The following is a 57,671-nucleotide window of genomic DNA, read 5'->3' as shown; positions in this document are numbered from 1 at the left end:
GCTAAATCTAACGTACCAGCAGCAAATGTATTGTTCGTTGTTTCGCTATCACTGAAATAAGCAAATGTACCACCACTTATTAATGATATTCCTAATGCAGCTGAAACCATTCCCATACCTAATTGCTTTTTGATATTCATTGAAAATCCTCCCCTTTTTTATTAAAATGGGTCTTTTTCCCAGTCTTCATATCTTTTTCATCCATTACTTCTTTCACCTGTCTGAGCGTACGACGAATAATAATATAGGAGTAAGTTAGGAGTAAAAATCCTGGCAAAATAAGGAGCAAGGCTGCTCCTTCACGAGAACTAGCAAAATTTATCACGTACCCTACATACGGAATAGTGAATCCTGTATAATATCCAATGATTTTCTCTGAAAGTACTGGACTTAGATCGTGTCCGTCATTCGCATCACCTTTTGTAATATATTGTTCTCCATCATTTAATACTTCGGTAATTCGGTGCGTGACAATCATGTCATCTTTCGTATTAAATGTGATAACATCATCTCTATGGAACCTTGTCATATCCCCGCCAGTTTTAATGGAGATTATTGAGCCTGTATCGATTTTAGGTTCCATTGATCCAGATAAAACTGTTTTCAGTTGATATCCAAATAGATTTCCTTCATTTCCTGTCACCTTAGAAATGAACACAAGAAATAGCATACATAGTAGAAATATGAATAGTAAGCTCGTTAACCCACTACTGATTTTCTTTAGTAGCGCTTTGTTCTTCATTGGCAGAATCACTCCGTTCAGACACTTCTCCGTTAACCTCTTTTTCTGCTTTATTTCTCTGTTTTTCTTGTTCTGGTTTACTAGAGGATTCCTCTTTATTAACAGCATTATCTTCATCACTAGGCTGTTTCTTTTCAGTTTCTCTTTCTGTAGCTTCTTCTACATCAGCTTCTGCTGATCCCTGCTCCGAAGCTTCCTTGTTATCTAATTTATCTTCTTCCTTATTAGGCTGATTTTTTACAGATTCTTTCTGTGTCTGATCAGTATTCACAGGATCATCTTCATTTGATTTAGGCTTCTTATCTTCCTTATAGGCTACAATTGTACCGCTAACCTTGGATGAATCTGAAAATGAAGCAGTAGTAGGTGAAGAAATCTGGCATATAATCATAAAGAGAATGTACATACTCGCTAAAGTACGCACAAGAACATGTTGTACCCATCGTTTATGATTTCTTTTCTGTTTTGTCCATAACAACGTACAATACCCCCGATAATTGCAATTATTATTGTGATTGCCAATGCTCTATTAAAAGAATTGCCTGCGTATCCAGATAACTAAATGCTTTTTCTGATATAGCATCATTTTCAAGCTGATGCTCTAATAATCTTTGGAAACTATCCATATGCTTAATTACTTTATCTGATAATCCAGTTTGCTCATATCGACTAACTGCCGTTAAATGCATCGTTAGTTTTCGTTCACCGTTTATTATTTCACCTTGATTAACTAATTCAGCAACAAGCTCCTTCATTCCATCTGCACTAAGCTCTGTTTCAATATAATCTAGGCTATGACCAATATCGTACAGCTCTGGAATGGTAACTGGTAATCTACCGAATGGATTTTGTTTACCAGTTAAAACATCTGCTACTGCATTCATAGAAACCTCTAAATAACTATAGGTACTTAAATACCCATCCACCTCAGGAAAAACCATGATATCATAAGGATTTCGATGGGCAGATACAATGATTTGCTTGCCTGATGCCTGTAATGCTGAAACCAATTCTTGCTGACTTTCATTTGTATTAGCTGTATAAGAAGTTACTATTACCTTATCTACAGTATTAGCATGTGCAACTGCCTCTTCTATTTGTTGGTCTGTAGGAGATGTGCTTGTAGGATAACTACTCGTATTGATCCCTTTTTCCTGTAAAAGATTTGATACCATAACAGGCTTCGCTACTGATGGACCTGTCACTAGCACTTTTTCCGTTTCTTCAAGCGGTAGCACGTTATTATCATTTTTAACAAGCGTTACACTTCTATCAGCAATTTCCTGTGCTGTTTGTAAATGCTCAGCTACTCCAATATTTTGAATAGCCTCTGAGTCTGTATACGGATCTTCAAACAAGCCATTGTCCATTTTCGCATGTAGAATACGATATAAAGACGCTTCCAGTCTTTCTTCACTAACCTCTCCAGATTGAACAGCTTCAAGCATACTATTAAATGCAAGCTCAACATTTGGCGGATTTAATAAAATATCAGCTCCTGCCTTAAAGGCCTCCACCGGTACTCGTTCAGGTGGTACGACGTTTGCTCCCGACATTCCTAGACTATCCGTAATAATTAATCCGTCAAACCCCATTTCTTCTCGAAGTAAATCGGTTAAAATTGGTTCCGATAATGTAGCTGGTAATCCCGAATCATCAAGGGCCGGTACTACGATATGCCCAGTCATAATCGATTCAATTCCGGCATCAATGGCTTCTTTAAATGGCTTTAAATCTACTTCATGCAGTGTTTCCAGATCGTGATCGATAATTGGCAATCCATAATGAGAGTCTACTGCTGTATCACCATGACCAGGAAAGTGCTTGGCTGTAGATATTACATTTTCCTTTTTATAAGCTTTTACTTGAGCTACACCAAGGTTAGATACAAGATTTGGATCCTCCCCGAATGAGCGAATACCGATAACTGGATTTTCTGGATTCATATTAACATCTACCGTTGGTGCAAAATTCATGTTAATTCCAAGGCTGTTCAGTTCTTCTCCGATAATACTGCCACTACGCGTGCCATAATCCTCCGACCTTGTAGCTCCAAGCGCCATATTCCCTGGAAATACAGTACCCGGACTTGTTACTCTTTGGACAATTCCCCCCTCTTGATCTGTGGAAATAAATAATGGGATGGAAGAATCTTGATCCATCGCAATTTCCTGTAATCCGTTTGATAATCCATTTACTTGTGCAGCATCAAGCGGCATGCCAATATTTCCTGTCCAGTTGAAATAGATGATTCCACCGACATGGTAATTTTCAATAACTTCCTGAAAGTTTTTTCCGCCACGATGATTACGCAAATTAATGTCTTCATAATCTGGATCAGTAGGAGTTTGTCCATAAACATGCACAACAAAGAGCTGACCTATTTTCTCCTCAAGTGTCATCCCCTCGATGATTTCTCTAATTTCATCATTGCTTGCATCTTTTTTATTTTCTTGGTTTGCAAAGCTAGATAACGGAAACATAATGAAGAACAGGACTACCGAGATGATGGATATCAATCGGTAATGTTTCAATGATATTTCCTCCCTTTAGAAAATTAGCTTACGTGGGAACCCAACATTCTTGTGCAAATTCAAAGAGGATTAATGTCGAATTGAATCAACTTGCCAACATGAATCTCACACTCAAATCTACTAAAAAAATAACACCTACCTTCCCTCAAGATATTCAGGTCATAGATGTTAATCCTTCGTATGTATGTAGTTATTTTGACAATAGCAAAGAAATATGGAAATATCTACTACTATTTATCAAATAAATCTAACTTTTCAAAAAATGATTAGAATGAACTACCTATGATTCACCATTTAATAGGAGAATAGTATATGCTTCAGTTACAAGCATTAAAAAAGAACTATATTACTATGGAACTTTTACTAGCCAATACCGCTAATTTTAGAACCTACTATTTTTTTAAATGGCATGCTAAACTAAGGATTAAGCTTAAACGGATAAGGAGATGTTTCCATGAATGACTTTCCTATATTTGATGGACATAACGATACGTTGTTAAGACTTTTGCACGATCCAGAAGATATGGAGGGCTTATTTTTTTCTGAAACCGCTAAAGGACATATTGACTTGCCTCGTGCGCGAAGGGGAAATTTTTGTGGGGGATTCTTTGCTGCTTTCACTCCCAATTCGGACTATGATGCAGAACCGGAAAAATATTTAACAAAAAACGGCTACGATATCCCGTTACCTCCACCAATTAATCAAATGTCAGCCTTAAATTACACAAATACGCTTGCTGCAAACTTATTTAAACTTGAATCTGTATCGAATGGCACATTAAAAGTAGTTAAAAATGCCGCAGAATTAGAACATTGTTTAAACAGCGATGTAATTGCTGCTATCTTTCATATGGAAGGCGCTGAAGCAATAGATGAAGAATTTAATGCCCTCCATATCCTTTATCAAGCTGGATTACGTTCTCTGGGAATAGTTTGGAGCCGCCCAAACAAGTATGGACATGGAGTCCCTTTCCGCTATCCAGCTACACCCGATATAGGTGATGGGCTTACAAAAGCAGGGAAAAACCTGGTTCGCGAGTGTAACGAATTGGGAATAATGATCGACACGACGCATTTAAACGAAAGAGGTTTTTGGGATGTGGCAAATCTAAGCGATGCACCTATTGTTGCCACACACTCTAATGTTCACGCAATCTGTCCAATTTCGAGAAATCTTACTGATAAACAGCTACAAGCGATAAAAGAGAGTAATGGTGTTGTTGGAATTAATTATGCTGTTAATATGATTCGAGCGGATGGACAATTTGGTACAGCTATTTCTCTTGATGAAATCGTTCACCATATCGCATATATTGCGGAACAATTTGGCATAGAGCATGTGGCCCTAGGCTCAGACTTTGATGGTACAACCGTTCCGGACAGTATGAAAGACGTTACTGGATTACCTAACCTGATGAATAAGCTACGACTACATGGTTTCTCTGATAAAGAGCTACAAAAAATTGCCCATGGCAATTGGATCCGCGTTTTAAAAAATACATGGAAGGACTAAGAACAAAAGCGCAAACGCTCGATTAGAAACGTAACGACTGGAGCGAGTCAACGGAGATAAAGAAATCACTATAAGCTTGCGAGCCGATGATGTCTTAGATTAGGGCGATTCGTGAAGTCGCTCTCGGCTCAACATGCCCCTACTTATCCGCATGGGCTACATTTATAATTTCCTTTAATTTCCTAGACTATTAGAAAAAGGTGAGTGGAAACTTGTCATCCACCACCTTTTTTTATCCCTTTATTGCCCCTTCTGTCATCCCCTTAGCAATTCGTTGCTGGAAAATAGCGTATAAAATAATAACAGGAACAATAGCAATTACTAGGCTGGCAAATAACGTTCCCCATGCATTTGTATACTGCGCCTCACTACTTATATAATCAATTGCTAAAGCAAGTGTATAGTTCTCGCTACTTTGTAGAAATATTAAAGCCATAAAATATTCATTCCAAAATTGAATAACATTCATTATGGTGACGGTGATAATACCTGACAGACTTAACGGTGTAATGATCTTCCACAGAACACGATATGGCGACATTCCATCCATAGCTGCTGATTCTTCTAATGATTTGGGGATTGTACTAATAAAGCTTGTTAATACAAAAATAGAAAATGGTAGTTGACTTACAGCATATACAATTGCCAATCCGAAAATATTATCCAACAGGTTCAATTTCATTAAAAGGAAGAATAACGGAATCCAGCCTAACACCATTGGAATCATCATCGCTGATACATATAAGGTAAATAGTAGTTTACTTCCACGAAAATGGATTCGTTCGATAGCATATGCTGTTGGAATAGAGAGAATTAAGGTCAAACATGCACCGACTAAGGTTACAACCAAGCTATTAAATACACTAATATCAATATTGTAATTGGACCATGCTGTTACAAAATTTTGGATATTAAATGAATCCGGTATCCCCCATGGATTACGATAAATTTCTGCATTTGACTTAAAGGATCCAAGAAACATCCAAAAGATAGGGTATAATACAGCTATTGTCCAAAGGATTAATGGTATTCGAATCCCTGTCCTTCCAAGAATTTGTCCAACACTTCGCTTCAACGGTAGCTCCTCCTTTCATACACAATCGAATTAATATTCCACTTTTTCTCTACGCATAAAGAACTGTAATATTAGTACCGTAAGTAGCGAAAGAATCAATATCATAACTCCAATGGTAGCCCCATAGCCAAAATTATACTGCACAAATGCTTGTTGATACAGATATGACCCCATTACATGTGTAGCATTGTTTGGTCCACCACCAGTCATGACCTGTACGATAATGAAAGATCCGTTCAGTGTAGTAATTACAATATAGAGGACAGAAATTTTAATTTGTGGCCACACTAGCGGAAGGGTTACTTTCCAAAATTGCTGCCATTGACTTGCACCGTCGATCTCCGCTGCTTCATAATAGCTTTTGGACACATTCGCTATTCCTCCCATCAACATCAATAAAAATAAACCAATACCTGCCCAGATGGATGGAAGAACAAGACTTGGTAGTGCCCAATTCTCATCGCCAAGCCATGGCTTGGCAAAGCTTTCTAAGCCTAAAAACTCCAACCCAGAATTAATAAGTCCTAAATTGGGGTTATATATAAACGTCCATAGGATGCCAATAACTACTACAGACATGATATTCGGAAAAAAGAAAACAATTCGATAAAATGGTGCTTCTTTGATTTTTAACTGTGTTAATGCCACTGCAAAAAACATAGCAAGAATCATGATACCAATCACCTTTGTAGCAACGAGAAAATAATCATGAATGATCGTATCCGGGATAATAGCATCCTTCAACAAGCTGATGTAATTTGCTAAACCGACAAACTCTTTATGTTGCGAGGCACCTGACCAATCGAAGAAGGAATAATAAAGACCGCTAAACAATGGATAAAGTGTAAAAATCGCGAACATGATAAATGTCGGCACTAAACAAAATGCTAGAAACAGATATTTCTGTTTTTTTGACTGTACCATCAAATCACTCTTTCTATTGAACTATAAGAAATGAATATCTGTAACCTAAATAAAGGACTAAGCACGACATCATTCTTCCTAGGCTTTGCTTAAACATCATCCATACTGACTTGCGGATAATAATCCCCGTCAGCAGTGAAACAAAGCTGACGGGCATCACTTACATTGTCATTTAATTACTATTACGGTAATTTTCAGCTGCTTTTTCGGCTTCTTTCACGAATTCCTCTGCCGTCATATTCCCAAGCATTAATGACATCAGCGCATTTCCGATTGGCGTTTCCAAATCGGCGCTCATTGGATGAGGTTTTTCATAGATTTGTACTTGTTCTGGATCGTTTATCATGGCATTAGCCTCTGTCAAATAGCTAGGTATCTTATCATTCGCAGTTAAATCTACCCCTGTTAGATTCATAATTGCCCCCGTATGTTCGGAGAAGGACATAGCATACTCTCTAGTGAAGGCAAATTCAACAAAAGCCTTTGCCGCCTTTGGATTTTCAGCATTTTCTGCAATTGCCAATGGACGTAAGTCAGGTACAATAGCAAATGGCTCACCTACATCCTGCATTGGAGAAGGTATAAATCCAAAGTCAAATCCTTTTGGAATATCATTAGCCATTTCATTCGGTAACCAGAAACCTACTGGAATAAAGGCGTTTTTATGCAAAAGAAAATTCATTTGTGACTGCGTATGATTTAATGCACCAAGACCCGAATCAAACATTCCTTCTTGTTGCATTTTCTCTACCTTTTTCATCGTTTCTAAAACGATATCACTCGTCCATGCCCCTTCTTTTCCAGTAATTAAATCCGCTAATAATTCATCACCTCCAGCTGCTCCAAATGCTGGATATAGCATTCCTCGAAGGAAATAATAGGGATGCTGACCTGACGTTACAAACGGATCAATTCCTTCTCCCTTTTTAATTTCAGCCATAGCATTCATAAAGCTATCAAAATCTGTAGGAACTTCATACCCCTTCTCTTCAAATAAGGCTCGATCATACCAGGTTCCCCACGTATCAAAAACTAAAGGCAACGAATAAATCTCTCCATCGAATTTACCAGGATCTACAATAAAGCTCTCTACTAATTTATCACCATTTTCTAGTTCAATTCCTTCTACCCAATCTGTTAAATTCATTAATTGTCCATCTTCTACCATTTGCGTTTCGCTAGAACCCGCTCCATCAATATATACAACATCTGGTGGATCATTCGATACCCAACGTGATCGCATTTCTTCATTAATATTAGGTCCTGCATGCTCAATGATAGTAACATCCGGGTATTCTTTCTGAAAATCAGCAATAACTTCTTTCCACCATGAATCCCCGTATCCCCCAACAAAATATTGTATTTCCAAATCACCTGCTATTTCGCCTTCCACCTCCTTTGCACCTTCACTTGAATCATTTCCAGTACCTTCTTCCGAAGCGTCATCCTCTGAAGAACACCCTACGGCTAAAGTCACTAGAAATATAGCTAAAAACAGCAATATCCAGCGGAATTTTAGTATTCCCTTCAACTGTATACTCCCCCTTTTTCACTTAATTTTTATATGAATTCACACTAATAGGATATCTATTAATGGGAATCAACCATTTTCCAGCATTTACTAATAGTGTTAACAAAGCGCTTTTTATTTATTGTATGTAAAGAACAAGCTTTAATTCCTATACCTTGCTATTTATCTAGTTATTTTTTCGTGATGAGGAAAATAACTAAGCAATGCCTTTAAATACTAGAATTTGGCTTTTTCTAAGAAACCAAAATAACATGTAATATATTACTAATATTTTACAGAATATAGTTATTTGTGCTAATCCTTCATAGAACATATAAAATGCCCTCTTACAAAAGCAAGAGAGCCCACTGATTTTTTAATATTTTCTATTTTACTAAATCCTTAACATAGTACCAATAGCTTTTCCAAACACCGTAATCTAATTGCTTGTAGAAGTTCACTAGTCCGGTCCAATCAATTACAATTCGGTTAATACCACGTTCTCTTAAATAATGAATTCCAGCTTGAACTACCATTTTACCATAACCATTTCCTCGTTCCTGCTCATCTACCCCGAGCGGACCTATACCACCTAACGCTTCGTTAAATAATGGGCTCCAATAAACGTTTTGTGCTATTATCGGTGAGCTTGCATCATTGATTCTGCAAAAACCAATAATATGCTGATTTTTTTTCAATACGACAAACTCTCTGCCAGTTCCACCGTGCTTAAAATATTGAATGGCTTCATATTCCCATCTTCCTGGAAAACATCGATTTAAGAAAGTCAGTAACGAACTCTTTTCTTCTTTCTTTAATAAAGATAATTCAACACCAGGCTTGTTTGGTTTGGGGTAACTTAACGCCGTATAACTACTTAGTAAATCAAACGCTTTACCATTTGCTTGATATCCTTGATGCTCAAACCACGCTGATGTTTGTGGAAGTACACTAGGTATCCCCGGAAAATAATGCCACACATCTTGTCCAAGAATAATTCTAGTTACTCCACTTTGTTTAAATGTATTTTCTGTATGAGCTAGCAATGCTTTACCTACACCTTGATGACGATAATTATGATGAACAAGTAGCACTTGAATCCAACCAGTATTAGCGGGTAACCCTACTTCAATTTCATCCTGCCATTTTTTAGCAACAATGAAACCAATAGTTTTATTCTCAGCATTAACCGCAATTTGTGATGCTTCGTAACATACATTCGTATCTGCAAAACTATTTTGTCCAAATAATTCCTCTCTCATTGGAAAATATTGACCGATTTCTTTATTCCATAACTGTACCAATTCACTTATTCTATCCTTACTCCACGATATTAGTTTCATTACTCCTCCCCTTTACGGACATATTTTAGTGAAAAATCAAAAAAATCACACTTTTACTAGATTATAGTGTAGAACTATTTCATTGTAAATTTTAAATAAAGTGAAGCTTCCATCCGTGAGGGAAATGTTTATCGCTCGCGGATTGTTAGTACCACAAGGGTTTGACCTAAAGGCCCTTAAACCAATCGGACATTTACTGGCAGTTGATCTCTCCTTTTATCCATATTGCTTTCACTTTATTGCTTGAAGCGGGGGCGCTAACTACCAGTTATATGTAGGATAAAAGGAGGCTAGGACAAAACACAACTTCTTTACTCAACATACGAATAATCATGTTATCAATAGGAGGATTATCGCCGCACCGTGAAAATATACGCGCTTTCCACGGGCACGGCCTCAGCTAACTTGGTAAAGAAAAACACGTTACCACGTGGATCTTCGGACTCGTGCTGTTCGCGCCGGAGTCTCGCTTATTTCAGATGCTAAATGAATGATTCTAATCAAAAAACGAGCGATAATTAATTTCAAATACGATGACGCCCCCCTGAAGTTAGAGTAAAAAATCTAATTTCAGGGGGCGTTTTTGTGGCTAAATATAGTGAAGAATTTAAAGTGAAGGTTGTCACCGAGAATATAGATGGAAATCTTTCATATCGTTCCTTAGCCAAAAAATATCATATGGGTAGCTTTACACCAATATATGAATGGGTGAAAAACTATGAACGTCACGGTATGGAGGGACTAGAACGAAGAAATACAAAGAAGGAGTATTCTGTTCAATTTAAATTAGATGCGATACAATTTATGTTAGAGACAGGTGCTTCTTATACAGAAACTGCTGTTCAATTTAAGTTGAGCACTTCGTCCATTGTTAAACTCTGGATGAAAAAATTTCGCAAACAAGGTAAGGAAGGCCTGGAATTAAAACAAAAGGGGGTAAAGGAAAAATTGGCTGGGCTGAGTCCAGTTGAGTACCGAACGCAATCCAGCCAATCAGCTGCATAGTATAAACTCTAACTTTTGGGGGTAACCACCTTATCGTTCGTTTTTGATTGTTTCTTCATTCTATTGTCTCAGCCTCTTTCATCCTTTATCTCGTTTTATTTTTATCTTTCGCTTCGTATCAAATTGTTGTTTAAAACTGCTTAATGCTTCTCTTGTTGAATCTAATCTTTCTACCGTTTTGTCATATTCTTCAGAAGCATAGCACATGAACAGCACATCAATTAAATGCAACTGAGCAATTCTAGAAGCTGTTGCACCACTTCTAAATGTTGCTTCTTTTGCAGCAGAAATATAAAGGTTTGTATCGGCAATACTAGCAACTGATGAGTTACCATATTTTGTAATGCTAATCGTATTACAATTATTATTATTGGCCATCTCTAGTAATTTTGTCACCTCAAAGGTATCACCTGAGAAGGAAATACCAATTACAACATCTTCCGATCCTTTATTAGCAATTGCAGTAGCCGCCATGTGTAGATCAGAAAATGAATGCACCTGCTTATTAACTCTGAGAAACTTCTGTTCTGCATCCTTCGCTGCAATATATGATGCTCCAAATCCTACAAATAAAATAGATCTTGCTCTAATTAATAATTGAACGGCTTCTTTTATCTGATCCATATTTAAAATGTCCACCGTGTCCTTTAATGTCTGTATCGTATTAGTGTTTACTTTCTCTATGATCTTTGCGTATTCCTCGTTGGGCTCGATATCTCGATAGCCTTCTGATTCATTCACTCTTAAATCTCCTGCAACACGTAGTTTTAATTCTTGAAAACCATTAAAACCAAGCGATTTGCATAGACGAATTACCGCAGCACTACTCGTTTCACTCTTCTCGCCTAACTGTAAAGCTGTAAGTAGTATAGAATCTTCCGGATGTAATAATATATAATTTGCTATTTTCTGTTCTGATGGAGGCAAACTGTTTATCATATCATTTAAGATAACCAATCCACCCTTCATTTGTGACATCTAATATCGCCCCCTACTTTAGATTTCGCATATTTGTAATCATCGTTGGAGTTATATTTTTCCCAAGGCTCAAATAACATCCTATCAAGGAACCCTGAGCTGGTAATAAAGTTGGTTGAACAATAGTTATATTATGTTCACCATTCATAATTCCTTCCTTCACTAGCGGTGGTAATATAGCATCATCCTGAAAGATTCCACCACATAAAACCGCTTTCACATATCGATTATCAGGAAAAAGCTTCTCATGAAGCGTTAGAATACTTAGCACTATCTCCTTTGCCGCATTTTCTATTATTTCTTTTGCAGGAATATCACCTGCCTTATATGCATTAAACACAAGTTTTGCCATACTTGCAATTATTTTCTTTGATTCAGCAGAAAAATAGATTTGATCGATAACCTCTCGAACATGTTTCGCATTAAAATAGTCATAAATCATTTCCAAGAGAATTGTTTCATGACTTCTTCCATCAAAAAACCTCAATGCGGCAGATATTCCATTTTTCCCAATATCATAGCCACTACCTTCATCTCCCAGTAAATGTCCCCAGCCACCTACTCGATCTTGCTTATGCTGATGATTTATTCCATAAGATACTGAACCAGTTCCGGAAATATGAACAATTCCTGGTTTCCCGAAAGTTCCAGAATACAATGCATTTAATGCATCCACTTCTACTTGTAGCCTACAATTATTTGGTATATAGAGAGAAATCAATTTATGTAATTGCTGCTGGGAATTCTTGCTTCCGGCACCAGCTATCCCAGCATACACCCCAGATACCTTATTAAACTCTTCTGGATATTCCCTTTTAAGATGAGCGAAAATAGATTTAAATGTATGCTCCAATGCTTCGGGTGAAACTGCATTGGGATTAGACGGTCCAGTAATATATTGAGTAATTGTATTACCATGCGAATCGGCCAAAATAGCATGTGTTTTTGTTCCGCCACCATCTATACCGATAACATTAACCAACTGTCCCACCTCACTCGCTTTATTGCTCATTTAATATAGCCATTGCTCTTCTTAAATTATTACTCGCGGCTTCAAGAATTTCAAAAGCCTTATTTGGCTCAATTTGAAATTTACTTACTAGAGTAGCTGCTTTTAAATTATTATTGCACTTCACTAATGCTGTTTTTTCGTCTACATCTGCAATATCTTGGATGATAGATATTGTTCGATTTCTTAATTTTTCATTAGATGCTTGTACATCAACCATATAATTTTGATAAACTTTTCCTGATTTTATCATGGAGATCGTTGAAATCATATTTAAAACTAATTTTTGTGCAGTACCAGCTTTCAAACGGGTTGAACCTTGTACTATCTCCTCTCCAACGATTAATTCTATGGGAAAATCAACCAATTGGCTAATTGTAGAATTATCGGAACAAACCACTCCAGCTGTAGGAACATCCATTTTTTTCGCTTGCTTTATTCCCCCAATGACATAAGGTGTCTGTCCACTAGCTGCAACTGCTATTAATAGGTCACCCTCTGTCAATGTTTGACCGGCATCCTTTGCGCCACTTTCTTGACTATCTTCTGCATTCTCTACCGCATTCCTAATCGCTGTATCTCCACCAGCAATTAACCCTGTAAACAGATTTGGACTTACACCAAAAGTAGGTGGACATTCAGATGCATCAAGTACCCCTAATCTACCGCTAGTTCCAGACCCCATATAAACAACCTTGCCACCATTTTGTATAGTTTCTACTACTTTTGTAATTACTGGTTCAATTTGTGGAAATGCCTTTTCAACAGTATAAGGAACTGTTTTATCTTCTTGATTCATATAAGTCATAATCTTACTAATAGACATTTCATCTAAATTCATCTTCTTAACCTCTCCCCCAATTATTATCTAGCAAATGTGGTACTATATTAACTTTATAGAATTTATTCAAGTTTTATGCACTTATTTTTACTATTCACGTATTGCTAACTCATGTAATTGTCATTACAAATTTTATATTTATTAATTCTATTTTCTGTTTTCCTTAAAGCCAAATTTGTCCCATGGTTGAAGGTAATCAATTAGAAATTGTTCCTCTTCACGAATTTTACCAACTATATTTGTTTTGTTAGATTTTTCCATATAAATTGATTTTCGAATTTCAAAACCGCAAATCAGTGCTGCAATTAAGACAAATTAGTAGAAAGTTTCATATAATTGACGATAAAAGATAAAATAATTTCAATATATGGTATAAAGTTTCACTATAAAGATATTTTATTGACACTTAGTTTTACAATGACTATGATCAAACTATAGTAAGGAGGAACAATCGAGTGAAAATCGCAACAATTCGATTTAAGGAGTATTACGAGCAAGCAAGTACAACAGAACAAGGAATTATTTCATTTGTGATAAATCACCCAGAAGAAGTAGCAAAAATGACAATTTATCAATTAGCTGAGCACACTTTTTCATCACCTTCTTCTATTATTCGTCTCTGTAAAAAGAATGGTTTTTCAGGTTATAAAGAATTTTCTAAGTCACTATTATACGAGCAAGCTGTTAGAACCAGTTACAAGAATAAACAGATTGCTGATGTTAACAAAGTAGATAGTGTGAATGAAGTGGTTGATAAGGTGACCAATAAAAATATTTTATCACTAGAAGAAACGTCAAGTTTACTTGACATTAATGTCATAGAAGATTGTGTGAAATCAATTCATGATTGCGAAAAGATTGTGTTGTTTGGAATCGGTGCTTCGCTTATTGTTGCTAAGGATGCACAACTAAAATTTACTCGAATTAATAAAATGGTTTATGTTGCAGAAGACTGGCATACACAATTGTTAATGGCAAAAAATATGACAGACAATGACATCGGAATAGTTATTTCATATTCAGGAGAAACAGAGGAAATGATTCAATGCGCAAAAACAGCTAAAGAAAATCAAGCCAAACTTATTTCTATAACAAAATATGGAAGCGCAACCATTTCTGGAATATCTGATTATAATCTTTTTGTTGCAGCAAATGAGTATGTGTTTCGAAGTGGAGCAATGTCCTCTAGAATATCTCAGTTGAATCTAGTAGATATTTTATATACGAGTTATATGAATATTCAATACGAAGAATCAATTGCTATTCTAGAAAAAAATCAGATAAGAAAGGGGTCTAATCTCAATGATTAACCTTAATAATATGACAACGGAAAAACAAAATACGAAGACAATGAATTTGGATCAAATGTCTGTTATAGAAGCACTGAAAGTAATGAATCAAGAGGATCAACAAGTAGCCAAAGCAATCGAGCCTGTCTTACCAGCTATTGAGCAGGCGGTAAAATCTATAATCTCGTCTTTCGAAAGTAATGGGAGATTAATTTATATCGGTGCAGGAACAAGTGGACGTTTAGGTGTGCTTGACGCAGCAGAATGTCCACCAACATTTGGTACCCCCCCTGAAAAAGTGATTGGACTTATTGCTGGAGGTGAAAAGGCTTTTACAAAAGCAGTTGAAGGTGCCGAGGATAGTAGGACATTGGCAGAACAGGATTTAAAAGAGCTTCAATTGAAAGAAAATGACATTGTAGTAGGGTTAGCGGCTAGCGGCCGAACACCTTATGTGATTGGAGCACTAAACTATGCTAATTCGATTGGGGCAAAAACCGTCGCCATTGCTTGCAATCAACATTCTCCAATTGGAAAGGTTGCGACAGTTCCGATTGAAGTAACAACTGGACCAGAGGTGTTATCTGGTTCTACTAGGTTGAAAGCTGCTACTGCTCAAAAGTTGATTTTAAACATGCTTTCTACTATCTCAATGGTTGGAATTGGAAAAGTCTATAAAAATTTAATGGTAGATTTACAAACAACCAACCAAAAACTTGAAACAAGGGCTCTACGTATTGTGATGGCTGCTACGGAAGTAGATATGGAGACAGCAAAAGCCAAATTAAAAGAAGGAGAAGGAGATGTAAAATTAGCCATTACCATGATTTTACTAGGGAGTGATATAACAACTGCAAAAGCAAGTCTTGAAAAAGCAAATGGACATATAAGAAAGACAATACAATAAAAGATGAGAGAGGGGTTCTTATGGCGAATCAAAATGAGAAATTAATTGATCAGATAGTTAAACGAATTGGTGGAGAAGGTAACATCCAAGCAGCAACCAACTGTATGACCCGTTTACGTATTCGAATGAAAGATGAAGATAAAGTAGAAGTAGAAAGTTTAAAGGAATTGGAAGGTGTAATGGGTGTTGTTCAAGCTGAAACACTCCAAATAATTGTGGGTCCAGGGAAAGCTAAAAAGTTAGCGGATTTGCTATTGGAACGATATAAAGTGTCAGAAGATAGTGATGTATCTACTGATGACCATCAAAAGGTAACCGAAAATTGGCAGGACAATAAAGCTTCCATCAAGCAAAAACAGAAAAAAAGTAAACTAAAGTCTGCGCTTGAAACAATCTCTGGTATCTTCATTCCAATGATTCCTGCGATTATTGCAGCTGGTATTTTTAACGGATTTAGTAGCTTAATTGGTACATTACAAGGAGAAGGAACACTAACAAATGACTTTTGGGAAGCCATTCGATTGCTATTCTCGCTTATTGGAACAGGCTTTTTAGGATATTTTGCAATTTTTACTGGTGTAAATGCAGCAAAGCGATTTGGTGCAACCGAGGCACTGGGTGGTATGATTGGTGCCATATCAATAGCAGCACCAATCGTTGAACTTTCTCAACTTTTTAACCTCTATGATGCAGAGGAGCCATTAAATTCTATTTTAACAACAGGAAAAGGCGGTATCATAGGTGTTATTTTTGGTGTATTTCTTTTGGCAAAGATAGAAAAAGCGATACGTAAACGAATACCCGATGTATTTGATCTGATTGCTACACCCGTTTTAACACTTCTTATTGCCGTAGCTTTATTCGTATTCATTATAATGCCAGTATCTGGTGTATTATCTGATTGGCTCGTAAGTGCATTAAGTGTGATCATTGGTTCTGATAATACAGTAGTTAATATTATCTCGGGCTATATTCTGGCCGCAGTATTTTTACCCATGGTACTATTAGGTCTTCATCATGGATTAATTCCAATTTATGCGATTCAATTAGAAGCACTAGGAGGAGTTTCCTTATTTCCTGTACTCGCTATGGCAGGTGCTGGTGAAGTAGGAGCTGCCATAGCGATCTATTTAATTTGTAAAAAAGTAGGTAATCACCGAATGAAACAAATTATCGCAGGTGCTTTACCAGCTGGTTTGCTAGGTATTGGAGAACCATTGATTTATGGTGTTACTTTACCACTGGGTAAACCATTTATTACAGCAGGCCTAGGTGCTGGCTTTGGTGGAGCATATGTGATGATGACACACGTGATGGCGAATGCTTGGGGACCGTCAGGACTCGTAGCTATTCCATTAATGCAAGCAGATAAAATGATTCATTACGTAATCGGTATTTTTATTTCTTACATTTGTGGCTTTATAATTACACTATTATTTATAAAAAAGGAGGATGTAGCCAATGCATAATCCACTTGGGTTCTCTGTTTACACCTCAACCTTCGAAAAACAATTGCCAATGTTAAAGACTATAAACCGGAAAAATACCCTTGTTTTTACTTCTTTACATATTGCAGAAGAGGTAGACGATGACTATGTGAACAAAACAAAAGAAATGTGCCATTGGTTATATCAGAATGACTTTAATATTATCGCTGATGTTTCTCCGAAAACATTAGCGATATTCGAGCAGAAAGATATACTTTCACTTGTAAAAGATTTACATATTTCTGTACTGCGTTTGGATTACGGTTTTAATGAAAGAGAAATCACACAATTAGCAAAGAAGATTCCTATCGCTTTCAATGCCTCGACCTTAGATGTATCTGTTCCATTGCCACTAGAAGGGAAGTTGTTATATGCGATGCATAATTTTTATCCGCGACCTGAAACAGGATTAGATGAGAAGCTATTTGAAACAAAGAATCAAGCTATCAAACAAAAAGGATCTGTCCAAATAATTGCTTTTATACCAGGTGATCAAGCATTACGAGGTCCAATTTATGAAGGTTTACCGACTCTAGAGAAGCATCGCGGCTGGCCACCTTACTTAGCTTATCTTGATTTGATAACAAAAAGTTTGGTTGATCAAGTATTCTTAAGTGATGTACAAATCTCATCAGAACAGTTAAAACTAATTGAAGACTACCAATCAGATGAGATTATCTCTGTTCCAGTATCATTTACGGATAATTACGATTACTTATATAATCAAGTATACACCATTCGCATTGATTCACCACACGGTTTAATACGATTGCAAGAATCGCGAGGTTATGCGAGTCAAGGAGAGAAAATCATATCAGAGCACTGTTCAGAAAGATTCAGAGGAAAAATCACTATCGATAATGAGAAATACAAACGATACTCTGGAGAAATACAAATCATGCGTGAAAATTATCCAAAAGATGAGCGAGTAAATGTTGTTGGAGAGATTAACGAGATGTACCTGCCCATTGTAGACTGTATTAAGAACGGTGATAGCATTCGATTTGTTCCATTTTACTATGATAAAGAAATCACACCATAGCAGTTTCAATTATTTGGGAAGTATAAAATAATATTCCTAATTAAAACATAGTAGCCATCATAAAGTTGTTGGCGTATGTAATGTACCTATTAATATGAAAATAACCATTGCCAAGCTGTTAGATGTACCAGTTGACGACATTCACATTACATTTGCTGGCCTAAATCATATGTCATACGGAATGGACGTACATGTGAATGGAAAATCGAGGTTGCAAGAAGTGATTGCATTACTAGCTAATCCAGAAAATCAATTATCGATGAAAAATATTACACCAATACCATGGGAAGAAGAATTTCTAAAAGGACTAGGAATGATCCCGTCCCCATATCACAGATATTATTATAAAACTGGAGAAATCCTAGAAAAAGAGTTAGAGGAATACCGTCAAGGCAAAACAAGAGCCGAGGTGGTAAAGGAGTTGGAAAATCAATTATTCGAACTATATAAAGATACAAGCCTAAATATCAAGCCACCACAGCTTGAACAACGAGGCGGTGCTTATTATAGTAATGTAGCATGCGACCTTATTTCCTCCATTCATAACGACAAAGGGGATATTCAAACCTTAAACGTTATAAACAATGGAGCCATTTCCAATCTACCTAATGATACGGTTGTTGAAGTCAATTGTGTCGTTACTAAGAATGGACCGATTCCGCTAACAGTAGGTGCACTGCCTCCTTCAATAAATGGACTTATTCAACAAATAAAGTCATTTGAGCTTGCTGCTATTGATGCTGCAATATCTGGCTCATCTCAAAAAGCATTGCTAGCGCTTTGTATAAATCCATTGGTTACGAGTGATCTAAAAGCTAAACAAATAATGGAAGAATTATTAGCAGCACATAAACATTATTTACCGCAATTTAATAATTAATCGTGAAAATAGAAACATGCTTGAAAAGAAACGTATATTTCGATTCAGGCATGTTTTCTTCTATATACTCCCTACAGAATCTCTATAAATAATCTGATGAGGAATTATTATTCTTTTTTCTGGTTCATCTTTTGACTTCGTTTTTTCGATTAGCGCTTTTGCAGACTGTGCACCTAGTTGATATATTTGAATATCGACAGTGGTTAACGCTGGGCTTGTCATTTCCGATAAATATACATTGTTAAAGCTTACTAATGAAATATCTCTTGGAACCTGCAGCCCTAGTTCTTCCAAAGTACTTAATACACCGAGACTCATTAAATCATCACTAACGACAATACCAGTCGGTCGTACCTCAAGTGATAATAACTTAGCAACGGCTTCTCTTCCACCAGATTTAAGAAATTCCGTATGGATTAAGTAATCCTTTCGAACAGCTAGGTTTGCTTCTAGTAACGCATTCTCATATCCAGCTTCTCGATCTCTCGTTACAAATAAATCTCTCGATCCACCGATAAATGCGATTCGCTCATGTCCTTCATTTATGAGATGTGCAGTAATTTCTTTTCCCGCTGTGAAATTATCATTATCTACATGCGTAATTTCATTAATATGCTCATGTGGCTTTCCTACAATTACAAAGGGAAAGCGCTTTTCTCGTAAAAAACTCATAATTCGATCGTTTACACGCGAATATAGCAATATGATCCCGTCGACATAACTGCCATACACCATTCGTTCTACCTCAGCAAAATTTTCATCCTCTGTTTCACCGCTGGAAAGTGTCATTGAATATTGCATTTGATGAGTGATTGAACCAATTCCCCGAAGAACTTCCGGAAAAAAAGGATTCTGTAGTGCTTTATCAGCAGAGGAAGGCATGACTACCCCTATTGCTTTCGTAGACTTAGCAACCAAGTTGCGAGCATTAACATTAGGATGATAGCCTAATTCCTTCATCGCTTTTCTTACCTTCTTTTTTGTATCAGGACTAATTCGTGGATTATCAGCAATTACCCTAGAAACAGTCGAAGGTGATACACCTGTTACTTTAGCCACATCTTTAATTGTTACCACAGTATTCACACACCCTCTGTCTCCGTTTACTTTTAAAAATGCATTAATAGTAGCGTAGCTAGTTTATTTAACTTATTATAACAAACTAATTACATATTGTGGATGAAATTAAATTTCTTTAACCTACCCTTTGGTAGCCCCAGAGGTTAGTCCAGAAATTAAATATCGCTGTAAAAGTAAAAATACGAATGCAATTGGTACAGCTATCAGTATTGAACCAGCAGCAAAACGAGTGAAATTAGTGGAAAATTGATCATTAATAAAATTATATAAGCCTAAAGCTAATGTATACTTTTCTGGACTAGTTAATACGATACGTGGCAATAAAAAGTCCATAAAAGGTGCCATAAAGTTAAACAAAGCTACTACTGCAAGAATCGGCTTAGCTAATGGCAACATAACTGTCCAGAATATCCTTAAATGTCCTGCTCCATCTATTTTTGCAGCTTCATCCAACTCCTTAGGAATCGTATCAAAATAACCTTTTACTAACCACGCATTAAATGGTATTTGTCCTCCAAGATATATTAACATAAGCCCATATAACGAATCGGTCAAACCAATTGTGTTTAACAAAATATAAAGTGCTACCATCCCCATTAATGCAGGAAACATTTGTAAAAGCAAAAACATATATAACCCATATTTTCTTCCCAAAAATGTATATCGTGAAAATACATATGCTATTAACGAAGTAATAATGACCGAACCGACCGCATTAACTATCGCGACATATAGACTGTTTTTATACCAAATGATATAGTCACTATTCGGGTCAGTAAATAACCATTTATAATGTTCTAATGTTGGAGATTTAGGAAATAAATCCGTGACCAACATATTTGAGCCTGGGTTGAGACTCATCATTAATGCCCAAAATAAAGGATAACCAATAATTACGAACATCATAAGAAAAAATACATAAATGAGTGCTACCTCTACTTTCGATTTTTTCTTTGGTGACATAGCCATTAATAACGTCCCTCCTCTTTAAAGGATGCCGTTTTTCTAAACTGGAAAAACGCAAATGCAGAAATAATGATTCCCATTATAATTGTAATTGCAGCAGCCATATTGTAATTATTTGTTTCAAATGTAAGTTTATAGACCCAAGAAATCAGTATATCCGTCCCTCCTGCATTTTGACCACGAACAGCTGGATTCCCTTCATTGAATAAATAAATAATGTTAAAGTTATTAAAGTTTCCTGCATATTGCATGATTAATAACGGTGCTGTTGCGAATAGTACATGAGGCAATGTAATGTGACGAAACTTTTGCCACCGAGTTCCGCCATCTACGTCAGCCGCTTCATACATGTCTTGAGGCACGCTTTGAAGCACTCCTGTAAATAAAGCAAATACAAACGGAAAACCAAGCCAGGTTTGAATCATAATTAATGCTATCTTTGCCCAGAATGGATCCGAAAGCCAAGGAATCATGATTTCAAATTGACTTAAGATATCTCGATTAATGGCACCAAAAGTCGGGTTAAATAAGGCAGAAAAAATTAGAATCGATACAAATGCTGGTACTGCCCACGGTAGAATTAAAATCGTTCGAATCGTTCGCTTATATTTAATTCGCTTGTCATTAACGAGTAATGCTAAAAACAATCCTAAAATAATTTGGAAAGTTGTAGCCACTACTGTCCAAACTACTGTCCAAGTGAATACACTTAAGAATGTATCTTTCCAAATACCTACATTAGCTAAATCCACAAAATTATCAAAGCCAATCCAGCTTAATAAGTGTCGTGGTGGAGCATTGTATTGATTATAATCAGTAAATGCTAATGCCAACATAAACAATAACGGTACTACCACGATAAATAAAAGCAATAGTAAACCAGGAAGAATCATAAAGTATGGGAAGCCATTGTTATAAAAGTCTGCTACGCCTTGAATTAAAGTCGGATTTGGTCTATTATTCTCCCTAGCTATTGCATCTGATCTAGCATCTTTCAAATTGAAAGCATAGATAGCAATTCCAAATCCTAAAATAATTAGTGAAATTAACCCTTGTATTAGTAGTTGAATAGAATGATGATCTCGAGGAATTGTTCCCAAAGTGAATAATCCCCATATTCCAATATCAATATAATGCCATGTTGTAACCAAGAATGATACCGTCACAATCAAAAAGATAATACTTTTCAGAAAACGACGATTATATAATTGCCCTAATCCTGGAATAATGGATAAAATCGTAGCAATATTACGAGGTTTTTTTATCCAGGTACCGCTACTACTATCATTTGTTGCCATTCCAGTCTCCTCCTATATTTCACAAATCACTTGGTAACTCTAAAAATCTTGAGGCTGGGACAAAAGTGTTTTGACCCAATAAAAAAAATGATGGTTCGTACAACGAAGCTCTTCGAAAACACTTCGCTTTGTGCGGACAACTGATGAGACTTCTCAAGCTAATACATTGTGATGCCTTTCTTACCGTGGAAGTCTACGTATGTTTCAGAAGCTGGCGTGGTTTATCCCGCATATAACTGGCAGTAAGTCCCTCACTTCAAGCAATAATGTGAAACCAATATGGATTAAGTGGGAAATCAACTGCCAGTAAATGTCCGATTGGTTCTAGGGCCTTTAGGTCGTACCCTTGTGGTACTAACCATCAGTGGGGGATACACAAAACCCTTACTGATTAAATTTTCCCTTTATTGTTCGTTTTTAGTCCATTTTTGTTATGTCCCAGCGTCTTGTGCCTAATTTGCTCCAGATGCGTCTATCTGCCCCTGAATCGTTTCAACGGCTTCATCCAAGACATCTTTCACTGGTTCCCCTTTAGAGATAAAATTTAATGCATCATTAATTGGGTCCCAAACTTGCTGCATAGCAGGAACACTTGGCATAGGTTCACCATACTGCGTTTGTTCCGCAAATGCTGAAAAGATCGAATCATCCGCAATTACTGGATCTTCCATCGCATCATCACGAGCAGGAATCTCTCCAGCAACATCGTAATAAATCATCGAATTTTCATAGTTGGTAATATAAGCCATTAAGTGCTCTGCCCACTCCTTATTCTCGGAATAATAAGACAACATATAGGATTTAACTCCTACAAATGACTTCGGATTTTCTCCATTCTCTAAAACAGGTAATGGAGCTGCACCCAGGTCATCACCTAAAGCTTCCGAGTATTCTCGTACCATCCAAGGTCCATTGATAACAGTTGAAACTTTTCCTTCTTGGAATAAACCATTCATAATATCTGGAGTCAGATCTTGAGGAATATAGTTATTATCAAACCATTTTTGTACAAGTTCCCCTCCTTTTACAGATCCTTCATTAGCTAATCCAATATCTGAAATATCATAGTTACCAGCTTCATTCCTAAAAACATATGCTCCATTTCCAGAAAAGAAAGGATAAACAAAATAGAAGTTAGCTGCTTCCATTAAGAATCCAAATTCATCACTACTTGTATCTGTATCTCTCTCCGCAATTGACATAATATCTTGCATTGTTTCCGGTGTCTGTTCTACTAACGATTTATTATAGAACATTGCATACGTCTCAATGACGGCAGGATATCCCCAATAGTTATCTTCATACTGTACAGCTTGTAATGCGGTATCTGTGTAATCCCTTTCTTTATTTCCGAAATTGACTGGTTCTACTAATCCCCTAAGTACTAAATCACCAATTCTATCATGTGGTTGAAAAATGATATCAGGGCCGTTCCCAGCAGGTCCTTCCACGTCCAGTTTTTCAACCTGCTCCAACATATCCACTGGAACCATGTCTACTTTAATACCTGTTTCTTCCGTATAATTTTTCGTGATTTGCTTAACTGCTTCTTGTTGTTTTTCCTCTGCATTCACCCAAAGTTTCAGAGAATCTGGTTTTTCCGGCATTTCATTCTCTGCGGCTTTCCCATCGTTGCTAGAGTCTTCCTTTGGTTGATCTGGTCCACAAGCGACTAGAATCCCAGCCACTACTACCAATACAAATAAATAAATGAAGCTTTTTTTCACCCTGTACTCCTCCTAAATTTATTAATTTGAAAGATTGCATTTTTAATGAAAACGTTTGCGCAATCTTTGTATATTAATTATACAGATTCTCTTTAAAAACACAACTGAAATTTAGAAACTTCATATTATTTACTCTTCTAATAATATAGCGCTTACATTATTAAATAAATAATGTTAAGATAATCGATAAAGTGAATCTTCAACCTGTTGGGGTTTTGTTTATCCCCCGCTTCCCTATATTGTTTTCATTTTATTGGTTGAAGTGTGGTCTTATCGTCAGTTATATATGGGATAAACATTCCTTAAATTTTCGTCTTATTTTTAAAATAGCGCAAACGATTGTACAAAGGAGGAGAAAAATGCACAAAGAAGCTATCTATCACCGACCAAAAAATAATTTCGCCTATGCATATGACTGTGATACATTACATATTTTCTTGCAAACAAAAAAGAGTGATATACAATCCATTGATCTTATCCATGGTGATCCTTATGATTGGATAGATGGTCAATGGCAGACAACCATAAAACCGATGGAAAAATCAGGCTCTACTCATTTCCATGATTTTTGGTTTACACAAGTAAAACCTACATTCCGAAGAATGCGTTATGCTTTCATTTGTTCTGACGATGAAGAATCCTATATTTACAGTGAGGGAGGATTTTTTACACATCTTCCTAAAGACATAGCTCATTATTTTTGTTTTCCATACTTGAACAAAACAGATGTTTTCAACCCACCTGACTGGGTTAAGAAAACAATATGGTACCAGATATTCCCTGAACGTTTTGCAAATGATAATGAGAAATTAAATCCTAAGGGAAGTTTACCTTGGAATTCAACCTGCCCTAGCCCCACTAATTTTTTTGGAGGAGATTTCCAAGGAATAATTAACCACCTTGACTATTTAGAAGCATTAGGAATTAATGGAATATACTTGACACCGATTTTTAAAGCGCACTCAAATCATAAGTACGATACGATAGATTACATGGAAATTGATCCACAATTTGGAGACAAGAAGCTGTTTCGTGAATTGGTTAAAAAATGTCATCAGCGTGGAATAAAAATAATGCTCGATGCTGTCTTTAATCATAGTGGATTTTACTTTCCTCCGTTCCAGGATGTACTAGAAAAACAGGAGCAATCAAGTTATACGGATTGGTTTCATATAAAAGATTTTCCTATCCGTACGGAACCAGTACCAAATTACGATACGTTTGCTTTTGTATCGACAATGCCCAAATTAAATACAGAAAACGCTGCAGTACGAAATTATTTATTACAAGTGGCTCGTTATTGGATTAAGGAATTCGACATTGATGGCTGGCGCTTAGACGTTGCTAATGAAATTGACCATTCTTTCTGGAGAGACTTCCGTCGTACAGTTAAAGAGGCCAAACCAGATGCCTATATTTTAGGTGAGATTTGGCATGATTCAATGCCTTGGCTACATGGAGACCAATTTGATGCAGTTATGAATTATCCATTTACAAACAGTGTCATTGATTTTTTTAGCAAAAATGAAATAAAAGCATCTGACTTTACAGCGTCAATTTCAACATTACTGCATATGTACCCACGAAATATTAATGAAGTAGCCTTTAATCTCTTGGATAGTCATGACACGCCTCGCGTGTTAACATTAGCAAATGGTAATGTAGAAAAAGTAAAATTAATGTATTTATTTCAACTATCATTTGCGGGAACACCCTGCATTTATTACGGTGATGAAATTGGCATGCAAGGTGGTGAAGATCCTGGATGTCGCTCATGTATGGAATGGAACACCAACAGGCAAAATCTTGAACTATTTCAATTCATTCAAACACTCATCACATTGCGAAAAACAGATCCCCTTTTTGGCAATTATGGTAATTTCAGATTTATTTATGATGATAATGAAGCAAATCTTATTTGCTATGAAAAAAGGAATATAAATAGGCGCCTAGTTTTTATTTTACACGCAGGAAAAATGAAAACAAAGCTTAGCATCCATTCTATCATGGACGAGACTAAATCTATTAGTGAATGGTTCCTATCAAAACAAGGAATGATCAGGAAAGCATTGGATTCTAAAACCGATCCATTAATAATACAGCCACTTAGCTATCGTATTTTTGAAATGTAATAATTTTTTAAAATTTTCTCTTGACAGTCTATTTACTTTCTAAGATAATGAGTACAATCAAAACTTCATAATTTACCTATCGAGAGTCAGGGGAGGAAACTGGTCCATTGATCCTGCGGCAACCATACTCATTCAAAAAGAGTAATACGGTGCTAAATCCAGCAAACGAAAGTTGTTTGAAAGATGGGAACTGTAATGTATAAGCCAATCAAACCTCTTTCAATCTGAAAAGAGGTTTTTATTTTTTTCTCTAACTATTTTGGTGATTTAAAAGGAGGGATCAGATGGCACAGATCGATGATACGAAAATAAACGATATTATTTCAGCAATTCAAAGGGTCGAGTTTGGATCATTAGTAATTACGGTTCATGAAGGAGAGGTTACACAAATTGACACAACGGAGAAAAAACGCTATCCATTAAAACCAAAAGTAAAGAGAAAGTGATAGGAAAATAATTCTTTCACTTCTTTCATTATTACTCCACTTTGTTCGTATGTTGCGCTTATTGGAACACCAATGGCCATATTTGCAAAGTCGAAGTAAAGCTACTTAAATAACTTTCGCTTATGCTGATTAGACGACTAAAGGCACCCACTTGAAGAAGAATATATTCTTCGTATTAGTAGGGTGTCTTTTTTTAAATAAAAATTGGAAAGGAGTGTGATGAGAGATGGATTTATTAACTGAATTAGATAGAAGAATCCTTATTGGTGATGGTGCAATGGGGTCTTTACTTTATTCCTATGGAGTGGATCACTGCTTTGAAGAATTAAATCTTACATTAGAAGAACAAATTGCACAAATTCACCAAGCATATATTCATGCTGGTGCTGATTTAATTCAAACAAATACGTATGGTGCCAATTATATTAAGCTCGCCAGATATGGATTAGAGGATCAAGTAAAAAAAATCAATACAGCCGCTATAAAAATAGCAAAGCAAACGGCTAGTGAGGATGTATTTGTGCTTGGAACGATTGGTGGTATACATGGTACACAAACACTTCAAGCCACGAATGATGAAATTAAGAGAAGCTTTAGAGAACAGTTATATTGTTTACTATTGGAGGGGGTAGACGGTCTAATCTTAGAAACCTACTACGATCTAGAAGAGTTGACAACTGTACTTGAAATAGCTAGAGAAGAGACAGCGCTACCAATTATAGCGAATGTATCCATGCATGAGGCAGGTATACTACAAAACGGCATCCCTTTACCAGAGGCATTACAACGGTTACAAAACACAGGAGCAGATATTGTCGGAATTAATTGCCGCTTAGGTCCATTTCATATGCTTGATTCTTTAAAGGAGGTCCCTTTACTAGAAAGGTCATTTCTTGCAGCTTATCCAAATGCTAGTCTTCCTGCATATCGTGACGGAAAACTTATCTATGAAAATGAGCCAGATTATTTTAAAAGCTGTGCCAAAGATTTTCGTAATGAAGGGGTAAGGCTTCTTGGAGGATGTTGTGGAACAACTCCCGCCCATATTCAAGCAATTGCAGAGGGCGTTAAAGATTTAGAGCCGTTACAGGAAAAAGAAGTAATTCCTAAAGCAGAACCGATTGAAATTCGTAATAGTCCAATAGATAAAGAGCCCCGCTTAATAGATATGGTAAAGCAAAGACATTCTATTATCGTTGAATTCGACGCACCGAAACACTTAGATACGGAGGAGTATTTGGAAGGGATTAGAGCTTTAGATAAAGCAGGTATTGATGCAATTACACTTGCTGACAATTCATTGGCAACACCTAGAATCAGCAATATAGCAATCGCTGCAAAAATCAAACAGGAAATTGGTATCAAACCACTCGTGCATTTAACTTGTAGAGATCGCAATTTAATCGGATTGCAATCACATCTAATGGGATTACATGCACTTGAGATCAATGAAATCCTAGCCATTACTGGAGACCCTACTAAAATAGGAGATTTCCCTGGGGCAACATCGGTTTTCGACCTAACATCACTTGACTTAATTAAACTCATAAAACAATTTAATCAAGGTTTGTCATTCTCTGGTAAATCACTTAGACAACCTACTAAGTTTCAAGTTGGTGCGGCCTTTAATCCCAATGTTGCAAGACTAGATAAAGCTGTTAAGAGAATGGAAAGAAAAATAGATCGAGGTGCTGATTACTTTCTAACACAACCAATATACAGTAAAGAAAAAATTATCGAGCTTGCCGAAGAAACACAGCATATAGATAAGCCAATATATGTAGGCATTATGCCATTGACATCAACCAAAAATGCAGAATTCCTGCACAATGAAGTACCAGGAATTAAAATGCCAGAAATTATTCGGCAACGAATGAAAAACGTAGCAGTAGATAAGCAACAGTCCATCAAGCAAGGAATTGAGATTGCAAAGGAATTGCTTGATACTGCGCTAACACATTTCCAAGGCATCTATTTAGTAACCCCATTTATGCGTTATGACATCAGTATACAATTAGTAAACTATATCCATAAATCTTTAGAGATAAACCATTCATCAATGATGAAACGAATATAACCAAAATACAAATTACAGGAGGAAAAAGAATGACATTTACTGCAATTAGCTCTAACTTAGGTTACCCAAGAATTGGAGAAAAAAGAGAATGGAAACGAGCGCTGGAAAGCTTTTGGAAGGAAGAAATTACAAAAGAACAATTAATTAAAGAAACAGATAAAATCAGGTTAAAAAATTTGAAAAAGCAACAGGAGCTTGGCATTGATCTAATACCAGTTGGTGACTTCTCTTTCTATGATCATGTGCTTGACACATCAGCAATGTTCGGTGTTATTCCAGAACGTTTTTCTTACAATGGTGGAAAGGTTGATTTAGAAACCTATTTTGCTATTGCCCGTGGAACTAAAGATGCTGTTGCTTCAGAAATCACCAAGTGGTTTAATACGAACTATCATTATATTGTTCCCGAATTGGAACATGCACAGCCTATACTAACAGAAAATCGTCCACTTGCTTTTTATAAGGAAGCAAAAGAAGAATTAGGTATCGACGGTAAACCTGTAATCTTAGGCCCAATCACATATTTAAGCTTAGCAAAGGGGTATAAAGAGGAAGAATTCGATGAATTACTGGATGTGTTTGTTCCATTGTATCTGCAAATATTGGAGGAATTAGAATCAGCAGGAGCTACATGGGTCCAGATAGACGAGCCTATCTTTGGAACCAAATTAGATGATGCAGTGATTCAAAAAGCAAAAAAAGTCTATACGCAATTCTGCGAAGCAGCACCAAAACTAAAACTCATTTTACAGACATACTTTGAACATGTGATCAATTATGAATCTATTATTGAATTCCCTGTTGCAGCAATCGGTCTTGACTTTGTTCATGGTGATAGCTTACAACTAATTAAGCAGTTTGGTTTTCCTAAAGATAAAGTATTAGCTGCTGGTATTATTAATGGTCGAAACGTTTGGCAAGAAAACATAGCAGATAAGCTTTCTATTATTGAAGAAATAAAATCAATTACGACTATTCAAGATATTATTTTACAGCCTTCCTCTTCCTTATTACATGTACCGGTAACGAAAAAGCTAGAAGTGGATTTAAATCCAGATATAAAAGCTGGCTTATCCTTTGCTGACGAAAAGCTTGAAGACATTACTACACTTACAAAGGGCTGCAACGATGGAGAGCATAGTATTGCCACTAAAATAAAAACGAACCAAGAACAGCTTGCGCGCTTTAATAGTTCAGCATTGCGAACAAATGACCAAGTTAGAAAAGAGCTTCAGAGCCTAGATACTTCCGATGCAAAGCGGCCATTACCGTTCAATCAGAGGATTAAAAAGCAGCAACACGAATTAAAACTTCCATTATTACCAACGACGACAATTGGGAGCTTACCACAAACCCCAGTAGTAAGAAAAACAAGAACAAAGTGGCGCAAAGGGGAAATATCTAATGAAAAATACGAGCAATTTATAAAAGATAACATCGATAAATGGATTACTATTCAAGAGGAGCTTGAGCTTGACGTTCTAGTTCATGGCGAGTTTGAACGAACTGACATGGTTGAATACTTTGGTGAAAAACTAAATGGTTTTGAGGTCACAGCATTTGGTTGGGTGCAATCGTACGGTTCCCGTTGTGTAAAACCACCTTTGATTTTTGGTGATGTATCCTTTAATAAGGCAATGACAGTTAAGGAAAGTGTATATGCACAATCGTTAACAGAAAAGCCAGTGAAAGGAATGCTAACTGGACCTGTCACTATTTTAAATTGGTCCTTTGTCCATGATGACGCTCCACGTTTTACGATACAAAACCAGATAGCTCTGGCACTGCGAAAAGAGCTTGAAGCACTTGAAGAAAATGGTATTCAAATTATTCAAGTAGATGAGCCTGCCTTACGTGAAGGGTTACCGTTAGATGAAAGGAAATGGGAAGATTATTTAGAAGCAGCAGTTTATGCTTTCGGCTTAGCAACTTCAGCTGTGAAAGATAGCACACAAATTCATACGCATATGTGCTATTCAGAATTCCATGATATCTATGAAACCATTGATGCATTAGATGCAGATGTCATTTCTATTGAAACATCAAGAAGTCATGGGGAGATGGTAACTACGTTTGAAGAGAATACGTACGAAAAAGAAATTGGACTCGGTGTATATGATATACATAGTCCCCGAATACCTGCAAAGTCGGAGATTATACAGAATATTAATCGTGCATTACAGACCATTCCTCCAAAGCAATTCTGGATAAATCCCGACTGTGGATTAAAAACAAGAAATGAGGAAGAGACCATTGGAGCCTTAAAAATAATGGTTGAGGCTGCTGCCGATATACGAAATGAGCATTTAAGTTACCAAAAGAACTAATTTACATGAAGGAATTGGAATAAAAGTAATGAAGAAACAACAAAAGCGAACAATCGAATTAATTATTGTTCGTTTTTTGATCAAAATACATTCATCTAGTACCTGAAATATGCGAGACTCTCCTTGAAAATGAAGAACGCTTTTTCTGCTTGCGATGTATCGCTACCGGAGCCTTCCTTATCCAGTGGGAACACCCAATCCGTGGGAGTTTTGTTATCTCCGCGGATGGTTAGTACCACAAGGGTATGACCCAAAGGCCTTGGAACCAATCGGACTTTTACTGGCAGTCGATCCGATACTTATCCATATTGGTTTCACTTATTGCTTGAAGTGGGGGTATTACTGCTAGTCATATGAGATGAAAAGATTATTCGTATTTTGAGTAAAGAAGTTGTGTTTTGTCCCAGCCCCATTAAAAATTTCTCCCTATAATTGAATATGTTTTTCTCATAGTTAAAAATCATTAATCAGATTATTAATCGTAAACATCACTCTATTCCTTTACATGTTTTATAGTTCTTATCGATAGGTAAGTCCAGTAAAGTTTTTTCTGGTTAAAGGAAAAAACATAGGATAAGCAAGAGACTTGAAGAAAAATAGAAATGGTAGTATCATATTCATTATGAATTTGCTGGTGTAGCACAGCTGGTAGTGCACTTCACTCGTAATGAAGGGGTCGGAGGTTCGAATCCTCTCACCAGCATCAGATATAAATATGGATATAATGCGATTCTTGAGATTATCAGGAATCGTTTTTTTTATACTTTTAAGTAATTCATTACATTTGAAGGAAAAACTAAAAATATATTGAATTAAATTCTTGTTCCATTAAATCAACCTTTTACATAGTTCTTGTTGCCATTCCATATCACAGTTACTATTAGAAATTGGTTTTTTTCGAGGTTTTCCAGCTTCTACGACTTTCTCCATGTGCATCCAAACATATTGATGACGAAAATAATCAAAAAGGAATGAACAGAAAATGAATGAGATTTAATATTTATAGAAAAACCTGCAGAAGTAAGAATATCAAGTGAAACTTCAATCAGTGGGGAGGGTTTATCAACCCACTGATTGTTAGGTGAACCAATCGGACATTTACTGGCAGTCGACCCCACTCTTTTCCATATTGGCCTTCACCTTATTGCTTGAAGTGGGGCTTACTGCCAGTTATATGCGGGATAAAAATCAAATTAGACGCCTTCATCAGTTTTAAAGTATGTATAATCTTACTAAAAATTATTACTGAAACGTTTTCTTTTTTTATACGTTATTAAATACAGGAGGCGATTTAAATTGAGAAAATTATTCTTTATTTTATGTCTGTTCATGTTTTTAGTGGGGTGTTCTAATGAACAAGAGGAGGCAGAAACAGCGAAGAAGAACAAAAGCCAAGAAAACTCCTCCTTTCAAGAACAACTAGAGAATTTAATGGATGAAAATGAATTTAAATATGAAGAAATAATTGACCTTGATATAATTGATGATTATATTTACAGTGTTACTGTCAATTTCAATGGAGGATTGGATTTAGCTATAATAAAAAATAATAATGGTACGTTAAAGTGGATTGCTGGATCTGGTGACGCTACCATTTTGCAATATGAAGATTCGAGATATGTATATCTTATAAAACCTGATGATCCTGAGGTGAAGCAAGTAAATGTGTTTGATGTGCCAGTTAAATCAGTAACCTATTACCATCAACAAACAGAAAGTTACACGAGAGAGATAAAATACTGGATAGCTTACACTGAAAAAGAACCAGCACCGTCTGTGGTTGAATACATTAAATAAAACACGTATTCTCGTACTATTCCCTTTATTTCCCAGACTATGAAAAAGAATAGGGCTTTTCCGAAGCTTTGGTGAAAAGGCATCAGTGAGCCCCTATTGTGGGTAAGCACCATGAGGCTCACCAGCCCGTCCACGGAAAGGGAGTATACATCCAGAGCAGCTTCGTCACACGAATCATCATTTTCAATTGTTCGTTTTTTTCTTCCTCATTTTCTTCTTCGCTTATCCGCTTTTATTTTTCCTTCTAGCGATCATTTCTGTAACCACATTCGGACTTGGTCCCCCTGTAATGCTCCTTCTTTCCACAAAACAAATAGGATCAACAATCATGTCCCAAGCCTCGTTAGTAAGTGTTACATCTTCAAGCCAATCATTCACTTGATCGACGGGGATTTCGTACAATTCTTTATCAAGGTTCAACGCTTTTTTTGCTATCTTACTCGCTTTCTGATGCGCTCTCCGAAAAGGAATTTGATAGTCACGAGCTAATACATCGGCTAATTCTGTTATAGTGATCATATGATTCTTAGCCTGTTGAATCGCCTTTTCTTGGTCAAAATCCATTGTTACGATAACCGCTCGCATTAATTTAAGAACTCGTAAAGCTTTTTGATAGCCTAGATATAGATGAGGTTGCAAATCATCCTCCGTATCATTAATATCTCCATAAGGCGTATTGTGAATCATATGAATAACAGTCATCCCCTCTCCAGCCGCACTACTAGCAATTGCACGTGAATGTTCCAACGAAACTGGATTTCTTTTTTGAGGCATAATACTGCTTATCTGCACATATGCATCTGACACTTTTAGCAATCCTACCTCTTTAGATGCCATTCTTAAAAACTCTTGAATCCACCTACCACAATTCGTCATTAGACTAATTAAAGCTTGTGCCGACTCCATTAAATAATCGCCTGTACCAATGGCATCATAAGAGTTCTCAATTAATCCATCAAAGTGCAGAAGCTCCATCACCCGTTCTCGATTAATTGGAAAACCAGTGGTCGTTATAGCCGCTGCTCCCATCGGAGACTGATTAACTGTTCGATATGCTTGTTCTAATCTTTTAATATCTCTTTGAAGATTATCGTATATCGCCAGTAAATAATGCCCAAAAGTAGTGGGCTGGGCAGGTTGCGTATGTGTGTGTGCAGGCATAATTGAATTTACATGTAACTCTGCTTGATATAATAATGCTTCCGCTAATTTTTTTGCTGCCTCGATTGACTGATTAATATAATCTCTAATGACAATACGATACATCGCCTCTCCCATATCGTTTCTACTTTTTGCGATATGCATTTTACCAGCCAATTCCTCTCCAATTATCTCTCCAATTTTTGATTCAACTAGAAAAAATAAATCTTCGTAAAGAATCGAATATTCTATTTCATCCTTATTGATCGACTCCACTTTTGCTATTCCATCTAGTATACGATCAGCGTCATTTTCGCTAATGATCCCCTGTTCTTTTAGCATAATTGTGTGAGCTTTATGGATCATAAACATAGCATGAAATAAATATTTTTTTTGGTCATCAAAAACAGGCTTTAGTAATTCTGTTATATATGTTTTTCCGGGGAAGCCAACACCTTCATCCATTTCAAATTGCTTTACAAAATCCATATTCATACACCTCTATATTTCAGTAAATTTACAATGTATTCTCTGTTTTCACACCGAGAAATTTATATGAAATAAACATCACGATTGCAATTAGTCCAACCTGAATCATTCCGTAGGCAGATGCCTGTCCTATATTGAACATCCTTAATTGATTCATAATTTCTATTGAAATTGGTCGATTATCTAGTGTATATAACAGGACTGAAGTAGGAAATTCTCCAACTGCCTGTACAAAAGCCAACAATGTACCACTAAGTACGCCTGGCATAATAATAGGTATGACAACACGTCTAAATGTATAGAACCATTTGGCTCCAAGATTTTGAGCAGCTTCTTCTATAGAGTCATCCATTTGTTCTAAAACAGCAGTTGTTGATCGAACAACCAATGGAATAAATCGTACAAAATAAGCTAATGGTAAGATCCAAAACGTGCCAACTAAAATTTTTCCAAATGAAAAAGCTGAAGGTTCGTTAAATGCAAGAATTAAATTCATCCCCACAACTGTAGCGGGTAATGCCCATGGAATCATAACTAATATATCCAAAAGATTCTTTCCAATAAATTTACGTTTAACCAATGCATATGAAGTTATGATTCCAAATACGAATACACCTAAGCATGCCAAAAGAGACATCACCATACTGTTTCTAACTGGATCCCATATATTTGGATCATCAAATAACAGGATGAAATTTTCTAAACTGAATGCTGTTGGGTACGTTTGCCATGTCCAAGCTCCCTCTGGCACGAGCGATAAAATAAGTAAAGTAGCATGTGGCAACAGTAAAACGATCATTGCCAGAATCCCTAAACTTACCATGCACCATTTTAATATATGGTTACTTACTTCACTTCGGTGAGCTCCTATCCCTTTACTAGCCATTCGATAGTCTTTCCTATCTTGATACCAGCGCATAAATAGCAAGAATGATATGGAGACAACTGACAAAATAACCGATTGAGTAGCAGCCATTTCGAGGTCCCCATTGATTTTAGAAAAGTATATTTGCAAGCTTAGAACTCGAAAGCCGCCTGCCAGAAGAAATGGGGCACTGAATGACGCCATTGAAACCATAAATACCAATAATGAAGCTGCTACTAAACCTGGTGTTAACAATGGAAATGTAACTTTCCAAAAAACTTTAAACTTATTTGAACCAAGATTATACGCGGCTTCCTCCAAAGAAGGATCGATATTGTTTAACGCTGACGATGTCGTCATATAAAAGTATGGATACATCGTATAAGCGTGTACGATCAAGATTCCAGTTATTCCGCCAATGCTAAATGGAACCTCTGATAGATTTAGTACATCTTTAATAGCATTTGGAACAAGTCCTGCTTCTCCATATAAATACATAAATGCCATTACCCCAACAAGAGAAGGAAGTACTATTGGCATTATTGCAATATTAGAGAAAAATTGGCGTCCAGGAAAATCATACCTATTAAATATATAAGCCAAGGGGATTCCTATTAATGCACTTAAAAGTACAGATAAAAGTGAAATGTAGACAGAATTCCATAATGCTTCAAAATTTGCAGCAGATTTTTCTCCAAAAAAATCCGAATAGTTTTCTAATGAGAAAACACCATTTTTCTTAAAACTTTCAAGTAGTGTCTCAATTGAAGGATAGAGGACATACCCAATTAAAACTAAAATAACCGGTATTAATAAAAGTAATGTTTTCCTTTTTTCAGCGTTTAGCATTTCATCACATCCTAGCCTTTGGGATCACTCTTATTTGATCGGCGGGAAGCTTTACATTTACCTTTGATCCATTGGTTAGATATGTACTTGGACCTTCATTTAAATCCGTTGCCCGAATAATTGCATCGCTACTTAGCTTAATATAAGTGTGTACAGAGGCACCTGTAAATTGTACAAGTATTACTTCACCTTTAAATACGTTTTCCCCTGTTAGTGACGCTTTATCTATCTGTACGGATTCGGGACGAATCGACATTAAAAGCTGATCATTACGGTTGTATTCGGCTATGTTTACCTCTGTTGCCTGAACTTGAATGTCTGCATCCAATTGTTCACAGTGATAAATTTTCTCATTATTTTTTTCCTCTTTAAAAGCTATAGGTATTAAATTCGTTTCACCAATAAACTCCGCTACAAAATCATTAACTGGCTGATTATAAATCTCTGTAGGGGTTCCTACTTGTTGACATTTTCCCATGTTAAAAACTGCAATTCTATCACTCATCGTTAATGCTTCTGCCTGATCATGGGTAACATAGATTGTTGTTATGCCATAATCCCTTTGCAGACGTAGGATTTCATTTCTCATTTCATCTCGTAATCTAGCATCTAGATTACTTAATGGTTCATCCAGTAAAAGAATGTCAGGTTCGATGACTAAAGCTCGTGCCAATGCAACACGCTGCTGCTGTCCCCCACTCAGTTGACTTACTTGCCGATCCATATACTGATCAAGTCTAACTTTTTTGAGTATGTCCTCCACACGCTTTTTAGTCTGAGATTTAGTTATTTTTCTGACCTTTAATCCAAAGGCAACATTCTCAAAAACTGTCATATGGGGAAACAAGGCATAGTTTTGAAAAACCATGCCTGTATTTCTTTTTTCAGGGGGGACAGTAGTCATATCTTTATCATTAAATGTTACTTTTCCTTTCGTTGGATAATAGAACCCAGCTATCATTCGTAACGTTGTTGTCTTTCCACAGCCACTAGGACCAAGAAATGTAAAAAATTCCCCTTCCTTAATTAGGATGTCCAACTCTTCTACTGCTGTAACATCACCGAATTGCTTTGTAATTGCAGATAAATTCACTGTTGACATGCACAACAACCCCCTTTGACATTATTCCAATCATTCTTCGCTTAAATCTTTTTCTGCATTTTTGATATTGTTGTCCCAATACTCCATCCATTCACTTTGTTTTTCCTGAAACAGTGACCAGTCAATTTCCATCGGATTAATCTCCGTTTCAGTAATCCATTCCGGTAAATTTTCTACATCTTCTCTTGTCGGAATTCTGGAATATGTCTCAGCAAGCAATTTAGCAGCTTCCTTTGTATTCACAAATTCGTAAAATGCTTCAGCCGCTTTAGGATGCGGTGCATCTTTTATGATTGCTATCCCCTCTGTCAGAACTGGTGTACCGCTTTCTGGAATAACATAGTCAAACGGGTAGCCTTTCTCTTCAGCAAGCATAACGGTATCGGGCATATTCCAGACCGACAAATTCCCAACGCCCTTAGCTACCTGATTGTACATAATCTCCGGATTTGCGGAGTATTCTTTTGTATTTTCATCTAACTTACGTAGCCATTCATAACCTTCATCAGGGCTTTCCGTATCTTTATACGTTCTGTATATCATCGATGAGTAAATTGTCCGCATCGTACCAGAAGCTAATGGATAACGAATAATGAGTTCATCCTTCCATTCAGGATCAAGTAAATCGTCCCAATCTTTAGGTGCTTCCTCTGCGGAGATTTCTTTCGAATTATATAAGATAACTTCTGGTGTAATGGAGGTTCCGGACCAAGTCCAGTCTTCATCATGATACATTTCATCCAAGGCATCTGCATAAGAAGGCTTATACTCAGCAAGTAATCCCTCATCCTTAGCCTGATCAAAATTCACCTGTGGTGCTCCCCACCAGACATCTGCTTGGGTATTATTCTTTTCAGACCTTACTCGATCCAGAATTTCCTGTGATCCCATATCTAAGAATTCCATTTCAATTCCGTATTCCTCTTCAAACTGTGCTTCAAATTCACTTAATATATCTTTTCCATGAGGAGAATAAACAACTACCTTTTCTTCTAGGTCACTACCAGATTCGTTTTTGGACTTTCCTCCTGACTCTTCAGAGCCACCAGCAAGACATCCAGAAAGGATACCTATCACTATTACTACTAAAAAAAATAAATAACCTCGTTTTAATAGACGCACTAAAATTACCCCTCTCCCTTAATTGTTAACATGCTGTCATGCTCCTTTAAAAACAATGCAACTGCCCCAACAACCCCTGCTTCTTTTCCAAGAATTGATTTTACAACATCACATTTTTCAGGTGTGAACCGATCAATAATAGGCTGCATCTTATTAATTATTAATGAATACGATTCACTTACACCACCTCCTAAAACAATCATTTCTGGATCAAATAAAGAGATATAATTCGCTATACCAATCCCAAGATTTTCTATTGCAGTTTCAATTATTTCTACTGCTTGTTTATTATTTTTTTCATACAGTTTAAAAGCTTCTTTTGCTGTTAATGTCTTCTTTAATTTTTTCGATAATTGACTCCCTATAGAAGAACCACTGGAAACGCTTTCTAAATATCCATAACCTTCATAAACTGGATAATATTGCTGCGCATGTTCCTTATCAGTAACCATATAACCAATCTCTCCAGCACTATAATTACTACCTCGATATAATTGATTATTTATAATTAATCCACTACCGATCCCTGTACCGATTGCTATGTAGATCAGATTTGAACGAGTACTTCCAATACCCTTCCAATGTTCCCCTAACACACTAATATTAACGTCATTATCAATATAAATGGGGAAATTAAATTTGCTGTTTAACTCCTTTTTTATAGGGAAATTAATCCACCTTAAAGCAGGAGCTTCCTTTACTATTCCTTTTTCTACATGTACTACTCCTGGTATACCTACACCCATACCAAGTATCTTTGAGTTATCAATATTTAATTTCTCTTTTTGTTCCTCCACATGCTTTTTTATCTGCTCAAATAAATTTTTTTCTAAATAAACTTGGGTAGGAAACTCGCTAAAGGAAATCATAGATCCATTTAAATCTGTAATGCCTATCGCTACCTTTGTACCACCAATATCAACTCCGATAATATAAGCTTTATGAGGATTAAACTTTAAATTAACTGGTTTTCTTCCTCCACTCGAAGAAGCTTCTCCACTACCAGTTTCCAAAATCCAGCCCTCTTTTAAAAGCTGATCCACTACAGCAGAAACTGTCGGTTTACTTAACGAGAGTTGCTTTGAAATTGTTGCACGGCTTACCGTTTCATTTTCTTTAATGTAATTGATTATTAGCCTTCGATTCATCTGTTTCATATAGGATGGATTACCTTTGTGCATTATATAAGCTCCTTATACTGATATTCCTCGCATTTTAGTTAGTAAAGTTTACTTACTAATCTAACAACTTTAATCATTATAAATGAAAGCCTTATCATTGTAAAGATAAAATAATTAAAAAATTCATATAAAGTGAAACTTCAATCAGTTGGGGATATTAAACCTACACTGATTGTTAGTACCACAAGGGTATGACCTAAAGGCCTTTGAACCAATCGGACATTTACTGGCAGTTGATCCTACACTTTCCAACATTAGTTTTTACTTTATTGCTTGAGTTGAGGTCTTACTGCCAGTTATATGTGGGAAAAATAAAATTTTGCAACTATTTCCCTACTCATTTTAAATAAATAGATATTTTGTAATATTTACATTAGTTCAAATTATGTTATCTTGTTGTTGTAGTTTACATCAAGTTAGTTAGTAAATTTTACTAACCTACATTATTTTAAAGGAGGGCAGTGTGTTTTAATCCATTTTTTGAAAGGGGTTTCATACATGAGAAGAATTATTGCTAATTTACTTGTTTTGCTATTAGTATTCAGCCTAACATCTATCAATGGGAGTGCAAAAGAAACCGACAAACAGCACGATAAAGAACTTTGGAATGTTGTTCATCCTTTGAGCACGACCGTTACTTTTTTAAATACAGGTGCTCACCCCGACGATGAACGAAGTGATTTTCTCGCCTATTTATCTAGGGGGTTAGGTGTTAAAACCACAAGTTTAATTGCTAACCGTGGAGAAGGGGGACAAAACGAAATAGGTGATGAACTTGGCAATGCGCTTGGAATCATTCGCTCTAATGAAATGATCGAAGCTGCAAAAATTACTGATGTAAAAGCTTTTCATTTAAGCAGGACCACTTCTGACACTATTTATGATTTTGGATTTTCTAAATCACCAGAAGAAACGCTAGACAAATGGGAAGAGAATGTAACCTATGAAAGACTCATTCGATTTATTCGAACCCAACAGCCAGATATTGTTATGCCTTCTTTTCGAAATGTTGATAGTCAACATGGACACCATCGAGCAATAAGTCTTCTAACTGAAAGAGCATTTGAAGATGCAGCAAACCCTAATGTTTACCCAGAACAACTAGAAAATGGTTTATCTACTTGGCAGATTAAAAAAATGTATCTACCTGCTGCGTCGAAAGATACAGCATCTACTTCCATTGAAATTGGTGATTATGATCCTATATATGAAATGACGTATCCACAATTAGGAGAAGCGTCTCGATATATGCACAAGAGCCAAGGTATGGGAAACGATATTCCAGCGGAACCACGGCAAATACATTTAGAGTTAATCAAATCTGTAGAAGACAACAATACCGAACTATTTGATGGGATAGCATATGACTTTAATGATTGGGCAAAACAAATATCTAAAAAGAATATAAGCAATCATTTAAAAAAATTACAAAACGACTTAGATTCGATTATTCAAGAATATCCAAACAGAGAATCCATTTTCGTAAAGTCACAGCAATTACTGAAAACTGTTGAACGAATCATAAATAAAACAAAACGTACAGAATTTGATACATCAATGAAGCGTGATCTGCTTCATAAACTCGAACTTAAAAAGGAACAGTTACAAAAAGTTATTTTTACAGCTTCAAACTTACAAATTAAAACCCGTGCAGCATCATCTATCGTTACACAGGGTGAGCAATCATCTATTACAATGGAACTTACAAACAAAGGAAAGAAAACACTCAAAAAAATAAATGCTGATCTACTTCTACCTAAAGATTGGGTAAACGTAAATTCAAAGCAGATAAAGTCATTAAAACCAAATGAATCAAAAACTATTATTTTTGACTATGAAGTACCAAAAAACGCAGGGTATTTTCAACCTTATGAGGAACCTATTATCAAAACAAAGGTTTCAATGAATGGAAAAGGTACGAAAGCTACAGCTATCGAAGAGCTTCCAGAAACGTTGGCCATTTTACCAGAACTTAGTGTCACTACGAATCCAACAAATATAGTGGTAAATACAGCTGACGTTCAAGACAAAATACCTGTTACGATCACTGTTAAAAATTATAGCTCTGGAAAAAGAAAAGGTAGCGTCTCATTAAATCTTCCTAAGGGATGGAATAGTGAACCAAAACAGAGCAACATTTCATTCGAAGAACGATATGATGAAAAAGAGGTGACATTCAATCTAATTCCCCCTTCTAAAATAGAAGAAGGCAGTCTATCTATTGAGGCAAAAGTTAATTCAAGTGGAAAAACCTATCAAACAGCGGTACAAGAAATTCAATATGATCATATAAAAGATTCCTATTACCAATATCCTTCAATGATTAACGCGGAAGCTTTTAAATTATTAAAACCAGACAACTTAAAAATCGGCTATATTGAAAGTGGTTTTGATAAAGTAGCCGATTATTTAATAGAGACTGGATTTGATGTTACAACGTTAAAAGAAGAAGATCTATCATCCGGAGATCTTTCACAATTTGATACCATTATTACAGGTATAAGAGCGAATTTATCTCGAACAGACTTAGTGACCAATAATCAACGTTTGCTTCAATATGTTGAAGATGGCGGTCACCTCGTTGTCCAATATCACAAACCGGGCGATAACTGGGACACTCAAAATAGCGCACCTTACCAATTAAAAATCGGAAGTCCATCCATCGAATGGCGTGTAACGGATGAAAATGCTGTTGTGAACATATTGAAGCCTGAGCACAAGTTATTTAATTACCCTAATACAATTACAGAAAATGATTGGCAAAACTGGGTGCAGGAAAGAGGATTATACTTCCCGATGAGCTGGGACAGCAACTTTGAAACCTTTGTTAGCATGTCTGATCCAAATGAAGATCCATTTACGAGCGGCATTTTAATGGCGGAATATGGCAAAGGGACTTATTTGTATACAAATCTTGTATTTTATCGACAAATAGATAACCAAGTCCCAGGCGGTTATAGAATATTTACGAATTTAATTAGCTACGGTGTGAATGAATAATATTAGCTGTTATAAACATAAGAAGATTAGTTGGTAAAGTCTGAACTGCTCCCTGTCAAGTAGACAGTGGAAATAATAAAAATGGATTTTATTTTTTACCTGTCTACCTTAAGGGGAGCATATCAGTCATCGACAGATGATTTTGCTCACTATTTTCCATTTAGAGTTATAGTGAGAGGTAAAAGAAATCTTGAATAAAGCTACGTGTTTTTCTTTACTGGGCGATGATATTCCAATATTAATAAAAAGATTATTCTATTTTAAATATAGAAATGATAGACTCTGCTATTATCTTACTTAATCATTGTTCACTCATCAAAGTCTTTCGTGACATAATAAGACATGGCACTGATCAGCTTTGGCGATTAATTGGATACCGTAGCATTCTTTTTTTGTATCCTATTCCTACGTTAGCCTTATAAAGCGACTTCAATCAGTTGGGAATTTTGTTTATCCCACCACTTACCAATATTGATCTCACTTTATTACTTGAAGTGAGGGTCTTATTGTACTGCCAATTATATGTTGAATAGACCATATTGATCAAGAAAATACCCTGATAATGTCTTTAACTACTAAAAGGTTTGCTAGAAAAGAAAAACGGAGCGAAATTCGCTCAGTCCTTATCACTAAATGCTCAGATTTACGCTCCCTCTAGTAGCTATTATGGAATAATAGCTACTGCTTGACCACCACTCCGGCTGTCCACTTCCCTTTCCGTGGGGTTTGCCCTTCAGCTAACTTTTTTAGCAAAACCCGCTCAAAAAAGTGGATCTTCAGGTCAAACATTTCCCACAGGAGTTGAAGTGGCTGGCCTTCGTTATTATCAGGCTCTACAACGCTAGCATGAAGTAACACAGCTGCTTTTATAATCACGGATAACGATTTTCACTTTACCCATTGGAAAAAAAGTCAACCTATTACTTATGACAAGAATTGTTGCACCTTCTCATAGCGGAGACTAATTACGTAGACTCCTGCGGGATTAGCGCGAGCCGAAAATCCACTTTGCAACGTGTTCTTCTTTGCAAAGTTAGTTGAGGCCGCGCCCGCGGAAAGCGAAGTAATTCGTCGGAGCATTGCCAATATCCATCAAACATTTCAAAATAACTACTTGGCTTAACGCAGTCATTGCACTGATTTTATACTTTCTTAACTTAAAATAAAATATTAGCCTAGCTAATCCCTCATACGTTGCAAGGGATATAATTTATTTCAAATTTGGTTCTGGAGGATCATCTGAATGGCGAAGCGCCCAAAGTGGAGTGTCATATATATACGGTGGAGCAGGATCTAAATGTGGGACAGAACCAAAGGCAATTGGACGATCAACATAATTAAATGTGCCATAACCATCCATACTTGGACCAGATGCCCAACGCCCCTCCGTACTTGCATCACCTTGTGACAGATTGAACAACGTATAAGAGACCTGTTGCTTTTCTAATTCTCTTGGGAATGTACTCGGTACGACGATGTTTTCTTTTTCTTCTAATTCACATATGGCTGCATACCATTGATTCTGATGCATCGTATCACGAGCCAGTAGCCAAGAAAGCATGTCACGAACACCGGCATCATTCGTCATTTCATAGAGACGTGCTACTTGAAGACGACCTTGTGATTCTGCATTTAAATTTGCTCTAAAATCTGCGAGCAAATTCCCACTTGCAGCAATGTAGCTAGCCGTCCAACGATTTCCAACACTATCCACTGGCATAGCGCCTAATCCCGAAACTATTGCTTGCTGAGGGTTGGACCCCCCAATGATCGCTGCGATGACTGGGTCCTTTATAGCATCTTCCACCTCTACATCAGGTGCACCATCTAACAACCTTGCAATCATCGTTGCAATCATTTCAACATGGGCAATTTCTTCAGTCCCTGTATCCATCAATAAATCTTTATACTTTCCATTACCTCTTGTATTCCATCCTTGAAAAAGATATTGCATCATGACAGAAATCTCGCCAAATTGTCCTCCTAATATTTCTTGTAATTTTTTCGCAAAAACAGGATCTGGACGATCAGGTTTAGCATGATATTGTAATTCTTTCACATGATAAAACAAGAAAAACACCTCTTTTCTTTTTATAACTATTTAAGCCTCTGTTAACAAGCATATGTATACATCATGTTGTCCCATGTCATAAATAAAGTGAAACTTCAATCCAATCCGTGGGGGTTCTGTTTATTCCTCACTGATGGTTAGTACCACAAGGGTATGACTTAAAGACCTTTGAACCAATCGGACATTTACTGGCAGTTGATCCCCACTTATCCATATTAATTTCACTTTTGCTTGAAGTGCCCAGTTATATGCAGGAAAAAAATTTCCTTTCACCATGCTATTCTTGTTTGGAAAAATGATTTTTCGTGTATAGTGTGAATAGGAAGGATGTGTTTTAATGCCCAATCGATTAATTGATGAAAAATCTCCATATTTATTACAGCATGCTGACAACCCAGTTCATTGGTATGCATGGACTGAAGAAGCCTTTACAGCAGCCAAAGAGCAAAATAAACCAATATTTCTTTCCATTGGTTATAGTACTTGTCACTGGTGTCATGTTATGGCACACGAATCCTTTGAGGATGCGGAAGTGGCATCAATACTTAATGATCGTTATATCGCTATAAAGGTAGACAGAGAGGAACGACCAGATATTGATTCCATTTATATGAAGGTTTGCCAAATGATGACTGGACATGGGGGATGGCCATTATCCATTTTTATGACTCCTGACAAAATTCCTTTTTATGCTGGTACGTATTTTCCAAAGCACAAGAAATATGAAGTTCCAGGATTTGTCAATGTCTTACAACAGCTTTCTCGAAAGTTCACAGAAGATCCAAAGCATATAATCGAAGTTACCAAAAGTGTACAACAAGCCCTCCAAAAGAGTCATCCTTCTAAAGGAAATAATCGAATTTCTAAGGAGCAGCTTAATCAGGCTTACCATCAATTAGGTAAGAGCTTTGACTTCGAGTATGGTGGATTTGGTAAAGCACCTAAATTTCCTATGCCACACAACCTAATATTCTTAATGAGACATGCTTACTTAACGAAAAACACGGCAGCTTTAAAGATTGCTGAAAGCTCCTTACAAAGCATGGCTGCTGGTGGAATTTATGACCACATTGGCTTTGGATTTTCGAGATATGCAACAGATAAGGCATGGCTTGTACCTCATTTTGAAAAAATGCTCTATGATAATGCACTTTTGTTAATTGCATATGCGGAATGTTATCAAATTACACAACGTCCCTTTTATAAAAAAATTGGTGAAGAAATCATTACCTTTATTCTCAGAGAAATGACGGATGAGAAAGGCGCATTTTATTCTGCTATTGATGCAGATTCAGAAGGGATTGAAGGGAAATATTATGTATGGAGCTATCAAGAAGTGATGAATATTTTAGATGAAGACCTTGGGGAGATTTATACAAGAATCTATGACATTTCGCCAAATGGTAATTTTGCAGGAAAAAATATTCCCAATCTTATTCAAGGTCATTTTGACCAAGTAGCCAACGAACTGGATCTCCCTAAAAAAGTGCTAGAGGAAAAATTAGAAGAAGCAAGACAAAAGCTTTTTGCAGAAAGACAAAAGCGAACCTATCCTCACGTCGATGATAAAGTTTTGACTAGCTGGAATGGATTAATGATTGCCGGTCTTGCCAAAGCTGGTAAAATTTTTCAAAATCAAAAATACATTAACGCTGCAATAAGAGCAGTACGTTTTATTGAGAATCATCTATTTCACAATGAACGGCTCATGGCACGTTATCGAGCTGGGGAAACAAAGTATCCAGGTTATATTGATGACTATGCCTTTTTACTATGGGGCTATGTAGAGTTATATGAGGCCACGTTCGATCTTACATTTTTGCATAAAAGCAAACAACTGGCAGAACAAATGCTGGAACTGTTTTGGGATAATGACAACGGCGGTTTGTACTTTACTGGTAAAGATAGCGAAAAATTAATCACTAAAGATAAAGAAGTATATGATGGTGCGATACCTTCTGGTAATAGTGTTGCAGCTGTTATGCTTATTCGTATTGGATATTTAACGGGGGAAACAAATTTCCTTGATCATGCTGAAGAAATGCACTATACATTTTATGAGGATATCGATGCACAACCTTCTGCTAGTCCATTCTTTCTACAGTCCGTTCAGCTATTTGATCATCCAACAAAAGAAGTCGTCATTATTGGGTTAGCTGACGATCCAAAAAAACAAGCTTTCATCGAACAGCTTCAGCAAATGTTCTTACCTGATGTATCGGTTCTCTCTCTGGAAACGAGTGAACAGGCAAATAATATTGCCGACTTTGCGAGCGTCTACAACCAGATCAACCAAGAAACTACGATTTATATTTGTGAAAACTTTTCCTGCCAACGTCCAACAACAAATATTGCCGAGGCAATAAAGAAAATTAGGAATAGGTAAATGTGTATCTCTAGCAAAGTCTATCGACATATATGAGGATAGGCTTCGTGATGAAACATTTCATAAGTCAATTGCGTTAATTTAAATGATTTGTTCATGGTATACTGAGTATAGGATGTGAAAAAGGAGTAATTTAAACATGAAAGTAAAAATGAATGTACAAACAGCATACCATGGTGACTTATTACGTGCAGGAAAAATATATGAAGTTGATGATGAGACAGCAAAACGCTGGATCGCAAGTAAATTAGCGGTAAAAATCGAAGATTAGTCCAGCTTTTATCCCGCATATAACTGGCAATAGGATATTTTAATTAAAGCCGAACGGATTCAAATGGTACTCCCTCGGAAGTTAGAGTGAAAAAAATCTAACTTCTGAGAGCAATTCCATTCCGTTCGGCTTTTGCCGTTTTAACCACAGCGCTTTACACTTGTATCTAAATACCCTTGAGAGACAGCAACCACGTTCTTAAGTACGAATCTATCTATTAGCAAAAAATTCTTCTGCTTTTTCCAGAAAGACTTCTTGTTCTGGCGATATGTCATATTCCTCTTCTATTGCATCAACTGGACATACAGCTTTACATGCACCACAATCGATACATATATCTGGATCAATATAAAATTGATCTGGACCTTCTTCGATGCAATCAACTGGGCAAACGCTAACACATTCACCTGACTTTTCGCCTCGGCATGGATCTAGAATTACAAATGCCATCTATTATAACCTCCCTTATATCCTTAAACAAGCTTCCACTTCTTATTTAATGATACAGGTGATACGCATTGCAAGTAAACAGCTTGGAAAATTTTTTATCAGCAACTATATTTACAAGTAAACACCTATCCCTGGACCAAATGGGATGCCGAGGAATACAAAAAGTAATAATAAAATGATCCATGTAAGTAAGAAGCAGATACTGTATGGTAACATTAATGCAATTAGTGTACCAATTCCAGCCTTTTTATCATAATCCCGCATGAATGATAAAACAATAATTATATAGGGATTCATTGGCGTAATGACATTTGTAGAGGAATCAGCAATACGATATGCAACTTGGATAAAGGCGGGATGATAATCTAAATAATAAAACATTTTTAAAAAGATTGGTGCTTCCAATGTCCATTGTGCTGATCCACTAAAAATGAATAGATTTAGCACAGCTGTTAATAGCACAAATCCAATTACAACTGCTATACCTGTAAATCCAATAGATTCCAGGAAATTTGCTCCGCTTACTGCGATCCATGAACCGATATTGGACCAATCAAAATATGCAATAAATTGAGAAGCAGCAAAAATAAGGACAATGAAGCCAGACATATCTTTCATAGCTTCTCCCATATATTTACCTACATCACGAGAACTAGTAATCTTTTTAATAGTAACCCCGTATGTAATACCAGCAATAATAAATAATATTAAAATTAGTGGAACAATTCCATCTAGAAATGGCGAAGGTACAATTTTCCCCTCCGCACTACGTAGAGGAGAATTTGGTATAAATAATACAATTAATATTAGAGCAATATATACACTACTTGCGATTACCGCATTTTTTAGTGCTTTTATCTCAATCGGTTTCACCGCTTCAAATTCTTTCTTTACATTTCCCTCATACTTACCTAGACGTGGCTCTACAATTTTCTCTGTAACGAGAGCACCTACTATAGAAAGAACCACTACGGATACAATCATAAAATACCAATTATCTACTGGCGTTACAATCACATTTTCATCGAGTGTCTTCATTACTTCTGTTGAAATACCAGAGAGCAATACATCTGTACCATTAATCATAAAATTTGCTGTAAAACCAGAACCAACACCTGCAAAACCTGCCGCTAATCCAGCTAAAGGATGGCGACCAATATTATAAAACACCATCGCAGCTAATGGCGGTACAATAACAAAAGCTGCATCTGAAGCAATATTCCCTAAAATCCCTGTAAAAATCACTGCATATGTTACTAATGAAGTTGGTGCCTTCAAAATAGTACTTTTTATGCCAATTTCCAATAGTCCAACTTTATCTGCTAAACCAATCCCTAGCATCATTGCTAACACGAGCCCTAAAGGAGCAAATCCCACAAAATTATCTAGCATAGAGGTTAGAATAAATTCAAGACCTTCTTTAGAAATTAAGCTTTTAATAGCAACCTCTTGTCCATCAACTGGCTGTGTATAGGTAATGTCAAATAATGAAATGATCCAGGATAATAAAATTATAATTCCAGCTAAACTAATAAAAAGCATAAAGGGATCAGGTAATTTATTGCCAACCCGTTCAATTCCATTTAATAATTGAGTAGCTATTGAATTTTTTTCCTTTACTGCCATACACTTCGTCCTTTCTCTTGTACGTTTACACGTATTTAGTCGTTGCCTTTTAAAACAATATTTGCCAAAGCTTCTACGGCAACTATTAACACTTCTTCTTGGAAATCAAAGGCTTGATGATGATGAGGATGGTCTAAAGCTGTTCCAAATAACATATATGTTGCTTTACCACCACTTGCCTGAACTCGATTAATCATAAAACTCGCATCTTCAGATCCAGCCACCTTCGCTACAGGAATTACTTTCTTTACGTAGCTACTATTGTTACAAGCATTAATAATGGCAGAAGCAAGTGACTTACTACAATTGATTTCTTCTGTTTGACCGACCGCTTCTATTTCATAAGTAACATTCTGCATTATTGCTGCTGCCTCAACGATTCGCATGGCCTCGGAGCGTACATATTGATTAATGTCCTCTGTCTCTCCCCGTGTCTCTACTTCTAAATAAGCACTGTCAGGAATAATATTCCTACCACTACCAGCAACCATCTTCCCTACATTAATTCTCGTAATTCCATTGCTATGCCGAGGAATAGCGTACAGGTTTGCTACAGCAGTTGTTGCCGCTAAAAGTGCGTTTTTGCCAAGCTCTGGCTTCATTCCTGCGTGAGAGGCTGTCCCTTTAAAGTTAATGTTCAATTTTGACGAAGCAAGAAAACCATCCACTGTAGCTGCGATGGTACCGATTGGCAAGGACTCTATTCCGATATGTCCCGAATAGAAATAATCTACATCGTCCAACCAACCATTTTCTGTAATTGCTTTCGCACCGCGGCCACCTTCCTCAGCAGGTTGAAAGATCAATGTGAATTTACCGCTAAGTTGTGCATGATAGCTAGAAATAAATGAGGCTAACCCAAGCCCGATTGTCATATGACCATCATGACCACATGCATGCATCACTTGCTTATTTGCTGATGCGAAGTTATGTTGAGCCGGAAAATGCTTTTTTTCATTCGTTTCTTCAATTGGAAGAGCATCAATATCAAAGCGAAAAGCCATATGATCACCTGATTTACCCGTATCCCAAGTAGCAATGATCCCCGTCATCCCACCTTGCATAGTAGAAAGCCAGTATTCATCAACGCCATTGTCTGTTGCTCTTTCCTCATACATATCCATTTGCTCTTTAGGAGGTAGACCCAAACGCACTTCCTTTTTCATCACATCTTCACCTAAATGAACCATAAAGCCAAGCCTGTTTAGTTCCTTTCCTAATTTATAGGTTGTCACATATTCCATAAAACCCAATTCTGGGTAGTTGTGAAAATCACGGCGCCAAGCAATAAGTTGTGGGTTTAATTTATTTAAGAAATCAATCATTCATTCTCTTCCTTTGCTAATTTTTCTAATGTATCTATAGCAACTTGCACTAAAAGTGACGTACCGATTGGCAATGCTCGTTCATTTAACTTAAAATGCGCATCATGTAGTGGAGCCTGTTCCTCAGGAATATCAATCTGGGTACCAAGCCAAATAAATGCCCCCGGATAATTCTCTAAAAATCTACTGAAGTCTTCGCCTGCTAAGGAAGGGCTTACATTTGGTGTTTCTCCATTTATTTTCTGTGCAGCTAGCCTGGCAACATTAGCCCATTTTGGCGTATTAATGGTTGCCGGGTATCCATCTAAATAAGTGATAGCAGCTTTTGCCTCAAAAACTTGTGCTACTTGATTCGTAATGGTAAAAAAACGTTCCTTTAATCGTTTACGAATTATTGGTGAATAGGTGCGAATCGACCCTTCTAATGTCACTTGGTTTGGAATAATGTTTGCTGCTTCACCACCATGAATTGTTCCAATTGTCACGACAGATGCTTCTAATGGGTCTAAGCTTCTGCTTACAATTGTTTGCAAGCTAGTAATAAGATGTCCAGCCGCTACCATGACATCATTTGTTTGATGTGGCATACTCGCATGCCCACCTTTACCACTTAGTGTAATTTCAAATCGATCCGAGGCACCCATCATTTCTTTATCACGAATACCAAATTGTCCGACTGGTAAGTCTGGCCATACATGCTGTCCATAAATAACATCTGGAGTATACTCAGCAAATACTCCATCATCAAGCATTACTTTAGATCCTCCAATAGGTGAATCCTCTTCAGCAGGTTGAAAAACTAATAGAATTGTTCCTTTTAACTGTTCACGCATTTGTTGAAGAACATGACCTGCTCCCAACAGCATTGCCGTATGTGCGTCATGACCACACGCATGCATAACATTTGCATAATTGGATGTGAAAGGATGATCATTTAGCTCCTGTATTGGTAAAGCATCCATATCTGCACGTAGCGCTACTACTTTACCAGGTTGTGTTCCTTTAATAATTCCTAATACGCCATGTTTAGCATAACCCGTTTGAAAAGCTATGCCGTATTCAGTTAGTTTCTCTTGAATAAAACGGGAGGTTGCCGCTTCATGATTACTCAATTCAGGATTCTGGTGTAAATAACGTCGTATTCTAATAACATCATCTTGGATTTCTCTTATTTGTTCTTTTAGAACATTTGTCATTCCCATGCCCCCTCTGTTTCATTTTTCGATAAAATTCGGCATATCAGAAGTATACAAAAAAAATTCGACAATGTATATTATATTATGAAAATTTATAAATATGTATTCATTGCCAATTTCGTTTTAATTATAAAATAACTGGGAATTACATAATTATAAATAAAGTGAAACTTCGATCAGTTGGAGGTTTTATTTATCCCACAGTGATTGTTCGTACCACTAGGGTATGACCTAAAGGGCTTTGAACCCATAGACATTTACTGGTAGTCGATAGCCCACCTATTTTATTGCTTGAAATGGGGGTATTACTGCCTGTTATATGTGTAATAAAATTTTTTTAAGTAAAGGAAAGGAGTTTTTACAGATGAAATCATATACCGTAATACCAAATGTCGATGCAACAGGATGGTTTGTGAAGTTAGAAAATGTAGCACCTGAGGAGTTATATGATGCAAAAGATGAAGCAATTGCAGTGGCGGTAGAAATGGCACAGGAGAATAGTCCAAGTAAAGTAACGATCTTAGATAGATTCCATAACGTTGTTGAAGAAACAAGTTATTAAACCAAAAAACGTGTCAGATCTATTCTGGCACGCTTTTTGGTGATTATTTATTTTTTAACTTTGCAAGTTGTTCAGCAAGCGCATTATTACTAAAACCATCCTCTTGCTTTTTCAAATATTTATTAACTTCTTTACGGGAAACGTTATGTTTCTTCTCTTTTTGTTTTCGTGCATTAAATGTAGCCAGTTTTTCACGATGACCACACTTACAGATAAATATTTGTCCGTCACCTTCACCTCGTAATTCGAGACGCTTATGACAATTTGGACAACGTGCATTGGTTTGTTTTGCTATATTTTTTTTATGGCCACAGGAACGATCCTGGCAAACAAGCATTCTACCTTTTTTATTTGTTATTTCCAGCATTAATTTTCCACATTCTGGACATTTTGTTCCTGTCATATTATCATGCTCGAATGTTTCTTTACTTGTTTTAATTTCCTGAACTACCTGTTTCGTGTATCCTTTAATCTCAGATATGAATTGCTTTTTATTCAATTTACCCTCAGCAATTTGTGTTAGTTTATCTTCCCATTCAGCCGTTAATGCCGGTGAACGCAATTCCTCTGGTACTAAATCGAGTAATTGTTTACCAGTTGAAGTGATAAATATATATTTCCCTTTCATTTCCATATACATATTATTAAATAATTTTTCAATAATATCAGCTCTGGTAGCTACCGTGCCAATGCCACCTGTTTTATTTAAAGTGCTTGCATGTTTTTTATTCGTTGTACCTAAATAACGTACTGGGTTTTCCATTGCTTGTAGTAGGGACCCCTCTGTAAAACGCTCTGGTGGCTTCGTTTCCCCTGCCGTAATGGTATAGGTACTAACCGTAAGTGTCTGGCCATTTTCTAAAGCAGGTAACTGTTGATCATCCGCCGATTCTCCGTCATCATAACGGTTATGGTATACTTCTTTCCAGCCTTGTTTTTTGATAATTTTTCCGTTTGCTGTAAACTGTTCTCCTTCTGTTTCAGCAAGCACGGTTGTTTGTTCAAATTCGTACGGGTCAGACAAAACAGCTAAAAATCGTTTTACAACCAAATCATAAATCTTCCGTTCTTTATCATTTAAATCTTCAAGAACTACTGATTGTTCAGTTGGAATAATCGCATGGTGGTCGGATACCTTTGCATTATCTACGACAGACTTAGATAGCTTTAAATCTTTCCTAAGAATTTTATTCGCAGTACGAGCGTATTGATCGACACCACAAGCTTTAACACGGTCCTTTAAAGTCGAAATAATATCAGATGAAAGTACACGAGAATCCGTTCTTGGATATGTTAAGACTTTATGCTGCTCATATAATTTCTGCATAATTGATAAAGTCTGTTTTCCTGAGAAATTAAAGATACGATTTGCATCACGCTGTAGTTCCGTTAAATCATAAAGCTGTGGAGCTGATTTCTTTTTATATTGCTTATCAATATGTGTAATTGTTAACGGCTTGTTTTGCACCTTTTTTTGTAAAGCTTCAGCCGCTTCTTTTGAAAAGATACGCTTATTATTCTTTTTGTCTTGCCATGTTAACGAAAAGCCTCGTTTCGTTTTCGCAGCTAAGCCATAAAATTTCTTCGGTTTAAATGATTTAATTTCAGCTTCTCGTGCAGCAATCATTGCAAGTGTTGGGGTTTGCACTCTTCCCGTTGATAATTGCGCATTAAATCTAGTTGTTAATGCTCTTGTTGCATTTAATCCAACATACCAATCTGCTTCAGATCGTGCGACCGCTGAAGCATATAAATTCTCAAATTCTTTGCCTGATTTTAATCGATTGAATCCATCACGGATTGCTTTATCCGTTACAGAAGAAATCCATAAACGCTTTAGTGGTTTTTGAACACGTGCTTTCTCCAATATCCAGCGGGCAACAAGCTCTCCCTCTCTTCCAGCATCAGTAGCAATGACAATTTCCTTCACATCTTTACGCTGAAGCTGTGCCTTTACAGCTTGAAATTGTTTTCCTGTCTTCTTAATAACAGCTGGTTTTAGATGGACAGGTAACATGGGCAAATCTTCAAGCTTCCACGTTTTGTATTTATTATCATACACTTCTGGATCCGCTAATGTAACTAAGTGGCCGAGAGCCCACGTTACGATATATTTGGAACCTTCTATAAAACCATTGCCTTTTTTATGACAATGTAATACGCGGGCAATATCTCGCCCTACGGAAGGCTTTTCTGCTAATACAACTATTTTACTCATCTTTAAATTCCTTTCTAAAAAGACCTATCCATTATTTTATCATATTTCAACCTGCGTTTCAGATCGGAGTAGTTAATCAAAATTTTAGACTTCCCCATTTTTATCGTCACACTCTTGGGCCTCCTTTATTACATCACTTTAAAAAGTTGGATACGCACAACAATTATAAAATAACCATACAATACCTTAGAAATAGATAAAGGAATTGGTGCTATGCTTTTTTATACTGGTTTAATTTTTTTAGTTATTGCAGTTAGCTTAGATGGATTTGGTGTAGGGATAACTTATGGCATGCGAAATATTCGTGTACCACTAAATGCGTTAATTATTATCATGCTATGTTCAGGAATTATCGTTTTGCTATCCATGACGATTGGAAATATGTTGACCTCCATTCTTTCCCCGAATATTGCTAGTATGCTTGGTGGAAGCATACTAATTATACTAGGTAGCTTTGCATTATTTAATTGCATCGTTCCCAGAAAAGAGCTGGAAGAGACAGATACAAATCAAAATATCTTATCGACCGTTCTATCTACCCCTGGTAAGGCTGATTTGGATCATTCTGGCGTTATTTCTCCAATGGAGGCAATCCTGCTAGGTTCTGCATTAGCACTTGATGCATTTGGTGCTGGAATTGGTGCCTCTATGTTAGGTTATGGAGCATTTTTAACAGCCGGTTTAATTGCAATTATGAGTGGTACATTTTTATTCTGTGGATTAAAAGCAGGGATATGGTTAGCGAAGAGCAGACAATTACAGCGTATGACTTTTCTTCCACCACTTTTATTAATTGCCCTTGGAATAACTAGCTTAATACATTAGGTTACGGAAAACACAAGTTGAACTGTACCCTATCAAATAAAATGTGAATATACTAATATCTAGTAAACTGCTTAAGCTGAAAAGAATGGAGCTTAGCAGTTTACTTTTTTGCATGAGTTTACTGGGGACTCTCCTTATTCAAATTCTCAACAAATAGCTTAGAGCTATCACCCCTAAAACTTAGAGAACAATCTGTTCTTTATGATGTGAAGAATGCTTCCAACGTATCAAGCCATATAAAGTGAAACTTCAATCCGTGGGGGAGTTTGTTTATCACCACGGATGATTAGTACCACAAGGGTATGACCTAAAGTCCTTAAACCAATCGGACATTTACTGGCAGTATTGCATATCCATTTAGCCATCTCCTTTTCCATATAAAAACTCGAAATTACTCTCCTAATATATTTTAAAAGGAAGTATTTCGAGTTAACTTATTAACATATTTTATTTAGAATAATGAGATTATCCAACCAATAACAACAATCGCTCCAATAATCATTAAAAGCATACGTAGCATCTTCTCATCCTTTCGTTTTATACGTGTTAGCTAAATACCCTTCATACAACCTTTAGAAACATTCATTCCCTTATCAAACATTACAACTCCATCTTACTTGACAACCCAATAATTTTATGAGATTATGATAGAGTTAGCAAAATGGAGTAACAGATAAGTGATCTGGCATTCTACAATGTTTTTGAAGATGCTTATTCACACTGGCGCGACTAAGGGGTCGCAAGGACGTAAGAGCAGGTAGGGCTTACGTTGCTTAAGTTAGAGAACATCCAGTGGAAGTTTTACCGCGGTTAACGTGAAATTCTACACGGAAATCTATTTAGACGATTTCCAAAGTGAATAACATTATTATGTTATGTTGCATATTTCTTAGAAATGCTTAAGTATAAGCTAAACAACATCTGATATCAAAGAATTTCCCACCCGAAGATTATTTTGGGGATAAATAAAAATAAAACTTATGTGTTACTTTAGTATTAAAGGGGTACTCTTAAAAGTGAGTGCCCCTTTTCCAATATACATACAAATGAAAGTAGGTTACATAATGAATCAATTAGTTGGTACCATTCAAACGATGACAGTAGATCGGACCATTGAAACAGGATATGTATTAACCTTTGAAATGAATGAATTTCTATTACATCACAACGAAACCAATACCATATTAGAACCCAATCAAGAAGTGGACGTATTTATCTATATGGACAAGAAAGGAAAGGTTGTAGCTACAACAAAGCTTCCACATATAAAAATGGATATATACGATTGGGCAGAGGTCAAAAATGTTATTCCAAATCTTGGCGTATTTGTAGACATTGGTACAACAAAAGATATTCTTGTATCTAAAGATGACCTTCCCTTATTTGATCAGGTATGGCCACAAATTGGAGATAGGCTTTTTGTTACCTTAGGTAAGGATCAAAAAGGGAGATTGCTTGCTCTTCCTGCTAGCGAAGGGGTTATTGCTAGAGAATTGGAATTAGCGCCTGATTCCCTCTTAAATACAATGATTGAAGGAACAGTATATCGTACTAGTAGAGAAGGATCTGCTCTAATCACGGGTGATTTTTATCGTGGTTTTATTCATCACAGTGAAAGAAGGAAAGAACCTCGTCTTGGTCAGCAAGTAAATGGCCGAGTCATTGAAGTTAAACCAGATGGTACATTAAACATATCTCTACGCCCATTAAAGCAAGAAAGTATGCACGAAGATGCAGAAGCTATTTTACAGCATCTAGAAGCTAATGGAGGAGTTATACCTTTCAGTGATAAAAGTGATCCAGATGATATACGAGGAACTTTTCATATTAGTAAGGCTGCTTTCAAACGAGCTTTAGGAAAATTAATGAAAAATGGCAAGGTAGAGCAAAGAGAAGGAAAAACGTACTTAAAAAGCTAGTATTTTTGTAGTTCCATCTAAACGTAGCTCTTGACAGTGGTCCTAGTTTACATTTCCACTTGCTTATCAATGTAGATAGCATTTTCATTAGAAAACCTGAGCAAAATTCGCTCAGTCCTTATCACTAAATGCTCAGATTTACGCT

Annotated in this window: 44 protein-coding genes, 1 tRNA gene, 2 pseudogenes and 1 riboswitch (1 of these 48 running past the window's edge); of the genes and pseudogenes, 19 read left to right on the top strand and 28 right to left on the bottom strand. The window is 36.5% G+C overall.

Annotated elements, in window-relative coordinates; genetic code table 11:
* The 4 genes in view from ABDZ84_RS06495 to ABDZ84_RS06480 are tightly spaced (at most 28 nt apart) and all read right to left on the bottom strand, a layout consistent with a single transcriptional unit that may run on beyond the window.
* A protein-coding gene (locus tag ABDZ84_RS06495) for a CalY family protein (protein WP_026680682.1) crosses the window boundary here: on the bottom strand, positions 1-140 show its start. It extends 448 nt beyond the left edge of the window; the window shows 140 of its 588 coding nt (coding positions 1-140); the start codon lies at positions 138-140; its stop codon lies beyond the left edge, outside the window.
* Positions 137-742 carry a signal peptidase I SipW gene (gene sipW / locus ABDZ84_RS06490; protein ID WP_051388299.1) on the bottom strand — a complete coding sequence of 202 codons (606 nt, stop codon included), beginning with the start codon at positions 740-742 and terminating at the stop codon, positions 137-139. Before sipW ends, ABDZ84_RS06495 begins: the two co-directional genes overlap by 4 nt.
* On the bottom strand, positions 708-1,220 hold the full coding sequence (locus ABDZ84_RS06485; protein ID WP_026680683.1) for a SipW-dependent-type signal peptide-containing protein: 513 nt from the start codon (positions 1,218-1,220) through the stop codon (positions 708-710). The genes sipW and ABDZ84_RS06485 overlap by 35 nt, the downstream gene beginning before the upstream one ends.
* Before the next feature lie 28 nt (positions 1,221-1,248).
* Positions 1,249-3,276 carry a glycoside hydrolase family 3 protein gene (locus ABDZ84_RS06480; RefSeq protein ID WP_034678842.1) on the bottom strand — a complete coding sequence of 676 codons (2,028 nt, stop codon included), beginning with the start codon at positions 3,274-3,276 and terminating at the stop codon, positions 1,249-1,251.
* Positions 3,277-3,730: 454 nt separating this feature from the next.
* On the opposite strand from ABDZ84_RS06480, the gene ABDZ84_RS06475 reads away from it, so the two are divergent.
* Positions 3,731-4,789, top strand: coding sequence for a dipeptidase (locus tag ABDZ84_RS06475; protein ID WP_026680686.1), 1,059 nt, complete (start codon positions 3,731-3,733; stop codon positions 4,787-4,789).
* A 232-nt stretch (positions 4,790-5,021) separates the two neighbouring features.
* Here the strand turns inward: ABDZ84_RS06475 and ABDZ84_RS06470 are convergent, their stop codons facing one another.
* The 4 genes from ABDZ84_RS06470 to ABDZ84_RS06455 all read right to left on the bottom strand — a co-directional run bounded on the left by ABDZ84_RS06470 (position 5,022) and on the right by ABDZ84_RS06455 (position 9,641).
* Positions 5,022-5,864 carry a carbohydrate ABC transporter permease gene (locus ABDZ84_RS06470; protein WP_026680687.1) on the bottom strand — a complete coding sequence of 281 codons (843 nt, stop codon included), beginning with the start codon at positions 5,862-5,864 and terminating at the stop codon, positions 5,022-5,024.
* 30 nt (positions 5,865-5,894) lie between these two features.
* Complete coding sequence (locus tag ABDZ84_RS06465; protein WP_121605705.1) at positions 5,895-6,788, bottom strand: carbohydrate ABC transporter permease; 894 nt, start codon at positions 6,786-6,788, stop codon at positions 5,895-5,897.
* A 172-nt stretch (positions 6,789-6,960) separates the two neighbouring features.
* Positions 6,961-8,319: an ABC transporter substrate-binding protein gene (locus tag ABDZ84_RS06460; RefSeq protein ID WP_026680689.1), complete on the bottom strand. Its 1,359-nt coding sequence runs from the start codon at positions 8,317-8,319 to the stop codon at positions 6,961-6,963.
* A 365-nt stretch (positions 8,320-8,684) separates the two neighbouring features.
* Entirely contained in the window at positions 8,685-9,641 is a 957-nt protein-coding gene (locus tag ABDZ84_RS06455) for a GNAT family N-acetyltransferase (RefSeq protein WP_026680690.1), read from the bottom strand.
* A 585-nt stretch (positions 9,642-10,226) separates the two neighbouring features.
* Here ABDZ84_RS06455 and ABDZ84_RS06450 point away from each other — a divergent pair.
* Positions 10,227-10,646, top strand: coding sequence for a helix-turn-helix domain-containing protein (locus tag ABDZ84_RS06450; protein WP_166530185.1), 420 nt, complete (start codon positions 10,227-10,229; stop codon positions 10,644-10,646).
* Between the two features lie 78 nt (positions 10,647-10,724).
* Here the strand turns inward: ABDZ84_RS06450 and ABDZ84_RS06445 are convergent, their stop codons facing one another.
* The 4 genes and pseudogenes from ABDZ84_RS06445 to ABDZ84_RS06430 form a co-directional block, all read right to left on the bottom strand.
* A complete protein-coding gene (locus ABDZ84_RS06445; RefSeq protein WP_034679317.1) occupies positions 10,725-11,624 on the bottom strand; it encodes a MurR/RpiR family transcriptional regulator in 900 nt (299 codons plus the stop codon).
* 13 nt (positions 11,625-11,637) lie between these two features.
* Positions 11,638-12,606 (bottom strand): N-acetylglucosamine kinase, encoded by a 969-nt coding sequence (locus ABDZ84_RS06440; RefSeq protein WP_034679318.1) that lies wholly within the window; start codon positions 12,604-12,606, stop codon positions 11,638-11,640.
* A 19-nt stretch (positions 12,607-12,625) separates the two neighbouring features.
* Positions 12,626-13,474: an N-acetylmuramic acid 6-phosphate etherase gene (gene murQ / locus ABDZ84_RS06435; protein ID WP_166530186.1), complete on the bottom strand. Its 849-nt coding sequence runs from the start codon at positions 13,472-13,474 to the stop codon at positions 12,626-12,628.
* Between the two features lie 147 nt (positions 13,475-13,621).
* Positions 13,622-13,735 (bottom strand): annotated as a pseudogene (locus ABDZ84_RS06430) (phospho-sugar glycosidase domain-containing protein); the annotation flags it as partial.
* Between the two features lie 194 nt (positions 13,736-13,929).
* Between ABDZ84_RS06430 and ABDZ84_RS06425 the strand changes: the two are divergent.
* The 5 genes and pseudogenes from ABDZ84_RS06425 to ABDZ84_RS06405 form a co-directional block, all read left to right on the top strand.
* Positions 13,930-14,784 (top strand): MurR/RpiR family transcriptional regulator, encoded by an 855-nt coding sequence (locus tag ABDZ84_RS06425; protein ID WP_121605709.1) that lies wholly within the window; start codon positions 13,930-13,932, stop codon positions 14,782-14,784.
* The gene (gene murQ / locus ABDZ84_RS06420; RefSeq protein ID WP_121605710.1) at positions 14,777-15,670 is read left to right on the top strand and encodes an N-acetylmuramic acid 6-phosphate etherase; all 894 of its coding nucleotides are present in this window, start codon (positions 14,777-14,779) and stop codon (positions 15,668-15,670) included. Before ABDZ84_RS06425 ends, murQ (ABDZ84_RS06420) begins: the two co-directional genes overlap by 8 nt.
* Positions 15,671-15,690: 20 nt before the next feature.
* On the top strand, positions 15,691-17,139 hold the full coding sequence (locus ABDZ84_RS06415; RefSeq protein WP_121605711.1) for a PTS transporter subunit EIIC: 1,449 nt from the start codon (positions 15,691-15,693) through the stop codon (positions 17,137-17,139).
* Positions 17,132-18,199: a MupG family TIM beta-alpha barrel fold protein gene (locus tag ABDZ84_RS06410; protein ID WP_166530187.1), complete on the top strand. Its 1,068-nt coding sequence runs from the start codon at positions 17,132-17,134 to the stop codon at positions 18,197-18,199. The genes ABDZ84_RS06415 and ABDZ84_RS06410 overlap by 8 nt, the downstream gene beginning before the upstream one ends.
* Before the next feature lie 55 nt (positions 18,200-18,254).
* Positions 18,255-19,079, top strand: a pseudogene (locus tag ABDZ84_RS06405) (family 4 glycosyl hydrolase); the annotation flags it as partial.
* Between the two features lie 60 nt (positions 19,080-19,139).
* Here the strand turns inward: ABDZ84_RS06405 and ABDZ84_RS06400 are convergent.
* The 4 genes from ABDZ84_RS06400 to ABDZ84_RS06385 all read right to left on the bottom strand — a co-directional run bounded on the left by ABDZ84_RS06400 (position 19,140) and on the right by ABDZ84_RS06385 (position 24,150).
* Positions 19,140-20,156 carry a LacI family DNA-binding transcriptional regulator gene (locus tag ABDZ84_RS06400; RefSeq protein WP_026680394.1) on the bottom strand — a complete coding sequence of 339 codons (1,017 nt, stop codon included), beginning with the start codon at positions 20,154-20,156 and terminating at the stop codon, positions 19,140-19,142.
* A 123-nt stretch (positions 20,157-20,279) separates the two neighbouring features.
* Complete coding sequence (locus ABDZ84_RS06395; protein ID WP_343780630.1) at positions 20,280-21,122, bottom strand: sugar ABC transporter permease; 843 nt, start codon at positions 21,120-21,122, stop codon at positions 20,280-20,282.
* A gap of 5 nt (positions 21,123-21,127) precedes the next feature.
* Positions 21,128-22,423 carry a carbohydrate ABC transporter permease gene (locus ABDZ84_RS06390; RefSeq protein ID WP_343780617.1) on the bottom strand — a complete coding sequence of 432 codons (1,296 nt, stop codon included), beginning with the start codon at positions 22,421-22,423 and terminating at the stop codon, positions 21,128-21,130.
* A 452-nt stretch (positions 22,424-22,875) separates the two neighbouring features.
* Complete coding sequence (locus ABDZ84_RS06385) at positions 22,876-24,150, bottom strand: sugar ABC transporter substrate-binding protein (protein WP_343780615.1); 1,275 nt, start codon at positions 24,148-24,150, stop codon at positions 22,876-22,878.
* Between the two features lie 359 nt (positions 24,151-24,509).
* Between ABDZ84_RS06385 and ABDZ84_RS06380 the strand changes: the two genes are divergently transcribed.
* The 6 genes from ABDZ84_RS06380 (at position 24,510) to ABDZ84_RS06355 (ending at position 32,929) form a co-directional block, all read left to right on the top strand.
* Positions 24,510-26,282 carry a glycoside hydrolase family 13 protein gene (locus ABDZ84_RS06380; protein WP_343780614.1) on the top strand — a complete coding sequence of 591 codons (1,773 nt, stop codon included), beginning with the start codon at positions 24,510-24,512 and terminating at the stop codon, positions 26,280-26,282.
* A 73-nt stretch (positions 26,283-26,355) separates the two neighbouring features.
* Positions 26,356-26,472, top strand: a riboswitch (SAM riboswitch).
* A gap of 94 nt (positions 26,473-26,566) precedes the next feature.
* Positions 26,567-26,728 carry a YezD family protein gene (locus ABDZ84_RS06375; protein WP_080668636.1) on the top strand — a complete coding sequence of 54 codons (162 nt, stop codon included), beginning with the start codon at positions 26,567-26,569 and terminating at the stop codon, positions 26,726-26,728.
* A gap of 226 nt (positions 26,729-26,954) precedes the next feature.
* Positions 26,955-28,805 (top strand): bifunctional homocysteine S-methyltransferase/methylenetetrahydrofolate reductase, encoded by a 1,851-nt coding sequence (locus ABDZ84_RS06370; RefSeq protein WP_121605718.1) that lies wholly within the window; start codon positions 26,955-26,957, stop codon positions 28,803-28,805.
* A gap of 29 nt (positions 28,806-28,834) precedes the next feature.
* Entirely contained in the window at positions 28,835-31,132 is a 2,298-nt protein-coding gene (gene metE / locus ABDZ84_RS06365) for a 5-methyltetrahydropteroyltriglutamate--homocysteine S-methyltransferase (protein WP_321132402.1), read from the top strand.
* Between the two features lie 630 nt (positions 31,133-31,762).
* Positions 31,763-31,835: transfer RNA gene (locus tag ABDZ84_RS06360), tRNA-Thr, on the top strand.
* A gap of 593 nt (positions 31,836-32,428) precedes the next feature.
* On the top strand, positions 32,429-32,929 hold the full coding sequence (locus ABDZ84_RS06355; RefSeq protein WP_205388839.1) for a hypothetical protein: 501 nt from the start codon (positions 32,429-32,431) through the stop codon (positions 32,927-32,929).
* Positions 32,930-33,151: 222 nt separating this feature from the next.
* Here ABDZ84_RS06355 and argH read toward each other — a convergent pair whose 3' ends face one another.
* The 5 genes from argH to ABDZ84_RS06330 are packed head-to-tail and all read right to left on the bottom strand — an operon-like array spanning position 33,152 to position 39,677.
* Positions 33,152-34,558 (bottom strand): argininosuccinate lyase, encoded by a 1,407-nt coding sequence (gene argH, locus ABDZ84_RS06350; protein ID WP_205388840.1) that lies wholly within the window; start codon positions 34,556-34,558, stop codon positions 33,152-33,154.
* A gap of 28 nt (positions 34,559-34,586) precedes the next feature.
* Positions 34,587-36,272: an ABC transporter permease gene (locus ABDZ84_RS06345; RefSeq protein ID WP_343780609.1), complete on the bottom strand. Its 1,686-nt coding sequence runs from the start codon at positions 36,270-36,272 to the stop codon at positions 34,587-34,589.
* 4 nt (positions 36,273-36,276) lie between these two features.
* Positions 36,277-37,374 (bottom strand): ABC transporter ATP-binding protein, encoded by a 1,098-nt coding sequence (locus ABDZ84_RS06340; RefSeq protein WP_026680405.1) that lies wholly within the window; start codon positions 37,372-37,374, stop codon positions 36,277-36,279.
* 30 nt (positions 37,375-37,404) lie between these two features.
* Entirely contained in the window at positions 37,405-38,496 is a 1,092-nt protein-coding gene (locus tag ABDZ84_RS06335; protein ID WP_343780607.1) for an extracellular solute-binding protein, read from the bottom strand.
* 5 nt (positions 38,497-38,501) lie between these two features.
* Entirely contained in the window at positions 38,502-39,677 is a 1,176-nt protein-coding gene (locus tag ABDZ84_RS06330; protein ID WP_026680407.1) for an ROK family transcriptional regulator, read from the bottom strand.
* Positions 39,678-40,175: 498 nt separating this feature from the next.
* Here ABDZ84_RS06330 and ABDZ84_RS06325 point away from each other — a divergent pair, with 498 nt between their 5' ends.
* Positions 40,176-42,677, top strand: coding sequence for a PIG-L family deacetylase (locus tag ABDZ84_RS06325; protein WP_343780604.1), 2,502 nt, complete (start codon positions 40,176-40,178; stop codon positions 42,675-42,677).
* Between the two features lie 678 nt (positions 42,678-43,355).
* Here ABDZ84_RS06325 and ABDZ84_RS06320 read toward each other — a convergent pair.
* Both ABDZ84_RS06320 and ABDZ84_RS06315 read right to left on the bottom strand, forming a co-directional pair.
* Entirely contained in the window at positions 43,356-43,553 is a 198-nt protein-coding gene (locus ABDZ84_RS06320; protein WP_121604604.1) for a hypothetical protein, read from the bottom strand.
* Between the two features lie 334 nt (positions 43,554-43,887).
* Positions 43,888-44,748 carry a manganese catalase gene (locus tag ABDZ84_RS06315; protein ID WP_343780602.1) on the bottom strand — a complete coding sequence of 287 codons (861 nt, stop codon included), beginning with the start codon at positions 44,746-44,748 and terminating at the stop codon, positions 43,888-43,890.
* 337 nt (positions 44,749-45,085) lie between these two features.
* On the opposite strand from ABDZ84_RS06315, the gene ABDZ84_RS06310 reads away from it, so the two are divergent.
* Both ABDZ84_RS06310 and ABDZ84_RS06305 read left to right on the top strand, forming a co-directional pair.
* The gene (locus tag ABDZ84_RS06310) at positions 45,086-47,134 is read left to right on the top strand and encodes a thioredoxin domain-containing protein (RefSeq protein WP_343780600.1); all 2,049 of its coding nucleotides are present in this window, start codon (positions 45,086-45,088) and stop codon (positions 47,132-47,134) included.
* A gap of 139 nt (positions 47,135-47,273) precedes the next feature.
* On the top strand, positions 47,274-47,405 hold the full coding sequence (locus ABDZ84_RS06305) for a hypothetical protein (RefSeq protein WP_255637716.1): 132 nt from the start codon (positions 47,274-47,276) through the stop codon (positions 47,403-47,405).
* A gap of 210 nt (positions 47,406-47,615) precedes the next feature.
* Here the strand turns inward: ABDZ84_RS06305 and ABDZ84_RS06300 are convergent, their stop codons facing one another.
* The 4 genes from ABDZ84_RS06300 to ABDZ84_RS06285 form a co-directional block, all read right to left on the bottom strand.
* A complete protein-coding gene (locus ABDZ84_RS06300) occupies positions 47,616-47,855 on the bottom strand; it encodes a ferredoxin family protein (protein WP_026680412.1) in 240 nt (79 codons plus the stop codon).
* Between the two features lie 111 nt (positions 47,856-47,966).
* Positions 47,967-49,481, bottom strand: coding sequence for an AbgT family transporter (locus ABDZ84_RS06295; RefSeq protein ID WP_121605728.1), 1,515 nt, complete (start codon positions 49,479-49,481; stop codon positions 47,967-47,969).
* Positions 49,482-49,516: 35 nt separating this feature from the next.
* The gene (locus ABDZ84_RS06290; protein WP_205601743.1) at positions 49,517-50,806 is read right to left on the bottom strand and encodes an amidohydrolase; all 1,290 of its coding nucleotides are present in this window, start codon (positions 50,804-50,806) and stop codon (positions 49,517-49,519) included.
* Positions 50,803-52,002, bottom strand: a complete 1,200-nt coding sequence (locus tag ABDZ84_RS06285; RefSeq protein WP_026680415.1) for a M20 metallopeptidase family protein — start codon at positions 52,000-52,002, stop codon at positions 50,803-50,805. The genes ABDZ84_RS06290 and ABDZ84_RS06285 overlap by 4 nt, the downstream gene beginning before the upstream one ends.
* A gap of 364 nt (positions 52,003-52,366) precedes the next feature.
* Between ABDZ84_RS06285 and ABDZ84_RS06280 the strand changes: the two genes are divergently transcribed.
* On the top strand, positions 52,367-52,564 hold the full coding sequence (locus ABDZ84_RS06280) for a DUF2188 domain-containing protein (RefSeq protein ID WP_121605729.1): 198 nt from the start codon (positions 52,367-52,369) through the stop codon (positions 52,562-52,564).
* A gap of 43 nt (positions 52,565-52,607) precedes the next feature.
* Here the strand turns inward: ABDZ84_RS06280 and ABDZ84_RS06275 are convergent, their stop codons facing one another.
* Positions 52,608-54,782 (bottom strand): DNA topoisomerase III, encoded by a 2,175-nt coding sequence (locus tag ABDZ84_RS06275; protein WP_343780594.1) that lies wholly within the window; start codon positions 54,780-54,782, stop codon positions 52,608-52,610.
* A gap of 213 nt (positions 54,783-54,995) precedes the next feature.
* On the opposite strand from ABDZ84_RS06275, the gene ytaF reads away from it, so the two are divergent.
* Together ytaF and ABDZ84_RS06265 are read left to right on the top strand one after the other, a co-directional pair.
* Positions 54,996-55,607, top strand: a complete 612-nt coding sequence (ytaF, locus tag ABDZ84_RS06270) for a sporulation membrane protein YtaF (RefSeq protein ID WP_026680418.1) — start codon at positions 54,996-54,998, stop codon at positions 55,605-55,607.
* A 1,064-nt stretch (positions 55,608-56,671) separates the two neighbouring features.
* Positions 56,672-57,526, top strand: a complete 855-nt coding sequence (locus tag ABDZ84_RS06265) for a CvfB family protein (RefSeq protein WP_205388847.1) — start codon at positions 56,672-56,674, stop codon at positions 57,524-57,526.
* Positions 57,527-57,671: the final 145 nt, after the last annotated feature.

It is taken from the genome of Virgibacillus salarius, assembly GCF_039521925.1.
In the GTDB taxonomy this organism is placed as follows: Bacteria; Bacillota; Bacilli; order Bacillales; family Amphibacillaceae; genus Virgibacillus; species Virgibacillus salarius.
This window is presented reverse-complemented; position numbering and strand designations above follow the sequence as displayed.

Excerpts from the sequence above, each read along its gene's own strand:
- sipW (WP_051388299.1), bottom strand. The coding sequence starts at position 742 with ATGAAGAACAAAGCGCTACTAAAGAAAATCAGTAGTGGGTTAACGAGC.
- ABDZ84_RS06475 (WP_026680686.1), top strand. The coding sequence starts at position 3,731 with ATGAATGACTTTCCTATATTTGATGGACATAACGATACGTTGTTAAGA.
- ABDZ84_RS06465 (WP_121605705.1), bottom strand. The coding sequence starts at position 6,788 with ATGGTACAGTCAAAAAAACAGAAATATCTGTTTCTAGCATTTTGTTTA.
- ABDZ84_RS06455 (WP_026680690.1), bottom strand. The coding sequence starts at position 9,641 with ATGAAACTAATATCGTGGAGTAAGGATAGAATAAGTGAATTGGTACAG.
- ABDZ84_RS06445 (WP_034679317.1), bottom strand. The coding sequence starts at position 11,624 with ATGTCACAAATGAAGGGTGGATTGGTTATCTTAAATGATATGATAAAC.
- murQ (WP_166530186.1), bottom strand. The coding sequence starts at position 13,474 with ATGAATTTAGATGAAATGTCTATTAGTAAGATTATGACTTATATGAAT.
- murQ (WP_121605710.1), top strand. The coding sequence starts at position 14,777 with ATGATTAACCTTAATAATATGACAACGGAAAAACAAAATACGAAGACA.
- ABDZ84_RS06415 (WP_121605711.1), top strand. The coding sequence starts at position 15,691 with ATGGCGAATCAAAATGAGAAATTAATTGATCAGATAGTTAAACGAATT.
- ABDZ84_RS06410 (WP_166530187.1), top strand. The coding sequence starts at position 17,132 with ATGCATAATCCACTTGGGTTCTCTGTTTACACCTCAACCTTCGAAAAA.
- ABDZ84_RS06395 (WP_343780630.1), bottom strand. The coding sequence starts at position 21,122 with ATGTCACCAAAGAAAAAATCGAAAGTAGAGGTAGCACTCATTTATGTA.
- ABDZ84_RS06390 (WP_343780617.1), bottom strand. The coding sequence starts at position 22,423 with ATGGCAACAAATGATAGTAGTAGCGGTACCTGGATAAAAAAACCTCGT.
- ABDZ84_RS06380 (WP_343780614.1), top strand. The coding sequence starts at position 24,510 with ATGCACAAAGAAGCTATCTATCACCGACCAAAAAATAATTTCGCCTAT.
- ABDZ84_RS06375 (WP_080668636.1), top strand. The coding sequence starts at position 26,567 with ATGGCACAGATCGATGATACGAAAATAAACGATATTATTTCAGCAATT.
- ABDZ84_RS06370 (WP_121605718.1), top strand. The coding sequence starts at position 26,955 with ATGGATTTATTAACTGAATTAGATAGAAGAATCCTTATTGGTGATGGT.
- metE (WP_321132402.1), top strand. The coding sequence starts at position 28,835 with ATGACATTTACTGCAATTAGCTCTAACTTAGGTTACCCAAGAATTGGA.
- argH (WP_205388840.1), bottom strand. The coding sequence starts at position 34,558 with ATGGATTTTGTAAAGCAATTTGAAATGGATGAAGGTGTTGGCTTCCCC.
- ABDZ84_RS06345 (WP_343780609.1), bottom strand. The coding sequence starts at position 36,272 with ATGCTAAACGCTGAAAAAAGGAAAACATTACTTTTATTAATACCGGTT.
- ABDZ84_RS06340 (WP_026680405.1), bottom strand. The coding sequence starts at position 37,374 with ATGTCAACAGTGAATTTATCTGCAATTACAAAGCAATTCGGTGATGTT.
- ABDZ84_RS06330 (WP_026680407.1), bottom strand. The coding sequence starts at position 39,677 with ATGCACAAAGGTAATCCATCCTATATGAAACAGATGAATCGAAGGCTA.
- ABDZ84_RS06325 (WP_343780604.1), top strand. The coding sequence starts at position 40,176 with ATGAGAAGAATTATTGCTAATTTACTTGTTTTGCTATTAGTATTCAGC.
- ABDZ84_RS06310 (WP_343780600.1), top strand. The coding sequence starts at position 45,086 with ATGCCCAATCGATTAATTGATGAAAAATCTCCATATTTATTACAGCAT.
- ABDZ84_RS06305 (WP_255637716.1), top strand. The coding sequence starts at position 47,274 with ATGAAAGTAAAAATGAATGTACAAACAGCATACCATGGTGACTTATTA.
- ABDZ84_RS06300 (WP_026680412.1), bottom strand. The coding sequence starts at position 47,855 with ATGGCATTTGTAATTCTAGATCCATGCCGAGGCGAAAAGTCAGGTGAA.
- ABDZ84_RS06295 (WP_121605728.1), bottom strand. The coding sequence starts at position 49,481 with ATGGCAGTAAAGGAAAAAAATTCAATAGCTACTCAATTATTAAATGGA.
- ABDZ84_RS06290 (WP_205601743.1), bottom strand. The coding sequence starts at position 50,806 with ATGATTGATTTCTTAAATAAATTAAACCCACAACTTATTGCTTGGCGC.
- ABDZ84_RS06285 (WP_026680415.1), bottom strand. The coding sequence starts at position 52,002 with ATGACAAATGTTCTAAAAGAACAAATAAGAGAAATCCAAGATGATGTT.
- ABDZ84_RS06280 (WP_121605729.1), top strand. The coding sequence starts at position 52,367 with ATGAAATCATATACCGTAATACCAAATGTCGATGCAACAGGATGGTTT.
- ABDZ84_RS06275 (WP_343780594.1), bottom strand. The coding sequence starts at position 54,782 with ATGAGTAAAATAGTTGTATTAGCAGAAAAGCCTTCCGTAGGGCGAGAT.
- ytaF (WP_026680418.1), top strand. The coding sequence starts at position 54,996 with ATGCTTTTTTATACTGGTTTAATTTTTTTAGTTATTGCAGTTAGCTTA.
- ABDZ84_RS06265 (WP_205388847.1), top strand. The coding sequence starts at position 56,672 with ATGAATCAATTAGTTGGTACCATTCAAACGATGACAGTAGATCGGACC.